This is a genomic window from Sorangium sp. So ce185 (assembly GCF_051526825.1).
GTDB classification, from domain to species: domain Bacteria; phylum Myxococcota_A; class Polyangia; order Polyangiales; family Polyangiaceae; genus Sorangium; species Sorangium cellulosum_D.
In genome coordinates this window covers 12716102-12773205 of record NZ_CP150316.1, presented here as the reverse complement: position 1 = coordinate 12773205, position 57104 = coordinate 12716102, and the positions used below count along the sequence as shown (strand labels likewise).

The 57104-nt window shown below is 73.2% G+C and carries 49 protein-coding genes (2 of these 49 running past the window's edge); 26 read left to right on the top strand and 23 right to left on the bottom strand.

Annotation, left to right across the window (positions count from 1 at the left end; all coding sequences use genetic code 11):
* Positions 1-1508, bottom strand: the 5' portion of a protein-coding gene (locus WMF26_RS47140; RefSeq protein WP_437998037.1) for an NACHT domain-containing protein. The gene continues 505 nt to the left of window position 1, outside the view; 1508 of the gene's 2013 nt are visible here — the first part of the coding sequence; its start codon is at positions 1506-1508; the stop codon falls past the left edge of the window.
* A gap of 596 nt (positions 1509-2104) precedes the next feature.
* Between WMF26_RS47140 and WMF26_RS47135 the strand changes: the two genes are divergently transcribed.
* The 9 genes from WMF26_RS47135 (at position 2105) to WMF26_RS47095 (ending at position 11397) form a co-directional block, all read left to right on the top strand.
* On the top strand, positions 2105-2758 hold the full coding sequence (locus tag WMF26_RS47135) for a hypothetical protein (protein WP_437316408.1): 654 nt from the start codon (positions 2105-2107) through the stop codon (positions 2756-2758).
* Positions 2751-3908 (top strand): glutamate 5-kinase, encoded by a 1158-nt coding sequence (gene proB / locus WMF26_RS47130; RefSeq protein ID WP_437998036.1) that lies wholly within the window; start codon positions 2751-2753, stop codon positions 3906-3908. Before WMF26_RS47135 ends, proB begins: the two co-directional genes overlap by 8 nt.
* Before the next feature lie 126 nt (positions 3909-4034).
* The gene (locus WMF26_RS47125; RefSeq protein WP_437334527.1) at positions 4035-4562 is read left to right on the top strand and encodes a hypothetical protein; all 528 of its coding nucleotides are present in this window, start codon (positions 4035-4037) and stop codon (positions 4560-4562) included.
* A gap of 405 nt (positions 4563-4967) precedes the next feature.
* A complete protein-coding gene (locus tag WMF26_RS47120; RefSeq protein WP_061623224.1) occupies positions 4968-5777 on the top strand; it encodes a trypsin-like serine peptidase in 810 nt (269 codons plus the stop codon).
* A gap of 73 nt (positions 5778-5850) precedes the next feature.
* Positions 5851-6489, top strand: a complete 639-nt coding sequence (gene lepB, locus WMF26_RS47115; protein WP_437334526.1) for a signal peptidase I — start codon at positions 5851-5853, stop codon at positions 6487-6489.
* A 630-nt stretch (positions 6490-7119) separates the two neighbouring features.
* Positions 7120-7902: an FHA domain-containing protein gene (locus WMF26_RS47110; protein ID WP_165374547.1), complete on the top strand. Its 783-nt coding sequence runs from the start codon at positions 7120-7122 to the stop codon at positions 7900-7902.
* Positions 7903-7961: 59 nt separating this feature from the next.
* Positions 7962-9764 (top strand): DUF2169 family type VI secretion system accessory protein, encoded by a 1803-nt coding sequence (locus WMF26_RS47105; protein WP_437998035.1) that lies wholly within the window; start codon positions 7962-7964, stop codon positions 9762-9764.
* Between the two features lie 130 nt (positions 9765-9894).
* Positions 9895-10446, top strand: a complete 552-nt coding sequence (locus WMF26_RS47100) for a DUF3540 domain-containing protein (protein WP_437998034.1) — start codon at positions 9895-9897, stop codon at positions 10444-10446.
* A 33-nt stretch (positions 10447-10479) separates the two neighbouring features.
* The gene (locus WMF26_RS47095) at positions 10480-11397 is read left to right on the top strand and encodes a hypothetical protein (RefSeq protein ID WP_437998033.1); all 918 of its coding nucleotides are present in this window, start codon (positions 10480-10482) and stop codon (positions 11395-11397) included.
* Between the two features lie 131 nt (positions 11398-11528).
* On the opposite strand, the gene WMF26_RS47090 is transcribed toward WMF26_RS47095, so the two are convergent.
* The 6 genes from WMF26_RS47090 to WMF26_RS47065 form a co-directional block, all read right to left on the bottom strand.
* Positions 11529-12089 (bottom strand): hypothetical protein, encoded by a 561-nt coding sequence (locus tag WMF26_RS47090; RefSeq protein WP_437998032.1) that lies wholly within the window; start codon positions 12087-12089, stop codon positions 11529-11531.
* A gap of 25 nt (positions 12090-12114) precedes the next feature.
* Positions 12115-12411 (bottom strand): hypothetical protein, encoded by a 297-nt coding sequence (locus WMF26_RS47085; protein WP_437998031.1) that lies wholly within the window; start codon positions 12409-12411, stop codon positions 12115-12117.
* Between the two features lie 219 nt (positions 12412-12630).
* Positions 12631-13611, bottom strand: a complete 981-nt coding sequence (locus WMF26_RS47080) for a S41 family peptidase (RefSeq protein ID WP_437998030.1) — start codon at positions 13609-13611, stop codon at positions 12631-12633.
* Between the two features lie 23 nt (positions 13612-13634).
* Positions 13635-15374: a pentapeptide repeat-containing protein gene (locus WMF26_RS47075; protein WP_437998029.1), complete on the bottom strand. Its 1740-nt coding sequence runs from the start codon at positions 15372-15374 to the stop codon at positions 13635-13637.
* Entirely contained in the window at positions 15371-17602 is a 2232-nt protein-coding gene (locus tag WMF26_RS47070; RefSeq protein WP_437998028.1) for a DUF2169 family type VI secretion system accessory protein, read from the bottom strand. The genes WMF26_RS47075 and WMF26_RS47070 overlap by 4 nt, the downstream gene beginning before the upstream one ends.
* Positions 17602-18801, bottom strand: coding sequence for a hypothetical protein (locus tag WMF26_RS47065; protein WP_437998027.1), 1200 nt, complete (start codon positions 18799-18801; stop codon positions 17602-17604). Before WMF26_RS47065 ends, WMF26_RS47070 begins: the two co-directional genes overlap by 1 nt.
* Positions 18802-18853: 52 nt before the next feature.
* Between WMF26_RS47065 and tssI the strand changes: the two genes are divergently transcribed.
* The gene (tssI, locus tag WMF26_RS47060; protein ID WP_437998026.1) at positions 18854-20905 is read left to right on the top strand and encodes a type VI secretion system tip protein TssI/VgrG; all 2052 of its coding nucleotides are present in this window, start codon (positions 18854-18856) and stop codon (positions 20903-20905) included.
* Positions 20906-21052: 147 nt separating this feature from the next.
* Here the strand turns inward: tssI and WMF26_RS47055 are convergent, their stop codons facing one another.
* The 7 genes from WMF26_RS47055 to WMF26_RS47025 form a co-directional block, all read right to left on the bottom strand.
* Entirely contained in the window at positions 21053-21751 is a 699-nt protein-coding gene (locus WMF26_RS47055; RefSeq protein ID WP_437952572.1) for a GbsR/MarR family transcriptional regulator, read from the bottom strand.
* 195 nt (positions 21752-21946) lie between these two features.
* Positions 21947-22465 (bottom strand): hypothetical protein, encoded by a 519-nt coding sequence (locus WMF26_RS47050; protein ID WP_437998025.1) that lies wholly within the window; start codon positions 22463-22465, stop codon positions 21947-21949.
* Positions 22466-22470: 5 nt separating this feature from the next.
* Positions 22471-24288 carry an AAA family ATPase gene (locus tag WMF26_RS47045; protein ID WP_437998024.1) on the bottom strand — a complete coding sequence of 606 codons (1818 nt, stop codon included), beginning with the start codon at positions 24286-24288 and terminating at the stop codon, positions 22471-22473.
* Between the two features lie 44 nt (positions 24289-24332).
* Positions 24333-24983 carry a TlpA family protein disulfide reductase gene (locus WMF26_RS47040; protein ID WP_236644295.1) on the bottom strand — a complete coding sequence of 217 codons (651 nt, stop codon included), beginning with the start codon at positions 24981-24983 and terminating at the stop codon, positions 24333-24335.
* Positions 24984-25048: 65 nt separating this feature from the next.
* The gene (locus WMF26_RS47035) at positions 25049-25297 is read right to left on the bottom strand and encodes a glutaredoxin family protein (protein ID WP_437952570.1); all 249 of its coding nucleotides are present in this window, start codon (positions 25295-25297) and stop codon (positions 25049-25051) included.
* Between the two features lie 29 nt (positions 25298-25326).
* Positions 25327-26817, bottom strand: a complete 1491-nt coding sequence (locus WMF26_RS47030; protein ID WP_437998023.1) for a B12-binding domain-containing radical SAM protein — start codon at positions 26815-26817, stop codon at positions 25327-25329.
* Positions 26818-26831: 14 nt separating this feature from the next.
* Positions 26832-29357, bottom strand: a complete 2526-nt coding sequence (locus WMF26_RS47025) for a DNA internalization-related competence protein ComEC/Rec2 (protein ID WP_437998022.1) — start codon at positions 29355-29357, stop codon at positions 26832-26834.
* A 322-nt stretch (positions 29358-29679) separates the two neighbouring features.
* On the opposite strand from WMF26_RS47025, the gene WMF26_RS47020 reads away from it, so the two are divergent.
* The 6 genes from WMF26_RS47020 (at position 29680) to WMF26_RS46995 (ending at position 35777) form a co-directional block, all read left to right on the top strand.
* Positions 29680-30849: a trypsin-like serine peptidase gene (locus tag WMF26_RS47020; RefSeq protein ID WP_437998021.1), complete on the top strand. Its 1170-nt coding sequence runs from the start codon at positions 29680-29682 to the stop codon at positions 30847-30849.
* Positions 30842-31876 carry an ABC transporter substrate-binding protein gene (locus WMF26_RS47015; RefSeq protein ID WP_437998020.1) on the top strand — a complete coding sequence of 345 codons (1035 nt, stop codon included), beginning with the start codon at positions 30842-30844 and terminating at the stop codon, positions 31874-31876. The genes WMF26_RS47020 and WMF26_RS47015 overlap by 8 nt, the downstream gene beginning before the upstream one ends.
* A complete protein-coding gene (locus WMF26_RS47010) occupies positions 31873-32622 on the top strand; it encodes a TlyA family RNA methyltransferase (protein ID WP_437998019.1) in 750 nt (249 codons plus the stop codon). The genes WMF26_RS47015 and WMF26_RS47010 overlap by 4 nt, the downstream gene beginning before the upstream one ends.
* Positions 32623-32948: 326 nt before the next feature.
* Positions 32949-34148: an ABC transporter substrate-binding protein gene (locus WMF26_RS47005; protein WP_437316386.1), complete on the top strand. Its 1200-nt coding sequence runs from the start codon at positions 32949-32951 to the stop codon at positions 34146-34148.
* A 51-nt stretch (positions 34149-34199) separates the two neighbouring features.
* Positions 34200-35084, top strand: coding sequence for a branched-chain amino acid ABC transporter permease (locus WMF26_RS47000; RefSeq protein WP_437334511.1), 885 nt, complete (start codon positions 34200-34202; stop codon positions 35082-35084).
* Between the two features lie 120 nt (positions 35085-35204).
* The gene (locus WMF26_RS46995) at positions 35205-35777 is read left to right on the top strand and encodes a hypothetical protein (protein ID WP_437998018.1); all 573 of its coding nucleotides are present in this window, start codon (positions 35205-35207) and stop codon (positions 35775-35777) included.
* A 106-nt stretch (positions 35778-35883) separates the two neighbouring features.
* On the opposite strand, the gene sdhB is transcribed toward WMF26_RS46995, so the two are convergent.
* The 3 genes from sdhB to WMF26_RS46980 are packed head-to-tail and all read right to left on the bottom strand — an operon-like array spanning position 35884 to position 39560.
* Positions 35884-36705 (bottom strand): succinate dehydrogenase iron-sulfur subunit, encoded by an 822-nt coding sequence (sdhB, locus tag WMF26_RS46990; RefSeq protein WP_061623559.1) that lies wholly within the window; start codon positions 36703-36705, stop codon positions 35884-35886.
* Between the two features lies 1 nt (position 36706).
* Entirely contained in the window at positions 36707-38722 is a 2016-nt protein-coding gene (gene sdhA, locus WMF26_RS46985) for a succinate dehydrogenase flavoprotein subunit (protein ID WP_437998017.1), read from the bottom strand.
* A gap of 55 nt (positions 38723-38777) precedes the next feature.
* The gene (locus WMF26_RS46980; protein WP_437998016.1) at positions 38778-39560 is read right to left on the bottom strand and encodes a succinate dehydrogenase; all 783 of its coding nucleotides are present in this window, start codon (positions 39558-39560) and stop codon (positions 38778-38780) included.
* 59 nt (positions 39561-39619) lie between these two features.
* Between WMF26_RS46980 and WMF26_RS46975 the strand changes: the two genes are divergently transcribed.
* The 5 genes from WMF26_RS46975 (at position 39620) to WMF26_RS46955 (ending at position 44468) form a co-directional block, all read left to right on the top strand.
* Positions 39620-40159 (top strand): hypothetical protein, encoded by a 540-nt coding sequence (locus tag WMF26_RS46975; protein ID WP_437998015.1) that lies wholly within the window; start codon positions 39620-39622, stop codon positions 40157-40159.
* Positions 40141-41649 carry a hypothetical protein gene (locus WMF26_RS46970; RefSeq protein WP_437998014.1) on the top strand — a complete coding sequence of 503 codons (1509 nt, stop codon included), beginning with the start codon at positions 40141-40143 and terminating at the stop codon, positions 41647-41649. Before WMF26_RS46975 ends, WMF26_RS46970 begins: the two co-directional genes overlap by 19 nt.
* 158 nt (positions 41650-41807) lie before the next feature.
* Complete coding sequence (locus tag WMF26_RS46965) at positions 41808-42938, top strand: hypothetical protein (RefSeq protein WP_437998013.1); 1131 nt, start codon at positions 41808-41810, stop codon at positions 42936-42938.
* Positions 42939-42941: 3 nt separating this feature from the next.
* Positions 42942-43490 carry a tRNA (adenosine(37)-N6)-threonylcarbamoyltransferase complex ATPase subunit type 1 TsaE gene (gene tsaE / locus WMF26_RS46960; protein ID WP_437334505.1) on the top strand — a complete coding sequence of 183 codons (549 nt, stop codon included), beginning with the start codon at positions 42942-42944 and terminating at the stop codon, positions 43488-43490.
* Between the two features lie 177 nt (positions 43491-43667).
* A complete protein-coding gene (locus WMF26_RS46955; protein WP_129580327.1) occupies positions 43668-44468 on the top strand; it encodes an MlaE family ABC transporter permease in 801 nt (266 codons plus the stop codon).
* Positions 44469-45063: 595 nt separating this feature from the next.
* On the opposite strand, the gene WMF26_RS46950 is transcribed toward WMF26_RS46955, so the two are convergent.
* Positions 45064-46260 carry a hypothetical protein gene (locus WMF26_RS46950; RefSeq protein ID WP_437998012.1) on the bottom strand — a complete coding sequence of 399 codons (1197 nt, stop codon included), beginning with the start codon at positions 46258-46260 and terminating at the stop codon, positions 45064-45066.
* Positions 46261-46281: 21 nt separating this feature from the next.
* A complete protein-coding gene (locus WMF26_RS46945) occupies positions 46282-47268 on the bottom strand; it encodes an ArsA family ATPase (protein WP_437998011.1) in 987 nt (328 codons plus the stop codon).
* Between the two features lie 78 nt (positions 47269-47346).
* Here WMF26_RS46945 and WMF26_RS46940 point away from each other — a divergent pair, with 78 nt between their 5' ends.
* The 4 genes from WMF26_RS46940 to WMF26_RS46925 all read left to right on the top strand — a co-directional run bounded on the left by WMF26_RS46940 (position 47347) and on the right by WMF26_RS46925 (position 51440).
* Positions 47347-48114 carry a phosphoadenylyl-sulfate reductase gene (locus WMF26_RS46940; RefSeq protein ID WP_061624948.1) on the top strand — a complete coding sequence of 256 codons (768 nt, stop codon included), beginning with the start codon at positions 47347-47349 and terminating at the stop codon, positions 48112-48114.
* 102 nt (positions 48115-48216) lie between these two features.
* The gene (locus WMF26_RS46935) at positions 48217-48879 is read left to right on the top strand and encodes an HAD family hydrolase (protein ID WP_020741513.1); all 663 of its coding nucleotides are present in this window, start codon (positions 48217-48219) and stop codon (positions 48877-48879) included.
* A 75-nt stretch (positions 48880-48954) separates the two neighbouring features.
* Entirely contained in the window at positions 48955-50535 is a 1581-nt protein-coding gene (locus WMF26_RS46930; protein WP_020741512.1) for a lactate racemase domain-containing protein, read from the top strand.
* A gap of 29 nt (positions 50536-50564) precedes the next feature.
* A complete protein-coding gene (locus WMF26_RS46925; protein ID WP_437952556.1) occupies positions 50565-51440 on the top strand; it encodes a 5'-3' exonuclease in 876 nt (291 codons plus the stop codon).
* Between the two features lie 52 nt (positions 51441-51492).
* Here the strand turns inward: WMF26_RS46925 and WMF26_RS46920 are convergent, their stop codons facing one another.
* The 4 genes from WMF26_RS46920 to purB form a co-directional block, all read right to left on the bottom strand.
* A complete protein-coding gene (locus tag WMF26_RS46920) occupies positions 51493-52137 on the bottom strand; it encodes a DUF4276 family protein (RefSeq protein ID WP_437952555.1) in 645 nt (214 codons plus the stop codon).
* Positions 52138-52141: 4 nt separating this feature from the next.
* Positions 52142-53269, bottom strand: a complete 1128-nt coding sequence (locus tag WMF26_RS46915) for an AAA family ATPase (RefSeq protein WP_437952554.1) — start codon at positions 53267-53269, stop codon at positions 52142-52144.
* 200 nt (positions 53270-53469) lie between these two features.
* The gene (locus WMF26_RS46910; protein ID WP_437998010.1) at positions 53470-55275 is read right to left on the bottom strand and encodes a DUF885 domain-containing protein; all 1806 of its coding nucleotides are present in this window, start codon (positions 55273-55275) and stop codon (positions 53470-53472) included.
* A gap of 55 nt (positions 55276-55330) precedes the next feature.
* Positions 55331-56629, bottom strand: coding sequence for an adenylosuccinate lyase (gene purB / locus WMF26_RS46905; protein ID WP_437998009.1), 1299 nt, complete (start codon positions 56627-56629; stop codon positions 55331-55333).
* A gap of 125 nt (positions 56630-56754) precedes the next feature.
* On the opposite strand from purB, the gene WMF26_RS46900 reads away from it, so the two are divergent.
* A protein-coding gene (locus WMF26_RS46900; protein ID WP_061621733.1) for a universal stress protein crosses the window boundary here: on the top strand, positions 56755-57104 show its start. 361 nt of this gene lie beyond the right edge of the window; 350 of the gene's 711 nt are visible here — the first part of the coding sequence; the start codon lies at positions 56755-56757; its stop codon lies off the right edge, out of view.

Sequence of the window (57104 nt, the reverse complement as noted above, 5' to 3'; positions counted from 1 at the left end):
CTGCGCGGCGGCACCACAGCGGAGAGCCGCCGCGCGATCGTGCGTCGGAGCTGGGGCGGGAGGCGCCCGCCGGCGACCTCGGCGCATCGGCTGGCGAGCAGCGTGGCGACCGGCGCCTCACCCCGATCCGCTTCGAGGAGCGCCCGGATGAACGCGGCCGCGTCCACCTCCGGTATGCCCGCCGCGTGAACGATGGTCTCATGGGACCACGGGTCGCTTCGCTCTTCGATAAGGGCGTCGAGCGCGCCGATCCTGACGTGATCGACCGCGTTCAGGTACGCCTGGTAGGAGAGGTCCGCGAACGAGAAGGCCCCGGGGCGTCGCTCGATCAGCAACCCCTGGTGCCCGCGGATCTCTTCGATGACGCGCTCGACCATCCCGTCGATGTCCTGCGCGAGCTCTCCGAGCTCACGGGCGTCGCCGGCCGCGCCGCGCTCGAGCGGGCCGCCCTGGGGATCGCCGTCGCCGTCGCCGTCTTCATCCTCATCCATGTCTTCTTCGTCGTCTTCGTCGTCTGCCCTGCAGAGGTCGACTTCCTCGTCCGCCCTGCAGAGGACGAGGCGCGGCCCCTCGACCCAGCGGGCGCCGTCCAGCCGCCATCGCAGGAGCTCGGCCAGCGGCTCCACGGGGAGCTCGACGAGCCGGTCGGAGTGCATGAGCCAGGCGATCGAGCCGAAGAGGAGCCTCCGGTCGCGCAGATCGAGCGACTTCAGGATCGCGCCGGGCCTGAGCTCCTCGGCGGCGTAGCGCTCGAGCAGCGCGTCGACCGCGGAGGCGATCAAGGACGTGCGGCGCCCCGGATCCCGTCGCGCCAGGAAGCGATGCGCCGCGACCACGCGGGTGCCGGGCTGCGGCACGAGGGTCGCGGTCACGAATCCGCGCAGCTCCACGCGTGTATAGCCCGGGATCCCCTCGCGACGCGGGCGCGTCGTGACCACCATCGGATTGCCCGGATGGGCCTCGGCGAACGCCTCGACCGACTCGGAGAGCCTCCTCGCGCCGGATCCCGCCTCGTCGAGCCCGTCGACGAGCACGAGCGCGCGGCGTTCCTCGAGCGCACGGCGAAGGAGCACGACCCCGCCGATCGGCGAGAGCCTCGCGATGGCGCGCTCGTCCAAGCGAGGGTCGTCGAGGAGCGACACGAGGACGACGAACGGCACGAGCGTCCGCGTGCCCTGACGGTGGTCCGCTGCGGCCCGCGCGGCGAGCCGCGCGATGAGCGTCGTCTTCCCCGAGCCTCGCCCGCCGACGACGAGCACGCGCTCGTGACGCGCGAGGAGCTCGGGCACGGTGCACCGCGACGGCGCATCGACCCGGCGCGGCAAGACCTCCATGTCCATCGGACGCTGCTCGTTCCGGATCAGGACGCGAACATGAGCCTGGCCGTGCTCGCTCCAGACCGAGTCCACGTGATCCCGCTCCGGGAACGAGAGGACCCCGGTCGGATCGTTCGGCGCGCTCGCGATCGCGTCGGTCCACAACCATCTGCGCAGGTCGTCGCCATCCATGGCAGGACCATGCATGGATGCGGCTGCGGGGACCATGCGGCCGCGTCGCCATTTCGCAGCCTCAACCGTGGGCGGCGGCCTGGGCGTGATGTGGCTCCGCCGCTCGAGCGCGGCGCAAGGGACGCTCGATGGACGCAGCCGCCGCTCCGCGCGCGACGATCCCGCGGCGAGGCGGCGCGGCAGCCGCTCCGCGCGCGACGATCCCGCGGCGAGGCGGCGCTGGAGCCGCTCCGCGCGCGACGATCCCGCGGCGAGGCGGCGCTGGAGCCGCTCCGCGCGCGACGATCCCGCGGCGAGGCGGCGCTGGAGCCGTCAGAAAGGCGAGATCCGGCGGCGCCGGCGCCGCCGATCGCTCCGGAACGGCTGCGCCCGCGGCGATGGCCGAGGGGAACGGCTCGGAACGCGCCTCGCCGCGGGATCATCGCGTTTCCCGGCCGTGGCAGCGCGAGTTGCGGGAACGTGGCGAGGCGCCTTCGGGCTCGCCCTCGCCCTCTCGCCGCCTCCCCCGCTCCGCCGCCCTCGCCTCCGCTCTCTCCGCCCCGCGCCGCCGTCGCCACTGTTCGCCACCCGGCGGGCGCCGTAGTACCGTGCGCCCGATGTCATCCGAAGCCGCCGCGAACAAGCCGTCCGCCGCTCAGGTCACCCCGGGCGGCCCGCCTCCCGGAGGTCGACTCGCCGTGCTCACCGCGTTCGCGGTGGGCGCCTCGTGGCTCCCGGTCCCGGTCCTCCCCGATCGGATGCTCCTGCGCATCCGCGGGGCGATCGCCCAGGACACGGTGGCCCGCCACGGCCTCAGCCTCACGACCGACGCGCGCGCCCTGCTCGCCCAGCCCGGCGCGGAGCAGACCCCGCTCCGCAAGGCCGCGCAGCTCGTCACGAAGGAGGTCCTCCGGCGGCTGAACCCGGCCCTCGCGCTCGCGGCGGCCGCGCGCGGCCTCGAGGTCTACGCCCTCGGCCACCTGCTGAACCGCTACATCACGCGCTTCCGACGGAGCAGCGCCGTCCGCATCCACGCCGACGAGGCGCGCTGGATCCGCGACGCGGTCGATCGCGCCGTGCGGCGCTCGCTCTCCCCCTCGCTCCACGCGAGCGTCACCATCCTGCCGAGCGGCGCGGAGGACCTGCGCGACGAGTTCACGCGCTGGATCGATGCGTTCCTGCTCGCCGGCGCCGCCGTCCCCGAGTACATCGAGCGCCGCCTCGACGCGGCCTTCGACGAGATCGCCGCCGCCGGCCTGCCCCATGACTGACCACGAGGAACGCACCGCCACGAAGGGCGCCGCGGGCCGCGACGCGGAGGGCGCCGCGCCCGAGATCGATCCCGACGGCGCGCGCGCCGCGCTCAAGCGCTGCCGCCGCATCATCGTCAAGATCGGCTCGAAGAGCCTCTCCGGCGACGCATGGGACCGGCTCGCCGTCGAGGTGGCCGCGCTCCGCGCCCGCTCCGGCCGGAACCTCGTCATCGTGTCGAGCGGCGCCATCGCCCTTGGGGTGACGAAGCTCGGCCTCAAGGCGCGGCCGAAGGACATGGCCTGGCTCCAGGCCGCGGCCGCGGCCGGCCAGAGCGTGCTGATGCAGCGCTACGAGGAGGCCTTCGGCAAGGTCGGCCTGCGCGTCGCGCAGGTGCTCCTCACGCACGCCGACCTCGCCGACCGCACCCGCACCAACAACGCGAGGAACGCCCTCGCCGCGCTGCTCGAGGCGGGCGCCATCCCGATCATCAACGAGAACGACGCCGTCGCGGTCGAGGAGATCAAGTTCGGCGACAACGACCAGCTCGCGGCGATGGTCACGCCGCTCTGCGAGGCCGATCTCCTGATCCTCCTCTCGGACGTCGAGGGCCTGCTCGACGGCGACGGGCGCCGCGTGCCGTTCGTGCGCAGCGTCGCCCGCGAGGCGCGGCACCTCGCCGGCGGCTCGACCTCCGGCGTCGGCACCGGCGGCATGGCCAGCAAGGTGGAGGCCGCGCGGCGCGCCACGCTCGCGGGCTCGCACGTGGTCATCGCCGCCGCGCGCGAGCCGGGCATCATCACGAGCATCCTCTCGGGCGAGGACGTCGGCACCCTCTTCGCCGCCGTCCCGCAGCGGCTCAGCGCGCGCAAGCACTGGATCGCGTACACGCTGCGCCCGCGCGGCGCGATCCTCGTCGACCGGGGCGCCGCCGAGGCGATCGCCTCGAAGAACCGGAGCATCCTCGCGGTCGGCGTCCTCGGCGTGCGCGGCACCTTCCTCCCGGGCGACGCCGTGGCCGTCTTCGACCCGGAGGGCACCGAGATCGCGCGCGGGCTCGCGCGGATGTCCGCCGGCGACGCCGCGCGCATCGCGCGCAAGAAGCGCGACGACGCCGGCGAGGACGTCGTCGTCCACCGCGACGACCTCGTGGTGCTCCCGAGCGAGTGACCCCGCCGCCGCCCGGGCGCACCCTGTAGGCGCGACGGCCACCCGATCGCGCGTTCTTCGAGGCTCGCGGGAACCTCGGCGCCGCCCGGCTGTCACTCCGCTCCATCAGCTCCTGGAGGTCGGGTGATGCGCTTCGGGTTGTTCGTCGCCAACGGCTTGGTTCTCGCGGGGGTCGCCTGGACGGTCGGGCTCGGGCCGAGCGTCCAGGCGTCGCAGCTGCTGCCGGCGCGCGCCACGGCGGGGCTCGGTGAGCTCGCCGAGCTCGAGGCGCGCTACGCCGAGGGCCGGACGCGGGAGAGCGTCACCGCGCTCGCCGCGGCCTACCTCGATCGCGATCAGCCGGGCCTCGCCTCCTCCGCGCTCGAGGCCGCGCCCCGCGAGGTGCGCGAGCTCCCGGAGGCGGCGCACCTCTCGGCGCGCGCGCTGCTCCGCCGCGGTCGCGTCCGCGACGCGCTCGCCGCGGCCGAGCAGGCCTCGGCCGCCTGCGCGGCGGGCGTCTGTCCCGCGTGGCTCGCGGCGAAGTCCGAGCGGCAGCGCGCCTTCCTCGAGCAGCTCGCCGCCGCGGGCGTCGACGATCCGCAGCTCGACGCGACCGCCGCGCGCGCCGCCTACGAGCGCAGCGCGAGCGAGGTGCGCCTCGTTGCGATGCGCTGAACGCAGCGCGCCCAGCGCGCGTCAGGGACGATCGAGGCGCCGAGATCGTGCGCGCGCACCGGAATAAATCTGCTCAGGGCCAATCTCTTCGATCTGGCTGGACAGGAGGGGAGTTCGTCAGGCGGTCCATGGGACAGCGCGGGGGCGCGAGCGCGGCGAGGGCGCCCGCGGCGGGGTCGCCGATCGTCAGGGTCGTATCCAAGCTTGGAAACCCTGTCGTTGTCGAATGACGGTCACCGCCTTCTGTCGTAGCCTTGGGTCTTGCTCGGCGCGTCCACACCGGGGGCGCTGTCCGATTGAACAACCGGTTGCGCTTGGGAGGGTCTCCCTCAGGTGGAACAGCCGCAAGCTCGCACGCTGGGCGCCCTGGCGACTGCATCGACAGGGTTGTACCGACGCGCCGTCGTGGTCGCTGCAGCGCTCGGCCTCACCGCCGCCGCGGGCTGCGCGCCGCCGATCACCAACGCAGGGCTGGCGATCCCCGCCGCGAAGCCGGGCCAGGAGCAGCGCCCGGTCCAGCTGCGACCGCCGTTCGAGCTGGCGACGAACGAGGACGCGATCGTCCGGATCGTCACCGACGTGACCTGCACGGGGACGCTCATCACCGAGGACCTGGTGCTCACCGCGCACCACTGCGTCGCGGCGCGCGACGAGAACGGCAGGACGCTGCGCCGCGATCAGGAGCCCGAGGCCATCTCGATCGAGCTCGGGGGCGACCACCTGCCGTGGGGTGACGTGACGGTCCGCGCGGTGGTGTCGCCGGACTGCGGGTACACGTCGGGCGAGGGCGACATCGCGATCCTGGTGCTGTCGCGCCGCCTGATCGGGATCCCGACCCTCGCGCCGCGGATCGAGGGCGAGCCCGCGCTCAAGGAGACGGTGACCCCGTACGGCTTCGGCCGCTGCGCGCTCTCGCGCGATCCGATCCACCTCGTGCCGCGGCTGGGCGGCACGATCGACCGGCTGGCCCCGGGGCACTTCGTCGCGACCGCCTCGATCTGCCCGGGGGACTCGGGGGGGCCCGCGCGGAGCGACGCGTGGGGCGACGTCGTCGGCGTGATCTCGTCGAGCGTGATGGACGGCGACGAGCACACGACCGGCACCTCGTACTTCAGCCGCCTCGACGTGTGGCCGGAGCTCTTCTCCGCGGCCCGCGAGATCGCGGCGGGCGCGAGCCCGAGCGAGCTGCCGCCGTACCGGAGCTGCCTGCGTTGACGGCGGCGCGGCGTCCGCGGGCCCGCGTTGCTCGCCGCCCGCGGCCGCCGCTGCGCTAGGCTGCGGGGCCGCCATGCGGAAGCTGTTCAACGGGCTGCTCTGGATCGTCGGAACCTTGCTGGTGATCGGCGTCGTGCTCCGCGCGCTCGTCCTCGACGTGTGGGCGGTGCCGGATGACCCGAGCCTCGGCGCCTCGATCGCGCCGAGCCTCGCCCCGGGCGATGTGGTCGTCGTGCTGACGCGGGGCACGCCCGGCTTCGGCGAGCTGGTGCGGTGCCCGGATCCCGAGGTCCCCGGCAGCCACATCGTCGGCCGGATCGCGGGCGTGCCGGGCGATACGGTCGAGGTCGACCACAGCGCCCTGGTCGTGAACGGGCAGCGCTACGAGGCCGAGGTCGCCTGCACCGAGCCGAAGCTGAGCATCGTCGATCCCGCCACGAACGACACGGTCCAGGTCGCGTGCGACATGGTGAGGATGGGCCCCGGCCTCCACCTGCGGGCGACGGGCCGCAGGCCGCCGCTCGAGCGCCGCCACCGCGTGGAGGTGCGTCCCGACACGGTCTTCCTGCTGAGCGACAACCGGAGCTACCACGACGACTCGCGCGATTTCGGCCTCCAGCCGCGCGCGGCGTGCAGCCAGCGGATCGTGTTCCGGCTCTGGGGCGCCGGGGGCTGGAGCGACGACCAGCGCCGCTTCACCTTCGTGCGCTGACAGCGCCAGCGGCGACGTCAGGCCAGCGGCGACGTCAGGCCGGCGGCCACGTCGGCGCCGGCGGCCACGTCGGCGCCGGCGGCCATGTCAGCGCCGGCAAGCTGCTCCAGGGCCGGCAGCCTGCGGCAGCGCCGACGGCCCGCGTCAGCTCGTGCTTGACCCCTCCGCTCTTCGACGTCTAGAACCGTGGTTCTCTCCACCCGGGTCGGGGATCCAGCGCGAGCAGCGGGCAGGGTCCTCCGCCCCCGGGCTCGCTTCATCGGTTGGAGGTCCGCCCAGGCGGCCTTCTGCTGGCGCGGGTCGGAGAACCGCGGTTCGCGGTCCTCCAATGCACCGAGGAGACGTTTGCACACCGAGCAGCACGAGATTGGCATCGTCTGTGGCCAGTGCGACCTGTGGAGCCCGATGGGCACCGCGCGTTGTCCTGAGTGCGCGAACGACTTGGCCCTGTTCACGCCGCGCCGGGGGAACGCGCCGGCCGCGTCGGCCCGTCGCTCTCCGACGCCCGCCGCCGGCAGCCTGGGCGCGAGGGAGCCCCGGCTCGACCCGACGAGCTCGCGCGGCGCGGGGCGGAGCCCCAAGACCACCTCGTCCAAGAGCGAATTTGCCGAACTCTCCCAGGAGGAGCTGATGGAGCAAGCCCGTAACTACGTCTGCCGTTCCTGCTCGAGCGGTGTTCCCTCGGGCCACAAGTTCTGCGGGAGGTGCGGAACGGCGGTCCCGCCCGAGATCCTCAACGCGCAGACGCTGTTCTTCGGGGACATGCAGAACCCGGCGAAGGCGAAGCTGATCCTCATCCGCGGCGAGGGCATGGACGGCCTCTCCTTCCACCTGAAGGCCGAGCAGCACATCGTCGGCCGCAACGGGCAGCTCGTCTTCCCGGACGATCCGTTCGTCTCGCCGAAGCACGCGAACTTCTTCTACCGCGACGGCAAGCTGGTCGTGCGCGACGAGGGCTCGCTGAACGGCGTGTACATCCGCGTGCGCGGCACGATCGACATCACGCCGGGCGACACGTTCCTCGCGGGCGAGCAGCTCTTCCGGCTCGATCCGACGCCGCGCGCCTCCGACGGCCAGGATCCGGACGGGACCTTCTTCTACTCCTCGCCCAAGCACCCGAGCCCGTTCCGCCTCACCCAGGTGCTCCAGGGCGGCGCGGTCGGCATGACCGTATGCGCGCGCGGCAGCTCGCTGCAGATCGGGCGCGAGGGCGGCGACCTGAACTTCCCCGTCGACCTGTACATGTCGGGCTCGCACTGCCGCCTCGAGGAGCACAACGGCAAGTTCACGCTCACCGATCTCAACAGCCGCAACGGGACCTACGTGCGCATCAAGAGCGAGCGCGAGCTCGCCCACGGCGACTACCTCTTCATCGGCCGCAAGCTGCTGCGCGTCGAGCTCAACACCAACTGAACGCCGACCGGCCGCGCGCGGCCGAGCCGGCGCGATCTCCGCCGGAGGAGCGATCGCCCATGACCGCCGCTCGCTGGCCGCTCGACGTCCTCCGCGCCGGACCGGTCGCCGCGGGCGCGAGGCTGTGGCGCAGCCGCGGTCAGCTCCACGTGACGCTCGTCGCGAAGGCCACCTTCGCGATGGTGCCGGGCGGCGAGGCGCGGCGGATCGAGCCGATGGAGGTGATCCGGAGCGAGGTCTACGTGCGCGGCCACCCGATGAAGCCGCTCCTCGCCGCGAGCGATCTCGCGCCCTGGCTGGAGCGCGCCGAGGTGGTGCTCACGGGGCACGCGTGGGCGCCGGGCGGGGTGCCGGTCCGGCGGATGCCGGTGCGGCTCGCGATCGTGCGCGGGGTAGCGGCGCTGGTCGACAAGCGCGTCGAGGTCGTCGGCGATCGAGCGGCCTCCGCGGCATCGCCGGATCCCGAGCCGGAGCCGTTCGTGAAGATGCCGATCGAGTACCAGCGCGCCTGGGGCGGCGTCGACGAGCCGGAGAACCCGTTCGGCGTCGGCGCGCTCGCGGACCCGGACGGCAAGATGTCGCTGCCCAACGTGCTGCCGCCGGACGGGGGGCGCGCGCCGATCGGCCTCGGGCCGATCCCGCCGATCGCGCCGGCCCGGGCGCGCCTGCTCCGCGGGCTCGCGCGCAGCGAGCTGGAGGGGGCCGCGTCGATCCCGGAGGATTTCGACTGGTCGTACTTCCAGTCGGCGCCGCTGGATCAGCGCTTCGACCGGGTGCTCGGCGGCGAGCAGATCGTGCTGGAGGGCCTGAGCCCGCATCACCCGGCGCTGGCCACGCGCCTGCCGGCGCTGCGGGCGCTCGCGACGATCTACCTGCCGAACGGCGTGCAGCGGTGGCTGTCGCTCGCGGGCGACACGCTGATCGTGCACGCCGACGCCGAGCGGTGCGCGGTGGTCTTCCGCGGGAGCTTCCAGGTGGCCTCGGAGGAGGCGCTCTCGGCTCTGCGCGTGGCGGTGGGCGTGGAGGCCGGCGGCGAGCCGGTGCCGTGGCCGGACGTCGCCGAGGTGCTCGCCAGGGCGCCGCTCGCGGAGGCGGCGCCGGAGACCGTGAAGCTGACGGACTGGAGCACGACGGTGACCCTCGACGACGAGGACTTCGTCGAGGCGCCGGAGAGCGTCGCGGCCGGGCGGGCGCATCCGCTCGCGGACACGCACCCGCTCGCGGGCACGCATCCGCTCGCGGGAACGCACCCGCTCGCGGGCACGTTCTCGCTCGACGACACGCTGCCGCCGACGGGGAGCGAGGCGCGGTCCCGCCAGGCGCAGGCCGCGCTGCCGCCGCCCGCGCGGGTCCGAGGCGAGGGTCACGACGCGGTGCGCGCGCCGTTTCCGATCGCGCCTGCGGGCGCGCGCGGCGAGCGGGAGAGCGACGAGCAGCCGGGCGCGCCGTGGGCGGCGAGCCGCGCGGCGGCGATCCCGGTGCCCGCGTCGCCGCTGGAGGGGACGGTCGATCTGCGCGAGCCGGACGCGGCGCCCGCGCCGGAGGCTGCGCGTGCGCCGGGTGCCGCGGTGGAGCCGGACGCCGCGTCGTCGACTGCGCCCGCGCCCGCGTCGGCGCCCATGGCCGCGTCAGCGCCCGGACCTGCGCCTGCACCCGCATCCGCGCCGGCGATCGCCACGACGCCTGCGCCTGCGGCCGCATCCGCGCCCGCGCCCGCCGCCGAGGTGCTGCCCGCACCGGAGCGCGGTCCCGAGGTCGAGCACTCGCCCGGATCGCGTGCGCCGGCCCCGGCTCCGCCCGCGCCGCAGCGAGATCGGCCCAGCCTTCTTGGCAGCCTGTACAAGCGATTCCGCAAGGACTGAGCCGGAAAGAGGGAATCATGGCCGGATCTCACCAGGAAGACGGGAAGAAAGAGCCAGGATCTTCCCGGCCGCATGTACCCCTCTCCGGGGCAGCTCCGGCCAGCACCACTGCGACGTTGGAGGGACCATCATGACGGAGGTAGCCGTGGTTCGGGAGCGCGCGGCGTCCATGCGCGTCGAGGAGTACCTGGGACCTGCGCATGTGCTGGAGGCCCGCGGGCACGCGGTGGTCATCGAGCTGCCGGAGGGGGAGCGCGCGGAGGCGACGATGGCGCTGGCGATCCCGTACGCGCCGGCGGTGGGCGACGTGCTCCTGGTGATCGGCCGCGGGGCGCGCTTCTACGTCATCGGCGTCCTGCACGGGACGGGCAAGGTGACGCTGGAGCTCCAGGGCGACGTCGACGTCCGGGCGGCGGGCGGGGCGCTGCGGCTGTCCGGCGACCGGGGGGTGGAGCTGCGGGGGCCGGAGGTGGACGTCTACGGCGACAAGGTGCGGGTGTTCGCGGGGGCGCTGGTGCAGAAGGCGGCGTCGCTCGTGCAGCGCGTGACCGACCTGTTCAGCCTGCACGCGCGCGAGAGCCACACGGTGGTGGACGGGTCCTCGACGACGAAGGCGAAGAGCGCGACGGTGCTGACCGAGGAGACGATGACGATCAACGGGAAGGAGATCCACCTGGGGTAAGTGCCAGCAAGCGCGCTCGCCTTGAGGGAGGAAATGGGAAGGCGCAAGAGGAGCCGCAGAGGGAACAAGCAAGGGCTGCAAGCGGCGACCCACGATGAAGGGAACGCGGCGACCATCCGGAATACGCCGGGAGCATCTCTGTCCCTGTCCGGAGGCTGGGGCGCCGTCACCACGGGCCTGCTCGGCGCGAGCATGCTCGGCCAGGCCATGGCGGAAGACCTCGAGCCATCGGAGGCTCAGGGCGAGCTCGACGCTGGCTGGCGCCTGGCCGCCATCGCCGGGACCACCGTCGCGCTCGCGACCGGCGCCCTCGTGACGGCGTACTGGTGGTCGCAGAGGAGGCCGGCGCGACCGCAGTTCCCGCCTGCGGCGCTCGTAACCCCAGGCTCCGAGGCTTACAAGGCGATGACGCAAAAACACCCATTGAATGAGGGGATCCTACCCACCACGTGCTATGACGCCGGCGTCTTCAGCCTGACATTGACGGATGGCCTCTCACCGGAAGTGTGCACTCGCTGGCGGTTCGCCGTACCCAAGGCAAACACTTACCAGATCGTCGACCCGGCGCAGGACCAGTGGGTCACGGACCCGGACCATCTGCCTGCGGACTCGATCATCATCTTCTATCGTCGTTTCCGCCCGGGCGAGCGCTCGGCGCTCGAGGCCGAGAGGAAGGGGCGCTGGGTCCCGTTCCACATGGTACGTACGCTCGATGGCCGGATGGTCGTGGGCGCCAACAACGGGGACCGCATGGGGACCACGCCCACGTGGTCGGAGAACGACATCGGGAACATGTTCGACTGGAGCGGTACGGAAAACACCCAGTCGGTGTGGACGGCCCCGGGTTTGCCTGCTCCGGACACTTTCAGCGTCGGCGGTATCGAGAAATACGTCGCCTTCTATGCCCCCGTATCGACCGTCATCGAACGTCTGAATGCGGCCTTCCCCTGAAGGGCCGGACCAGCGCGCGGGCCTCGACATCCGGCGTCACGCATCCTCCCTGCGCCCCCACCCTGCCGGCTGACGAGGCACGCCCGCCGTCCACCGCGCTCAGCGCTGGGCGCCCGCCGACCAGCCGTGTCCTACAGACCGCCTGGGCGGGGGGGAACGTAGCCGATGCCCCCGTGATCCCACCGGTACTTGTTGTCGGACAGCTTGTTACCCAGGTCCACCACGTAGGGTGTGACCGTGCCGTCGGGCTGCTGGACGTAGATGAACCCGATGCCCCGCGAGCCGCCTGAGAGGTGCTGGTGCGACATCTGTCCTTCGGTGGCGGGACCATGCCGATCCCTGAGCTGCCCGAGCGCGAGCTCTCTCAGGATCCGCGCGCCCTCGGGTGACACCAGGACGTCGGCCTCGGTGATGCCGTTCAGGTACTGCACCGGGTTCGTCTCCCAGGTACCGGAGTTGTTCCGGTCGAAGCGATCGCGCCGGCGGGTGATCGCGTCAGCGCGCGCGTTCGCCGCGTTTCGCTCGGCCGCGAGGTCATTTCGCAGCCGCTCGAGATCCAGCCTGGTACGAGCCTGTCGCGCACCCCAGAAGTGGAATTCGGCAACGGTGCTGAGCCTAGCGAGCATGCCCTTGGCCCATGCGCTCAGCGCAGGATCAGCGGATCTCGTCTCCCTCTCGAGCTCACGTTTCAAGTGGTTCGACAGCCCAACCAGGGCGTCATGCTCGATCTGTTCCGGCGACGGCGCCGGTACAGGCACCGGTGCCGGCATTGGCGCCGGTGCCGGTGCCGGTGCCGGAGTTGGCGCCGGTGCCGGTGCCGGAGTTGGCGCTGGTGCCGGTGCCGGAGTTGGCGCCGGTGCCGGTGCCGGAGTTGGCGCTGGTGCCGGTGCCGGAGTTGGCGCCGGTGCCGGTGCCGGAGTTGGCGCCGGCGCCGGTGCCGGGATTGGCGCCGGTGCTGGTGCTGGCGCTGGTGCCGGTGTCGATGGCTGGGAAGCCTCCCCTGCCCAATACCAACGGACCAAGGCTCCACCGACTCCTCCCAGCAGCGCGCCCAGGCCCGCGCCGACCGGGCCGCCAACCATCGCCCCAACGGCCCCCAACACGGTCGCGGGGGCCGCCACGGTCGCCGCCGTCTGCGTGGAGGGCAGGTGAGCGGTGACCGAGAGCGTTCTCGTGGAAGCGGTCCCCCCACCCGCAGTCGCGCTGTTGAGGGGTATCGATGTGCCGCCGGGGCTATTCTGCTTCTTCTTTTTCTTCCCCACGGCTACCCCCCGCGGCCCTCGTATCGCGCTCCGGTCCCACGCCCACCCCCTGCACCTCCGCACCGCCCGGCAGCGCCACCCGCACCGCCGCCGCCATCCGCGCGCCCCCCTCGCCCGCGCACAGCGCCAGCCCCACCCCCTTGCCGTAGGTCCGCTCCCCCGCGATCGCCGCCCGCCCATGGGCCTTGAGGCACCCCGCGAACAGCTCCGCCGCCGACGCCGTCCCGCGGTTCACCAGGATGGTCACCGGCACCGTATACGGCGCCTCCTGCCCTGACCGATAGACCGTCTCGTCCCCGTCGCCGTCCGTCACCGTCGCCACGACGCTCCCCGCCGGCAGGAAATCCCCCGCCAGTTCCACGAAGGCCCGCAGCTCTCCTCCAGGGTTGTCGCGCAGGTCGATCACGAGCTCGCGCATCCCCTCCGCCTCGAGCGCCCGCATCGCCCGGTACACCAACGCCGGCACGTCCAGCGAGAACACCCGGATCCTGATCACCCCGATCCCATCGCCCAGCAGCGCGTGCGCCACGCTCCCCGCGTCCGGGAGCACCTCCTCCGGCGCCGCCGCGCACGTGTAGAACACGTTCACCGCGCTCGGCACCAGCACCGCGCCCACCGCGTTGTTCCCGGCGTTCCCGGTGGTCGGACAGGTGAGGTTGATCGCCGGCAGCCCCTCGATGAACACCTTGGGATTGCCCCTCACGTAGGCCCCGACATCCATGTAGAGCGGGTGCGCCACCCCGGGCTCCATCCCGAAGGTCATCGGGATGGTCGTGCCGAGGTTCAGCGCGTTCATCATCGATACCTTCACCTTCACCGAGAAATTCACCGCCATCGCGTTGAGCGCGAAGTTGGGATACGGAATCGGCACCACCGCCGGCCCCACCGGCGTCAGGCACACGTCCGGAAACCCGATGTTCATCCCGGCGCCGTTGTTGCTCGCAGGCAGCATCCGCTCCGCTCCTTCCCCCGCTGCTATCGCGGCGGCCGCGGGGGCGTGTACGCCTCCGCCTCCAGCCGATCGACGTCCGTCCGGCGCGCGCCGAGGAGCCTCGCGCCGGAGAAGCGCGCGCCCGCGTCGCGCAGGGCGTGCAGGTTGGCGCCGGCGAGATCCGCCTCGCTGAAGTCGGCGTCCTCGACCCGCGCGTGCGACAGGTTCGCGCGCTCGAGGCGCGCCGAGAGAAAGAGCGCGCCCGGCGCCGCCGCGTGATCGAGCATGGCGTCCCGCAGATCGGCGGCGGCGAGGTTCGCGCGCTCGAGGTCCGCCCGCGTGAACGTGGCGTACCGGAGCATCGCCTGCGCGAGCTTCGCCCCGCGCAGCGAGGCGCCGCCGAAATAGGCCGCCTTCGCCGCGACCCCGGAGAGGCTCGCGCCGTCCAGCGCGGCCTCGCGGAGCCTCGCCTGCGTCAGGATGGATCCCTCGAAATCGGCGCCGCGCAGGTTCGCCTTCGAGAAATCGCTGCCCATGAAATCGCAATCGCGCAGGCTCATCCGCTCGAGGTTCGCCTCCATGAAGGCGCAGCGGTGCACGGTGAGGCCGGAGAAGGAGACGGCGCGCAGATCCACGCCGGTGAAATCGACGCGATCGAAGATCGTCTTGCCGAGCACGGCGCCCTCCAGCGCGGCCCCGCGGAGGAGCGCCTGCTGGACCACCGCGCGCGTGAGGTTCGCGCGCACGAGCCGCGCCCCGTCGAGGATGCACCGGACGAGGCGCGCGGCCGCGAGATCGGCCCCCTCGAGATCGGCGTCGATGAGGATCACCGACTCCAGATCGCGGCCCGAGAGATCCACGCCGCGGAGGATCGAGCGCGAGAGGTCGCAGCCGAGGAGGCTCGCGCCCCGGAGGTCCGCGCCGGTGAGATCGCAGTCCGAGAGGATCGAGCGCTCGAGGCGCGCGCCGCGGAGATTCGCGCCGCGCAGGTCGGCGCCGCGCAGCGAGGAGAGCGAGAGATCCGCGCCCGCGAGGTCCAGTCCGGAGAGATCCGCGCCCGCGAGGTCGGCCCCGGCGAGGTCCTTGCCCGCGAGCTCGGGCCGGCCGAGCCGGGCCTCGTCGAGGACCACGCCGCGCATGCGCCGCGGGAAGCGCGCGCCGCGGAGGTCGGCCCGGACGAAGACCGCGCGATCGAGCTCCGCGCCCTCGAGGTCCGCGCCGCCGAGATCGGCCCCGACGAAGGCGCCGGCCTCGACGCGGGCGCGGGCGAGGCGCGCGCCGCGGAGGTTCGCGCGGGTGAAGGAGGCGCGGGCGACGCGGGCCTCCGTGAGATCCGCGCCCTCGAGGTTCGCGAGGTCGAAGCGCGAGCCCGAGAGGGTCGCGCCGGCGAGCCGCGCGCCGGACCAGTCCGAGCCCACCGCCTCGACCTCGGCGATCGTCGCGCCGGAGAGATCGGCGCGGGCGAGGCGCTGGTACGACAGCTTCGCCCCGGCGAGCCGCGCGCCGGCGAGCCGTGCGCCCTCGAGGTTCGAGCCGAGCACGAGCGCGCCGTCCAGCGCGCAGCCCTCGAGATCCGCATCCCGCAGGTCGCACTCGACGAGGTGCGCGCCCGAGAGGACGCTGCCCGCGAGCCGCGCGCCGCGCAGATCGGCGCGGAGGAGCTTGACGCGGGAGAGGTCGAGGCCCGCGAGATCCCGGCCCGCGAGGTCGAGCCCCTCGAGGCGGGCGCCCTGGAGCGGCGCGCCGGCGCGGATGCGCTCGAAGAGCTCCTCAGCCGTCGTCACGCGCGCTCCAGGCTGGAGCGCCGCAGGTTCGCCCCCTCGAAGTTGCAGCTCGCGGCGCTCGCGCCGTCGAGCCGGGCGCCGTACAGGCTGGCGCCGGCGAACGAGGCGCCGTCGAGGCGGGCCTTGCAGAGGTCGGCGCCGAAGAGGTCGGCCTGCGCGAGATCGGCGCGCTCGAGCGAGGCCCGGTAGAAGCGGCCCTCGCGCAGCACCGCGCAGGCGAGCCGCGCGCCCCGGGCCGAGGCCCCCGAGAGGTGCGCTCGGGGCAGCGAGGCGTACCGGAGGTCGGCGCCGTCGAGCTTCGCCCGGAGCAGCGCCGCGCCTTCCCCCCGCGCTTCCACGAGCGTCGCGCGCTCCAGATCGGCGTCGGAGAAGCTCGTGCGCGGCAGCGACGCGCCCGTGAGATCCGCGCCCTTCGCGGACGCGCCCGCGCACATGCACCCGATGAGGGCCGCCCCGCGCAACGAGGCGCGGTCGAGCTTCGCCGCCTGGAGGACGGCGCCCTCGAGGTGGAGCCCGTCCCCCTCGACGTCGCAGAGGTCGGCCTCGTCGAGCAGCGCGCCGCGCCCGCGCGCCCGGGCCAGGCGGGCGCCGGCGAGCGCGGCGCGGGTGAGGATCGCCTGGTCGAGCGTGGCGCCGCGGAGATTGGCGCCGGCGGCGCGCGCGCCGGTGAGGTTGGCCTGCGACAGGTCAGCGCCGGAGAGATCGGCGCCCGAGAGGTTCGCCTCGAACAGCACGGCCCGCGAGAGATCGGCGCCCGAGAGCTTGGCCCCCGAGAGGTCGGTCCCCGAGAGGAGCGCGCCGGACAGCTTCGCCCCGGAGAGATCGCGCCCCGAGAGGTCCTGCCCGGAGAGGTCCTGCCCCGAGAGATCGACGCCGGGGCCGGGCTCGGGGGGCGGCGCCGCGGCCTCGCCGGGGGGCTGGTAGCCGGGGACGATCTCGCGCAGGCGGGGGTCGCCGAGCAGGGCGTCGAGGCGCTCGACGCCTTCGAGCTGCGTCCCGCGCGCGGCCGCGTCGCGCTTGATCTCCTCGACGCGCTCGACGAGCGCGGCGAGCGCGCCGCCCATCGGGACCCGCGGCGTCCCCGCGGGCGTGGCCGGGAGGTACGCGGCCTGCCGCTGCGCGGGCAGCCGCGCGAGCGCCTGGGCGACGCTGCGCTCGAGGTCCACGCCCTCGGGGGTGCGCAGCGCCCGGAGCTTCGCGACGAGCTGTCGCACGCGCTCCTGCTCGGGCGCGTGCAGGCCGCCGAGCCGCTCCGCGAGGAGCCGGCTCACGGGATCCGCCTCGCCCGCCGGCGCCGGCCGCGGCGCGCCGTCGCGGACGAGATCGTAGGCCGCGCGGACGTCCGGCGGGAGATCCTCGAGGCCGCGCGGATCGCGCGCGAGCTGCGCGAGCTCCTCTTGGTAGCGCTCGAGCGGCAGCGGCGCGGCCGAGAGCGGCTCGGCGCCGACGACGGCGGCGCGGAGGTCGGCGAGGTCGTCCTCGGCCACCTCCGCGTGGCCGCGCCAGGTGAGGGTCACGAGGCCGGCGTCCGGCTCGACGAGCAGCGTGTCGAGGCTCATGGCGGCGTCCTGCACGCGGCCGCGCGCGTCCTCGACGACCACGCGGATGCGCAGCCCCGGCAGGCGGAAGGAGGCGGCGTCTGCGGCGGGGTGGAGGTGGAGGAGCGTGACCTCCTCGTCGCCGCGCAGGTAGCCGGCGAGGCGCTGATCCGGCGGGGCGGCCTGGAAATAGGTCCAGTCGAAGTCCTCGGCGGTCCACGGGGCGCGGGTCTTGCGGTACGAGGGGCCGTACTCCTTGCCGAGCTTCCGGCGGCGCTCGGGCGCGTCGGGGTGGAGCGGGCCGAACGGCGCGGGGACCGGCCGGCCGTCGCGCGGCGCCGGGACCAGCTGCGATTTCGACCACGCCCCGACCGCGAAGCCCACGGGGTGCTCGCGCTGCGGATCGGCCTCGGGCGGGCGGCATGCGCCGCGGAGGAGCAGATCGGCGGCCGGCTTCCAGTCGGCGAAATCGCCGGGATAGGTGCACTCGCCCTCGCGCTCGCCGCCTTCGCCGTCGAAGGTCTCAGCCGTGAGCGCGCCCTGGGCGAGCGGGCCTTCCACCGGCGCGAGCGGCTCGCCCAGGCGGAGCGAGAAGCGGCCGCGGACGATGAGGACCGCCTCGGGCTGCGGCGGCCGGCGCGAGCAGACCTTCGTGCCGAAGAGGAACGGCGTGAGGTTCCGGGTCTGCATCAGAACAGGTTGATGACGCCGGACATCAGGTTGTACGCCCCGGTGCTCACCGACTCGGCCGACGAGACGCTGGAGCAGATGTTCTTCACGTTGGTGCGGAACTGCGAGAGCTCTTGCCGGTTCGTCAGGTTGAGCTCGGCCTTGGGGCCCATGTTGATCGACACCCCCGCGGTGAGCGAGACCTCGAGCAGCGCCGCGATGGTCAGCTCGACAAGGCCGCCGATCGTGATCTCCTCGGTGGCGCCGACGGTGATCGACGCCGCATTGCCGACGGTGACGTCGCTGGTATTTCCGACGGTCACCGACTGGACATTTCCGATGGTGGTATCGCTGACCGTGCTCGCCGCGGTGGTGCTCGAGACGGTGCTCGCCGTGGTCTCGTCGCTGACCTCCGTGGCGGTCGTCTTGCTGGCGATGGTCTGCGCGGTGGTCTCGTCGGAGATCGAGGTCGCGGTCGTCTTGCTGGCGATCGTGACGGCCCACGTCTCGTCGAGGATCTGCGGCACCGGGCAGGCGGCGGAGCCGGTATACGACTCGATCCGCTGCGCCCAGGTCGAGCTGAGGCAGACGGGGTTCGGGCGCTCGGCCGTGGGGGCCTCGGAGCCGGTGATGCTGGTCTGTTTGTTCCCGTAGAACCGATCGAACGTATCGCCGTGGTAGGTGGTGTCGACGTCGCCCTTCTCGGTCTTCTCGGTGACCTTCCACGTGCCGTTGTAGTTCTGGACCCATTCGATGGTGGTGGCGGCGGTCCAGAGGTCGGTGGCGTCCTGGATATGACCGCCGGAGACGTCCCAGCCGGCCTTGTCGTCCTGCCGGCCGAGGACGAGCATGCGGTAATTGCCCTTGATGACCTCGACCTTGTCGCCGCGCGTGGTGGTGATGCGGTTGCCGTCGGAGTGGTCGCGCCAGCCGCCCTTGGTGTGCAGCTTCGCGGTCTCGGCCTGCCGCTCGGCCTCGGGGATGAAGCCCGGGCAGCCGTCGCGCTTGCGGGTGTCGTCGATGAACGAGGTGACCAGGGCGGCGAGGTCCTCGCCGCTCGCCTTCGGCGCGCCCGGGTTGGCGGCGAGGCTCGGGTCCTTGACCGCGCCGAGGCGCAGATAGGAGCCCATCGCTTCGGCATCGGCCCCGGCGTCGTTGAAATTCGGGACCTCGATGAGGAGGTATTTCCCGCTGATACCTTCACCCTCGCGCGTACCCATGCGCCCTCCGCGTGGGGTACGGTAACAGGCGAGCCGCGGAGGAGGCGCAAGGATGAACGGGGAGCCGACCGAAACCCTGACGTGCTGCGAGCCGAGCGCCGCCCGGCCGTGCGGCGAGCCGCTGGCCGCGACCGCGCACCGCGCGGCCGACGCGCCGCAGGTGGGCGCGGCGTCGGCCGCCGCCCGCGTCCGCGAGGCGCCCGACGCAGGGCCGCCGTGCACGGAGCCGAGCGCACCCGCATCGTGCCCTGCAAACGCGGAAAAGGCGCCCGCGGCGGCGGCGGAAGAAGCCGCCGGCGCGCCACCTGCGGGGAACGGCGGCGTCGGCGCGGCTCCGGCGCGCGCGAGCGGCGCCGGGCCGGGCGAGGTCTCGCCATCGCCCTCGAGGGCCCGCGCCGCGGGGCCGCGGGAAATTCCGCCAGCGCCGAAGACGAGCGCCGCTGGGCCGGGCGAGGCCTCGCCATTTCTCGAGGCGAGCGCCTCGGGGCCGCGGGAGCTCCGGCCCTCCTCGGGCGGCCTTCCGGCGCCGGGTCGCCTGCCGTCCCCGAACGTGGAGGCGGTGGAGCCGGCGCTCCGCGCGGCGCGCCTCCGGCCGCCCATCGAGCCGCTGCAGCAGGCGAAGGCCGCGCTCCTGGACCGGGGACGGCACCTGCCCGTCCTGCGGCTCGACTCTCCGGATTTCGATTGCGCCCACGTCCGGGTGCGCGAGGTGCGCGGCACGGAGGCCATCGGCCAGCTCTTCTCGTTCGACATCGACGTCGTGTGCAGCGACGGCGCCGAGCTCTCGATCGAGCAGGTGCTCGGGGCGACCGCATCGCTCGTGTTCGAGGTCGAGGGCGCGGACGAGCGGACTGTGCACGGCATGATCGCCGCGGTGGAGGACCGGCACGAGACGGAGACCACCCTCCGCTCCTACCGGCTCCGGCTCGCGCCGCGGGCGTTCCGCGCGACGCTGGTGGAGCTCCAGCAGGTCTTCCTCGACGTCAGCGTGCCGGAGCTCATCCAGCAGAAGCTCGCGATGGTGGGGCTCGGGGCCGACGATGTGGCGATGCGCCTCTACCGCGATCACCCCGTGCGAGAGATGATCGTCCAGTACAAGGAGACCGATCTGGCCTTCATCTCGCGGCTGGCCGAGCACCTCGGCATCTCGTTCTTCTTCGAGCACGAGTCCGGGCGCGACGTGATGGTGTTCACCGACGAGCAGGTCGGCTTTCCGACGCTGCCGGGGGGCGACGCGGTGGTGTTCCGGCCGCGGGGCGAGCGGCGCGATGTGTTCGAGCTCAAGGAGCAGGCCATCGCCTTTCCCGCGACGTACGTCATGCAGGAATACAACTACCGGACGCCGAGGGTCGATCTCACGGCGACCCACGAATCGGCCGCGGGCCTCGGGGGCGGCGTCGTCGAGTACGGCGCCCACCACAAGACGCCGGACGAGGGCCAGCAGCTGGCGCAGATCCGCGCGGAGGAGCGGGCCTCGTCGAGCCGCTATTTCGAGTGCCGGAGCGACGAGCTCCGGCTGCTCCCGGGGGCCGTCTTCGCGATCGAGGGCCACCCGCGGCTCGATGGGCAGCGGCTTCTGATCGTCGAGGTGGAGCACCGCGCGGTGCAGCCGACGGCCATCGAGGGCGAGGGCGGGCGCGAGCAGGAGTACGTCAACCGCGCGCGGCTGGTGCGCGCCGAGCAGGCCTACCGCCCCCCGCGGGCGACGCCGCGGCCGAAGATCCACGGGGTCGTGTCGGCGCTCGTCGAGCCGCTCCCGGACGGGGAGATCGGCAAGACGTCGCCGATCGACGAGCAGGGGCGTTACCGGGTGCGCTTCCATTTCGACGCGGGGGAGCCCGCCTCGCGCGCGTTTCCGTCGCGGCTCGTACGGATGATCCAGCCGCACGCCGGGCCGAACTACGGCATCCACTTCCCGCTCAAGCCCGGGATCGAGGTGCTGATGGTCTTCGTGGACGGAGACCCCGATCGGCCGATGATCGTGGGCGCCGCGCCCAACCCGATCACGCCGTCGCCGGTGACCCGGGAGGTGAACCTGATGCACCGGATCGAGACGTCGACCGGCATCCTCATCGAGATGAGGGACTGCCCGCCGCGGAGCTGACGGCGACCCCGCCCCCCTGCGCGGCTGAGCGGCGCTCCCCGCACAGGAGACGGGCCCAGATCGGCGTTTTCGGCGCGCAGGCGCACTCCAGTGCGCTGAGCACCGAAAACGTCGAGATGGGCCCGGATCCGAAGCGGGGAGCGCCGCTCAGCGCTTGCGGCTGGCGCGGCTGCTGAGGCGGCTGATCGCGTCGCCGGCGGCCCAGGCGACGCGGGCGGCCGCGTTGAGGGAGCGGACCACCGCCTCGGGCACCTGCGCGATCAGCCGCTCGAGATCGACGGGGCCGTCGATCGACGGCAAGAGCTGCTCCATCAGCTCGGCGAACAGGTCGTACTTGCGCGACAGGTCGTCGAGCCGCGCGCGCATCGCGTCGGCCTCCGGGCCCTCGGCGTCGCCGAGCAGCGCGAGCGCGCGCCGCGCGAGCGCACGCTTGTCCTGCACCACGCGGCGCAGCCGGCCGAGGTAGGCGCCGACGATGACGTCGGGGTACTTGCCGCGCAGCGCGAACGAGTCGTGCCGCGCCCCCGACTCCCGCCGGCGCTCGATGATCCCGGCCGCCTCGAGGCCGCGCAGGTTCGCGAAGATGTTGCTCTTGGAGCGGCCGAGCTCCTGGCTGAGCTCATCCATCGAGCGCGGCACGTCCGCCAGGTAGAGGGCCGCCACGACCTGCCCCCCGAGCCGCGTGATGCCGGGGAACGAGGCGGCGATCTCGGCGCCGACCCCCTCGAGCAGCGCCTGCCGCGCGGCCGCGACCCGCTCGTCCGAGGCTGACCCGTCGCCCCCTTCGCCCGCGGCGGGCGGCTGCGGCGGGTGCGCTGTCGACAACGTCGGCCTGCGGGCGGTCATGATGGGTGACTCACATAACGATCTTTTGCGGGTGCGCCAAGCGTCCAGCGCGCGCCGAGCGCCCTCTGCACCCCGCACGCCCGGCCGCGTCCCAACGCGCGGGGGCGGCGCATTCACCTGCGCCGCTGCGCCTCGTCGTCCTCAACCTCTCTCCCATCCAGCACCGGCGCCGGCGTGGATGGGCGCGTCGCGCCACTACCGCGGAGGGGGCGAGACGCGGAGGGGCAGGCCGATCTCGGAGGCTTTGTCCTGGTTCATGACCAGGGTGTCGCACCTCAGGCCGAGGAGATCCGCGTACGCCCGGATCGACCAGGCGATCCGGTCCTTCATCGTGCTGATCGGCTTGATCCGCGTGGCGGCGTCGACCTTGAGCACGAAGATGAGCCGCACGCTCGAGCGGACGCGCAGCCGCTCGGGGAGCTCGCCGGCGAGCGTGGCGCCGGTCCGTGTGTCGCCGTCGCGCCACGCGCTCTGGAGCATGACCAGGGAGTCCCGCCCCTTGGCGATCAGGCGACCGGCGAGGTCGCCGGGCGCATCGCCCCCGGTGTAGTCCTTGATCTCGAGGAGGACGACGAGGCCGCGGTCGGGATCCCAGTACGTGAAGTCCATCTCCGCGACGCCCGCGCCCGAGAGCCGCCGGTAGCTGGGGAGGTCCTCGAAGCGGAACCACGCCACGTCGGGTGGCGTGAAGTCGAAGCCCGATTCTTCCACCATGGGCGTCAACCCGCCATCGCGAGGTCGACGTCCTCATCGCCCATCGAGAGCTCTTCCTCGACGATCTCGTTGGGCGGCATGCCCTCGGAGAGATCATGAAAGCTCCCGCTCACGTAGCCCTCGTGGTTCGTGAGGGCGCAGAGGCGCACGTCGGCCTCATGCTGCCTGGCCACGAGCTCGAGCTGTTTCAGGATGAAGTAGCTGTGCGTCGCCATGAAGATCTGGACGCCCGCGAGCGACACGTCGTGGAGCATGCGCACCAGCGCGCGAGCCGCCGCGGGGTGCAGGTTGGTCTCGGGCTCATCGATGAACAGCACGGTGTTCCGCCGGAGCTCGCCGTTCTGGATGAGCCTCGCGAAGAGGCCGATCTTCTTGATGCCCTCGGCGACCTGGGACATCCAGAACTGATCGTCGCCGCGGCGGAACACGAACCTCCCGCTCTCGCGGACGATCTCGCCTGAGAACAGCGAGCGGAGGGAGGTGAGCACGCGGCGCAGGCTGTCCGGGAGATCTTGCTGCATCACCTCGCCGCGGAGCGCGACCGCTAGGTCGTAGTACGTGTCGTCGAAGCCGAAGCGCTTGTCCTGCTCGTGGAGCGACGTGATGGCATCGACCGACGTGAGGATCTCCTTCGGGGGGATGAACAGAGCGCGCAGGTTCGGCTGCGGGCCGCCGTCGTCGTCCACGCGGAGCGACCGTGCGTCCGCCGCCGAGAGGATCGCGGAGTACACGGCGTTGCACAGCGTGGCGCCGAAGACGGCGTCCCCGGGGCTGCGCTTCTTCACGAGGTCTCCGAGGCGCGCGCTCGCGGGCTGGAACGTCCACATGAGCTTCTCGGCGAGGACCTCCCCCAGGGAGGGCCGGTCGGCTTCCAGGCGCCGCGTGTAGTCCTGCACGCTCCTGGCGAGCGCATAGCCCAGCTTGAGGAGCGTGCTCTTGCCGGTGTCGTTGCGGCCGATGACCACGTTGATCCGGCCGAGGTCGGTCCAGCGGAACGCCTCGAAAGGGCCGAACTGGAAGACGCCGAGCTCGTCGAAGAGCGAGCTGTCCTGCCCGGCGAGATCGGGCGGAGGCTCGCCCGCCGCGGCCTCGGGGACGCCCTCGATCGTCCCCGGCGCGGGTCGCTTCGAGGGCGCGAGCGCGCGCCGGATATCGAGGTACGGCTCGCCCTCCACGTCGCTGTCCTCGCCGCGCGTGACGAAGGGCAGCTTCACGAGCGCCGCGCGCACGACGCGGCCGAAGGCGTCGGGGTCGAGGGCGCCCGAGAAACCCTGGGGCACCCGGAAGAGCGTCGCCGTGGCCGCGCCCGTGAACGGGAGCCCGAGCTTTCGGGCGAGCTCGATCTGGTAGCGCAGGTAGGCGCGCTTCTCGTCGCCCTTCTCGCGATCGAAGAGGGCGAGGCTCACCGGGATCACCGCGTCCTCGAGCATCGCGTCCTCGCCCTCGGGCGAGACGTCGAGGATGCGCTGGGTGACCGTGCTCCAGACGATCTGGCGGTTGCGCGGCACGGTCGCGACCTCGAGCGCGAGCTGCCCGTGGTAGCGCCGATGCGCGCGCCACGTGCTCCAGCGGGCCACGAGCGTGACGTGTCCGCCCTTCCACGAGCAGTCGAGCCGCACCGCCGAGGGCCACGGGCCGTCGCGCTGCTCATCGAGGCCAGGGATCGGCCGCCCGTCCGGGAGCGCGGGCCACGCGATCGGCGGCTCGCGCTGCGGGGCGACGTGGATCGTCACCCCCTCGATCTCCACGTCGAGCGGCCGCGCTGCGCCGAGGAGAGCTCTGCCCGCCTCGAACGCGAGCACGTTGGCAGCCTCGAGCTTCATGGGCAGATCCTAAGCGCTCTCACCCCCTCGGGGAAGGAGCCCGCTCAGGAGTCGTCGGTGCAGAGGCCGGCGAAGCCGCCGCGCGGCTGCCCCTTGTAGATCTCGACCGGGCACCCGCCCCAGCGCGAGACCATCTCGCCCACGTCGATGGCCAGGCTGCTCGACCAGTCCCGCGCCCCGTCGAAGCGGGCCCGGATGATCCCGTTCGGATCGATGATCCACGTCTCCGGGTAGAGCTGCGTGCCGTACTGATCCAGCACGACCTTGGACTCGGGATCGAAGAGGACCGGGAACGGCGGATCCCCGTTCAGGGCCACCTTGAGCGCGTCCCGCACGTCGTCCGGCCCCTCGTCGGTCGAGATCGTGAGGACGACGAAGTCCTTCCGCGACTGGGCGATCCGGCCGAGCTCCGCGAGCGCCGGCATCTCCTGCAGGCACGGCGCGCAGGTCTTGGTCCAGAAGTTCAAGAAGACCGTCTTGCCCCGGAACGACGAGAGCCGGACCGGCTTGCCGTTCATGTCCGGCAGCTCGAAGTCCGGCGCGAGCCGGTTGCGGCCAGCGTACGCGGGGCGCAGCGCGCACATGGCCTTGCAGCCCGTGGAGCGCTGGTCGTTCTGCGCCGCGTGCACGAAGCCGTACACGGCGACGGCCGCGACGAGGATGAAGAGGATCTGCGCGATGGTCGTCCACTTCACGGGAGTGGGCATAGCCTAGCGCGGCGCGGGGCGAAAGCAGGCGAAGCGTCCCGGCGCCGCGAAGATCACTCCGGCCCGGAGAGCAGCCGCTCGAGCCGCCCCTCGTCGACGCGGTATTTCATGATCTTCCGCCCATCCAGCTCGACGACGGGGACCTCCCAGTCGTACAGCGCCCGCTTCTCCGGCCCGGCCTCGCGGTCCAGGTCGACCACGGCGAGCTCGAACGGGAGGCGGGCGCGCACGCGCTCGAGCGCGGCATGGGCGTCCTCGCACAGGTGGCAGCGCTCGCGCGTGAACAGCGTCACCGTCTTCATCCGCTCCTCCGGGACGCGCGTCCCCTCGCTCACCCCGCCGCGAGCAGCGGCAGGCTCTTTTGACGCGGCGGCTCCGGGCGCTTGATCCTCTCGAACGCGCGCTCGTAATCGCGGAACGAGCCGCCCGCGTGCACCGCCTGCAGCACCGCGCGCCCCTCGGCCTCGCCGCCGGCGGCGAGCACCGCCTCGACCCACGCCCAGCGCGCGCTCGTGGCCCGCACGTCGGCGCGGCCGCGCAGCCCGCGGCGGAGCCGGTCGAGCCGCTTGTTCACGACGTCGATCCCCGCGAAGCGCGCGCCGTGGAGCGGCGTGTTGCGCTTCGGGCAGAAGGGCGCGATCCCGAGCGCGACCGGCACGATCCGGGAGAGCTCCGTGACGAACGCGACGCACTCGTCGACGTCGGCGTCGGTCTCGCCGGGGACGCCGACCATCAAATACAGCTTGAGCCGGTTCATCCCGTGCTGCCGCGCGAGCTCTGCCGCCCGCTGGAGGTGCCTCGGCCGCGCGCGCCGCTCCAGCGTCTCGCGGACGCGCTCGCTCGTGCCGTCCATCGCCGTCGTGAGCGTCTTGTAGCCCGCGAGCCGCAGCGCGCCGACGAACTCGTCGGTCAGCCGGTCCGGCCGGAGGCTGCTCAGCCCGACCTCGCAGCCCCGCTCGGCGAGCGTCCGGACCACCTCGACGATCTTCGGGTGATCGCTGACCGCGGCGCCGACGAGGCCGACGCGCCTCGCGTCCTCGGGGATGAGCCCGAGGAGGCGGTCCTTCGGGACGATGCGCATGCCGCCGTTGGTCGAGCGGCGCATCACGCAGTAGGTGCACCCGCGCGAGCAGCCCCGCTCGGCCTCGATGAGGAACATGTTCGAGAGCTCGGTCTCCTCGGCGCGGATCGGCGACCAGGCGGGCAGCAGCGCGTCGTCGCACTGGGCGACCGGGGGCATCTCCGCGCCGTGGCGCGCGGGGACGAAGACGTGGGGGACGCCCGCCAGCGCGTCGAGCGCCGCCTCCCGCGAGGGGGCGTCCCGCAGCAGGCGGAGCACCTCCACGGCCAGCGTGTCGGCCTCGCCCATGAGGATCGCGTCGGCGAACGGCGCGAGCGGCAGCGGGTTGGAGAACGTGAGCGGACCGCCCGCGAGGACGAACGGGTGGCGGCCGTCGCGCTCCTCCCGGAGCGCCGGCAGCCCGGCGAGCTCGAGCAGGCGGACGACCCCGGCGAGCTCGAGCTCGTACGCCACCGAGAGCGCGATGACCGGAAAGTCGGAGAGGGGGCGGAGCCCCTCGTACGTGACCGGAGCGCCCTCGGCGCTCAGCCCCTCGTCGTCCGGCAGGAAGGCGCGCTCGCACGCCATCCCGGGCTCGGCCTGGATCAGCTTGTAGATCTGGAGAAAGCCGAGCGAGCTCATGCCAGCCCGGTACGGGGACGGGTAAGACAGCGCGACGCGGAAGGGCGCCTGCTTGTCGATACGACCGATCTCGCTCGCGAGCCGGCGGCGGATCGTGGTCGTCATCGCGCTACGAGACATCGCCGGAGCGTCCCTCAGGGGGCGTCCAGGCGCAAGGACACGGGCGGCGAACGGCGCGGTCCGGAGCCCGGGGCCGGGCTCGGCGGCCGGCCCGGGCGGGACCAGAGCACGCGCTCGCCGTCGGTCTCCCACACCAGGGCGCCGCCGCGGTCCATGCGCGCGATCGCCACGCCGCGGGCCGACAGGCGGGAGAGCACCTCGGGGCTCGGGTGCCCGAAGCGGTTGCGGACGCCGCAGGAGACGGCGGCGACCGAGGGGTCGACGGCCGCGAGGAGCGCCGCGCCGGTCGAGGTCCGGCTGCCGTGGTGCCCCACCTTGAGCAGATCGGCGCGGAGCGCGGCGCCGTGGCGCGAGACGAGCGCGTCCTCGGCCTCGTGCTCCGCGTCCCCCACGAGCAGCGCGGAGCGAGCCCCGTAGGTGATGCGCAGGACGAACGAGTTGTCGTTGGCGCCCCGGTCGGGGTGGAGCTCGGGGCACGGCGCGAGCACCTCGATCGTCGCCCCCGAGAGCACCCGCGGCCTGCCGCACAGCGAGGCGGGCCGCACGACGGGCACGCCGCGCCGGCGCAGGTCCGCGAGCAGCCTGGCGTAGACCGGGCCCGCGCCCTCGGCCTCGCCCTGGCCGGTGTCCCAGAGCTCGCCGACCTCCACGCCCTCGACCACGGCGGGCAGGCCGCCGAAGTGGTCCGGGTGCGGGTGCGACAGGACGATCGCGTCGAGGCGCGCGCGGCGGCGCGATCGCAAGAGCGGCCGGATGACGCGCGCGCCCGGATCGACCGGGCTGCCCACGAAGCCGCCCGCGTCGACGAGCATCGCGCCTCCCTCGGGCAGGTCGATGAGGATGGCGTCGCCCTGCCCCACGTCGAGGACGTTGACGCGCAGCACGCCGCGCGGCGCGCCGGCGCGCACGGCGACGACCTCGAGCGCGAGCCACGCGGCGGCGCCGGCCGCGAGCGCGGCGAGCCGGCGGCCGCGGCGCTCCGCGGCCCACGCGAGCGCGATCGCGGCGGCGAGCGCGGCCAGCTGGGCGGGCGACGGCTCGGGCAGGCGCAGCACCACGCCGGTCTCCGCCGAGGCGCGGGCGACGGCGCGCACGGCGAGCAGCGCGCCCGAGCCGACGAGCGCGCACCCGCGCTCGACCGGCGGCGCCCACGAGAGCACGGCGTGCGCGAGGCAGAACGGGAGCGCCGCCAGCTCGCCGATCGGCGCGGCGACCACGTTCGCCGCCACGCCGAGCAGCGGGAACGTCTCGCCGTTCATGAGCAGCAGCGGCGTACACCCGAACATGGCGGCGAGCGTCGTCGCCAGCGGCTCGAGGACCTTGCGCGCGAGCGCGCGCGGCGACGCGTCGAGCGGCGCGCGCTCCATGCAGCCGCCGCCGTCGCCGTCCTCGCGCCCTCGCGCTCCGGGGACGAGCAGCGCGGCGAGCGGCCGCTGCAGCCAGAGCAGCCCGGCGGTCGCGGCCGCGGAGAGGCCGAACGAGAGATCGCATGCGATCAGCGGATCGACGGCGGCGGCGCCCGCGAGCGAGAGGGCGAAGTTGCGGACGCCCACCGGGCGGAGGCCGAGGAGCCGGGCGCCCATGGCGCAGCTGAGCATCGCCGCCGCGCGCATGGCCGATCCGCCGCCGCCGGCGAAGTCGGCGTAGAGCCACGCGGCCGGCACGCACAGCGCCGCGGTGATGCGGCCCGCGTCCCACCGGGCCGCGATCGGGCCGACGCGGACGAGGATCGCGCGCAGGACCGCGGCGAAGCCCGCCACCGCGAGGATCAGGTGCGTCCCCGAGACCGCGAGCAGGTGGGCGAGGCCGCTCTCGCGGAAGGCGTCCTGGTCCTCGGGCGTGAGGTCGGTCTCGCCGAGCACGAGCGCGCGCCCGAGCGCGGCCGCGTCGGGGTGGAACGTGGCCTCGATGCGCGCCCGCACCGCGGCCCGCGCGCGGTCGACCGCCGCCCCGATCGAGCGCCCCGCCAGCGTCCGCCGCGCGTCGACGATCGTCCCGCTCGCGACGATCCCGCTCCGCGCGATCGCGGCGGTCGCGTCCCGGAGCCCCTCGTTGCGGAAGAGGTGGATCGGCGCGAGGTCGACGACGACCTCGATCCGGTCGCCCCGCGCGAGCTCCAGCGGCGCCCCATAGAGGCGCGCCCGGAGCGGTCCCGGCAGCGCTCGCCCGCCGCACGTCCCGCCGGTGAGCTCCACGTCGACGCGCGCGCTCGGCGCCTCGCCGGGCTCGTCGGAGCGCCGCTGCGCCGTCCCGACCACGACCGGCGAGCCGACGACCGCGGCCGTCACCTCGCAGCGCGCCGGCGGATGCAGCAGATCGGCGGCGTCGTCGTAGAGGCCGCTCGCGCCGTCGAGCAGCGCGCGGGCGCGGAGGCCGCTGACGGCGAGCGCGACCGCGGCGGCGGCGAGGGCCGCGCGGCCGGCCCGGCGGCGGAGCGCCGCCGCGGCGAGCGCCGCGCCGAGCGCGGTGGGGATCGGGGAGAGGGCAAGCGGGGCGCCCGCGGCGAGCGCGAGCCCGAAGAGCAGGACCGGATCGATCACGGCCGCACCGCCCCGCAACACCCGGGCCGCGCGCGTTTCCGCGGCTTTTCACGGTGGATCCGGCCGCCAGGTCCCTGGCGCCGCCATGGCGGATCCGGGGGACGCCGGTACCCTGACGAGCCTGCAAGGGCTCTCGGACGGTCTCTTGATGTAGTGCATGCAACGAGACGAGTCGTTCAACGCGCGTGGCGCGCGTGCATGACCGCACATTCCCCTCTAGAATCATCGGCTCGGCGCGTCGCCTCACGGCTCGCACCTACATTGCAGTACTTGGAGGCTAGCGATGTCGTTTTGGTCGCCCAGAGTCGCCTTGATTCTTGCCTTGGGACTCGCTGCTACGGCGTGCAGCTCGGCCCTGGAGGAGCTCCCTGATGACACCGGAGAGGCGCGCGACGCCATCCAGGACGGTTACCTGGACGACGGCGACAGGGCCGTCGTGGGCATCTACAACGATGAGATCGGCGCGATCTGCACCGGCAGCCTGATCGCCCCGAACGTGGTGCTGACGGCCCGGCACTGCGTATCGGACATGGCCAATGAGCGGGACGGCCAGATCACCTGCCGGAGCACCAAGTTCACGGACACGCACCTGGCGCGGCGCATCTTCGTGACGACCGACGCGGAGATCGGCAGGTCCTCGCGCTACTACGGCGGCAGCGAGATCGTGCTGCTCCCCGGCACGGAAGCGGACAGCTTCTGCGGCAACGACCAGGCGATCCTCATCCTGGACGAGCTCATCCCGGAGAGCGAAGCCGTGCCGCTCGTCCCGCGCGTCGACGTGCCCCTGGAGAGGGGCGAGGAGTACTACGCGATCGGCTTCGGCGCGACGAACGACTTGAGCACCGGCGCGGGCCTGCGGCGGCGCCGCGACAACCTCTTCATCGATTGCGTGGCCGACGGCTGCCCCGCGTCCGTGGTGAAGCCGACCGAGTGGGTCGGGGACACGGGCATCTGCGAGGGGGACTCGGGCGGCCCCAGCCTCGACCTGATGCACCGGGTCATCGGCGTGACCTCGCGCGGGGCCGAGGGCTGCGAGTATCCGATCTACGGCTATGTGTACGGCTGGGCGGAATGGATTAAGGAAGCGACCCTGCATGCCGCCGACCTCGGAGGCTACACGGCGCCCCGCTGGGCGACCGGCTTCCCCACCGATCCGATCTACTCGGCGGAGCTCGGGGGCGCCTGCGAGCAGCCGGAGCAGTGCTCGACGAACGCGTGCCTCGATGGCTACTGCACCCGCCCCTGCACCGAGATCGCGACGTGCCCGAGCGGCTACAGCTGCAACGACGAGCTCGGCTTCTGCGCGAAGCTCCCGGAGCCGCCGCCCGAGGTCGACGGCGAAGGGGACGGGGAGGACGAGGCGCCCGCCGGGTCCTGCAGCATCCAGCCGAGGCCTGATCCGACGAAGCCGGTCCCCTGGCTGCTCGGCGCGGCGGGCCTGGGCGCGGTGGCGAGCCTGCGGCGGCGCCGCAGCCGGGATCGGCTTGGCTGAAGGGCGGCGCTCATCGTCGACGCCCCGCGCGCGGGGCGCCGCATTCCCGCGGGGAGCCGCGGCTTCGCAGGGAGCCGCGCTCCCGCGGCGGGCCGCGCTCGCGGCGCTCGCGGCGGTCGCGCTCGCGGCGTGCGGGCGCCGGGCCCCGGCGGCGCAGGGCGGAGCGCGCGTCGTCTCCCTGTCGCCCAGCACCACGGAGGCGGTCTTCGCGATCGGGGCCGGCGCGTCGCTCGTCGGCCGCTCCCGCCACTGCGACCACCCGCCCGAGGTGCTCCGCCTGCCCAGCGTCGGCGGCTACGCCGACCCGAGCATCGAGGCGATCATCGCGCTCTCGCCGACCCTCGTCGTCGGCGCCCGCGGCCCCGCGGGGCCAGCGCTGGAAGAGGCGCTGCGCGGGCACGGGATCGCGACGTGCTTCCCCGAGACCGAGTCGCTCGCCCAGATCGAGGAGATGCTCGCGGAGCTCGGCCGGCGGCTCGACGCGACCCCCGGCGCCGAGCGGGCGATCGCCCGGATCCGCGCCCGCCGCCAGGAGGTCGAGCAGGCCGTGAAGGGGCGACCGCGCGTCCGGGTCGCCCTGCTGTTCGACACCTCGCCCATCTTCGCCGCGGGTCCCGGCAGCTTCGCCGATGAGCTGATCCGGCTCGCCGGCGGCGAGAACGCGATCGCCCGCGGCGGCGCCTATCCGTCGATCAGCGTCGAGCACCTGCTCGCGCTGGATCCCGACGTGCTGCTCGACGGCACGGCCGGCGCCGACGGCGCCGAGCAGCCCGGCGCGCAAGGTTCCCCCAGGCTGGCGGTGCTCCGGGACGCGCCCGGCTGGAGATCCCTGCGCGCCGTGCGCGAGGGGCGCGTGCGGCCGCTCCGCACCGACGCCGTGCTGCGCCCGGGGCCGCGCATCGGCGACGGGCTCGCCGAGGTCGCCCGGGCGCTCCACGGCGACGCGCTCTCGCTCTCCGACGCGGCGGCCGCCCCCGGGGACGGCGGCGCGGGCCTCGTCCCCCCTTCGCCGGCGGGGGCGCCGTGACCCGTGTCCGCGCCGACGCGCTGCTCGTCGCCCGGAAGCTCGCCGCCTCGCGCACCGAGGCGCAGGCGCTGATCATGGCCGGCAAGGTCACCTCCGGGCCGCGCCGCATCGACAAGCCGGGCACGCTGCTCCCGGAGGACGCCGAGGTCCACGTCGCGTCGGGCCCCCGGTTCGTCTCGCGCGGCGGCGACAAGCTCGAGCATGCGCTCGCCGCGTTCGCCGCGCAGCACGGCCTCGACGTCGCCGGGAAGACCTGCGTCGACGTGGGCGCCTCGACCGGCGGCTTCACCGACTGCCTGCTCCAGCGCGGCGCGGCGCGGGTGTTCGCGGTCGACGTCGGCTACGGCCAGCTCGCCAGCAAGCTCCGCGCCGATCCCCGCGTCGAGGTGCGCGATCGGGTCAACGCGCGCGAGCTCCGGCGCGAGGACTTCGACCGCCCCATCGATCTCGTGGTGGTCGACGCGTCCTTCATCAGCATCTCCCGGCTCATCGAGGCGATCGCCCGCCTGCTCCGCCCCTCCGGCGATCTCGTCGCGCTGATCAAGCCGCAGTTCGAGGCGGGCCGCGAGGCCGCCGCCCGCGGGCGCGGCGTCATCCGCGACGAGGCGACCCGCCTCGCGGCGATCGCCGAGGCGCGCCAGGCCATCGAGGCCGCGGGCTTCTCCGTCGTCGGGGCGGTCGACAGCGCGGTGCGCGGGCCGAAGGGGAACGTCGAGCACTTCGTCCACGCGCGCCGCGCCGGCTAGCCGCGCCGCGCCGGCTGCAGCGGCCCCGCGAGGCGCGTCGGGCGCCGGCTTGTGGGCTGCGCCCCAGGCGGCGCGCCGCGGCATCCGGTTGCGTCAGCCCCGACGCCGCGCGGGCCGGCGGCGGGCTCGACCGGCGGAATCCGTGGAGAATCGAACACTTAAGAGGGCCGGCGCCGAGCGCGTCGCGGCCGGAGATAGCTGACGTGCCGCGTAGACAATGGTAGACGCGATGAGTACACGCGCTCTGGGGCCGCTGCGTGGGCGGCCATGGCCACCGGCGGGCGGACCCACACGGGAGGCGGCCCGGCGACAGGGAGGACGACAGCATGCTCGGACGACGGGGTTTGGTGAGGATGATCGCCGGGGCGCTCGCGCTGAGCGCGATGGCGCTCGGGTGCGGCAAGAAGAGCGAGGGCTCGGGCGGCGACCCGGCCAAGCACGCCAAGGACGACCCCGAGTGGAAGGTCGGCGCCTACTTCAGCCTCTCGGGCGAGGAGACGGCGTTCGGCGTCGACTCGAAGGAGGGCATCGACCTCGCCATCGACGAGATCAACAAGGCGGGCGGGGTCAAGGGCAAGCCGATCAACGTCCTCTACGAGGACAACAAGTCGAAGCCCGAGGAGGCGACCAACAAGGTCCTGCAGCTCATCGACCGCGATCACGTGCTCGCCCTGCTCGGCGAGGTCGCCTCGTCCCGGTCGCGCGCCGGCGGCATCGTCGCGAACAAGAAGAAGGTGCCGATGATCTCGCCGTCGTCCACGAACCCGGACGTGACGAAGGTCGGCCCCTTCGTGTTCCGCGCCTGCTTCACGGACGACGTGCAGGGCCAGATGGGCGCGCAGTTCATCGTGAACACGCTCGGCAAGAAGAAGGTCGGCCTCCTCTTCGCCTCCGACGATCTCTACTCCTCGGGCCTCGCCAACGAGTTCCGCGCCGAGGTGAAGCGCCTAGGCGGGGAGATCGTCATGGAGAAGAGCTTCCTCAAGAAGGAGACCAACTTCACGACGTACATCAACGAGCTCAAGTCGGCGAACCCGGAGATGATCTACGCGCCGATCTATTACACCTCGATGGCCCCGATCGCGCGGCAGGCCAAGGCCGCGGGCGTGCCGGGCAGCATGTTCGTCGGCACCGACGGGTGGGACGCGAACGAGCTCTTGCGCGACGCCGCCGAGGAGCTCGACGGCGCGTACTTCACGAACCACTACGCGCCGGACGTCCCCTGGCCCAACTCGCAGGCGTTCGTGAAGAAGTACCAGGAGCGGTACAAGCGCACGCCGTCGAGCATCGCCGCCCAGGCCTACGACGCGGCCAGGCTGCTCGCCGACGCCATGGGCCGCGCCAAGGAGATGACGCCGGACGCCATCCGGCAGGCCATCCAGGACACCAAGGGGTTCCAGGGCGCGACGGGGGTCATCACCATCGATGAGAACCGCAACGCCGACAAGCCGGTCGTGATTGTCCGGATCAAGGACAAGCAGTTTACCTACTACGCGACGGTCAACGAGAAGTCCGCGAAGCAGTAGTGGTCGTGCCGCGCGCGCGGGATCAACCCCGCGCGCGGTGAAGGGGTCTCCATGGAGAAGATCGTGAATGCCCTGATCACGGGGCTCGCCCAGGGGTCGATGATCGCCCTCGTCGCCCTCGGCTACACGATGGTTTACGGCATCCTCAAGCTCATCAACTTCGCTCATAGCGAGGTGTTCATGATGGGCGCCTTCGCCGGGCTGTTCGGGATCGCGGCGTTCGGCGGCCAGGACGCGCCGCTGTTCGCGGGCGTGGCCGGCACCCTCTGCGCGATGGCGTTCGCGGGCGTGCTCGGGGTCCTGGTCGAGCGGGTAGCCTACGCGCCGCTGCGATCCCGGGGGCGCGGCCTCGCCAACACCCGGATCACGCCGCTGGTCACGGCGCTCGGGATGAGCGTCCTCCTCCAGAACCTGGCGCAGCTCCTCTTCACCGCGCGCTACCGCGGCTATCCGCAGCTCTTGCCGATCGAGCACACGCGCAAGGTGATCTTCGTCACCTCGATCCTCGTGATGATCGGCCTGGAGCTGCTCGTGCGGCGCACCTGGACGGGCAAGGCGATGCGCGCGCTCAGCGTGAACGTCGAGGCCGCCCGGCTGATGGGCATCCGCACGAGCCGCATCATCGCGCTGACCTTCGTCACGGGCTCGATGCTCGCGGCGGTGGGCGCGGTGCTCTACTGCCTGGATCAGTCGCAGGTGTATCCCACGATGGGCGTGGTGATCGGCAACCGGGCCTTCGTGGCGGCGGTCATCGGCGGCATCGGGAACATCACGGGCGCGATGCTCGGGGGCATGCTGATCGGGATCATCGGCGAGATGACGAAGCTCACGCCCTACTCGGGCCTGCAGGACGTCCTCGTGTTCGCCGTGCTGATCGGGGTGCTCCTCGTGAAGCCGACGGGGCTGCTCGGCACGACGGGTACCGAGAAGGTGTAGCGCTGCGCCGGCGCGTCGCCGTGGCGCGCCGGACGACGCGCCGCCGTGGCGCGCCGGCCGACAACGCCGCCGTGGCGCGCCGGCCGACAACGCCGCGCGCCGCTGCGGTATGCTCGGCGCATGCGACGCCTCGCTCTCGTCGTGCCGCTCTCGCTGCTCGCGGCGTGCACCGCGACGCCCCCGGCCAACTGGGCCCGCGGCGGCGCGCTGCTCGACATCCCGCGCGCGCGCTGGGTGCACGGAAACCTCGCGGTCGACGTCCTGCCCGACGGCAAGATCCTCGTGAACGGCGAGCACCAGCTCAACGTGGATCGCGGCGGGCGGGTGTTCGGCCTGGAGGCCGAGCCGCTGGCGTTGCTCGAGCCGGACGGCCGGGTCATCGGCCCGAACGACGACCCGCTGGGCCAGATCGGCGTGCTGCACGCGTCGCTGCCGGGCGAGGCGACCGCGTGGCTCACGGTCGCGCAGAGCGGCGCGGTGATCCGCTACGTCGAGGAGGGCGAGCGGGAGCCGTTCGGCGTCTGGCTGGGCTGCGGCGTGACGCCGCGGGCGCACCAGACCTGCACGCTGGTCACGCACCTGCTCGGGCTGCGCATCCGCAAGCTGGAGCGGCAGACCACGACCGAGCCTGTCGGGCTGGGGTTCGGGAGCGGGCTCGGGCTCGGGTTCGGGGCAGGATCGCCGTTCCCCTGATCCCGCTCGGACATCGGCGCGCCGTGCGCCGCGCGCCGTGCGGGCTCCGAGGGCCTATCGCGCGTCAGGGGCTCAGGGGCGACGTCGGGTCAACGAGCTTGCGATCTCACTTCAGCAACCACCCAAACAGCATTCGTTTTGTGGTGTCGCGGGCGACCGTCGCGAGCGAGTCGACGAGCGGGATCTCCTTCGGGCACACCTCGACGCAGTTCTGCGATTTGCCGCAATCGGTGATCCCGCCCTCGCCCATCACCGACTCCAGGCGCTCGCCCGCGTGCATCGCCCCGGAAGGGTGCATGTTGTAGAGCCGCACCAGGTTGATCGCGAAGGCGCCGACGAACTTCGTCCCGTCATTGTACTGCGGGCACGCCTCGACGCAGCAGCCGCACGTCATGCAGCGGGAGAGCGGATACCGCTCCTCCTGCCGCTCCGGCGACTCGCGCGGACCCGGGCCGAGCTCGTGCGTGCCGTCGATGTCGATCCACGCGCGGACCCGCTTCATGTCCTCGAACATCCGGCTCCGGTCCACGAGCAGGTCGCGCACCAGCGGGAACTTGGACATCGGCTCGAGCGTGATCACCTCGCCCTTCGGCGCGATCTGATCGATGAGCGCCGAGCAGGCCTGTCGGACACGGCCGTTGATCACCATCGTGCACGAGCCGCACACCTCCTCCAGGCACACCGCCTCCCAGACGACCGGAGGCACTTCCTTGCCGTCCACGGTCCGCGGATCCCGCTGGACCTGCTGCAGCGCGCTGATGACGTTCATCTGCGGCAGGTAGGGGACCTTGAACTCCTCCCAGCGCCGCGTCTCCGGACGATCCGCGGTGTCCTGCCGCCGCACGCGCAGGTGCACCAGCCGGCCCTCGCCCCGCGCCTCGGCCGGCGCCGCCGCCCCGTTCGCCTTGTCTCCGCTCGCCTTGGCCATCCTACACGCTCTTCTGCGACAGCTTCCCCGTCGCCTGCGCGCTCGCCGCGCCCGCCTGCTCGTACTTGCGCTCCCGCGGCGCCACCAGCGACGTGTCCACCGCGTCGGTCACGTGGATCGACTGGCCGGCGCACGCGTAGTCGAACGCGCGGATGAACCGCACGGCGCCCTTCTCCTCGTGGCGCGCCAGCGTCGTGCGCTGCCACTCGGCGTCGTTCCGCGCCGGGAACTCCGGCTTGTAGTGCGCCCCGCGCGACTCGTCGCGGTTCCGCGCCCCCTCCGCGATGACCCGCGCGAGCACCAGCATGTTCTCGAGGTGCCGCACGAACTGCGCCCCCTGGTTCACCCGCGGGGCCGTGTCCGTGCTCTTGATCCGCCCCGCCCGCTCCTCGAGCTCGCCGAGCTTCTCGAGCACCCGGTCGAGCGTGGCGTTGTCGCGCTCGATCGTGCAGTCGCGCAGCATCGTCTCGCCGAGCTCCTGGTGCAGCCGGTACGCGTTCTCCGGCTGCTTCGCGTCCTGGTTCTGCGTCAGGATGCGCTGGTAGTCGGCCTCGGCGCGCTTCTCGGCCTTGTCGAAGATCGAGCGCGGCAGGTCCAGGGCGCTCCGCTTGATGCTCCGCTGATAGCTCGCGACCGCGGGACCGCACACCATGCCGCCGTAGATGCACGAGAGCAGCGAGTTGGCGCCGAGCCGGTTGGCCCCGTGGTACTGGTAGTCCACCTCGCCCACCGCGTAGAGGCCCGGGATGCTCGTCGCGTGGTTGCGCGGCGACCCCACCTTGAGCGCGCCCCGCGCGTCCGCCTCGTAGTCGACCCACAGGCCGCCCATCGAGTAATGGACCGCCGGGAAGACCTTCATCGGGTTCTTGTACGGGTCGGTGCCCGCGAACTTCTCGTAGATCTCGAGGATGCCCGCGAGCTTCGCCCGGAGGAACTTCTCGTCCTTGTGGGTCAGGTCGAGGTAGACCTCGTTCTCGTTCCGGCCCGTCGCGGCGTTGAAGACGCCGCGCCCCTCGTGGAAGCACGTCCGGAAGATCGCGCGCGACGCGATGTCCCGCGGGACGAGGTTGCCGTAGCCGGGGTACAGCCGCTCGAGGACGTAGTCGCGCTCCTTCTCGGGGATGTCCCGCGGGCTCCGCGCGTCGCTCTTGTCCTTCGGCACCCAGACGCGGCCGCCCTCGCCGCGCGCGCTCTCCGAGATGAGCCGCAGCTTGTCGGCGCCCGGGATCGCCGTCGGGTGCACCTGGATGAACTCGCCGTTCGCGTACACCGCGCCCTGCTGGTAGACCGCCGACGCCGCCGTCCCCGTGCAGATGACGCTCAGCGTGGAGCGGCCGAAGACGATGCCGCAGCCGCCCGTCGCGAGCACGACCGCATCGCCGGTGAACGCGCGGATCTGCATCGTCTTCAGGTCCTGCGCGACGCAGCCGACGCACGTGCCGGAGTCGTCGAGGATCGCCTCGATGAAGTCCCAGAACTCGTGCTTCCGGACCATCTTCTCGCCAGGGATCGCCACGCCGTGCTCGTCGATCACGTCGGCGAGCTCGAACCGCCGCACCTGCTCGTCGAGCGCGTAGAGCAGCTGCTGCCCCGTCGTCGCGCCCGCGAACGCCGTGCGGTGGTACAGCGTGCCGCCGAACCGGCGGAAATCGAGCAGGCCCTCGGGCGTCCGGTTGAACGGCACGCCCATGCGATCGAGCATGTGCACGATGCCGGGCGCGGCCTCGGCCATCCCCTTGATGGGCGGCTGGTTCGCGAGGAAGTCGCCGCCGTAGGCGGTCTCCTCGAGGTGCACCTGGGGGCTGTCCCCCTCGCCCTTCGTGTTCACCGAGGCGTTGATGCCGCCCTGCGCGCACACCGAGTGCGAGCGCTTCACCGGCACGAGGGAGATCAGGTCGACCGGGACCTTCGCCTCGCACAGCTTGATCACCGTCATCAGGCCGGCGAGCCCGCCCCCGACGACGATCACGCGCCGAACCTTCCCCCCCTCGCTCCTCGTCGTGCTCTTCGCGGCCATGTTTCGATCCCGATGCTCCCGCGCCGCTGCCACCCGGGCGCGGCCGATACGATGGTCAGTGCGAGGCCGGCGCGGCCAGCGAGGCGCGCCCGGGCCCGGGCCCGGCGACGATGTCCGCGCACGTGCGCGCCCCCTCGGCGGCGGGGCTCGGCGTCCCGGGGAACGGCGCGCCGGTCGCGAAGTAGATCACCGTGTTGGCGCCGAGCACGAAGACCACGAGGCCCACCGCGCCGAAGACCACCGCGGCCATCCGCTGCGCCCGGCGCGACACGGTGACCCCCCACGAGAAGCAGAAGCCCCAGAGGCCGTTGGCGAAGTGGAACACGCTCGCCGCGATGCCGAAGATGTAGACGAGCGCGATCACCGGGACGCCGCCCACGGTCGACGCCATGTCGGCGCACAGCCGCGGGTAGAACTCCTCGGGCGCCATCCGGCCCAGCCACTTCTGCGCCCAGTACTGCCAGAGGTGGAACCCGATGAACGCGAACGCGAGCACCCCCGTGACCCGCTGCATCGTGTACATCCAGTTGCGCGAGAACGTGTAGCTGCCGACGTTCGGCTTGCCCTCGAGCACCAGCTTGACCCCGTAGAGGGCGTGGAACGCGAGCGGCAGCACGACGAGCCCGATCTCGAGCACCGGCAGGTACGGCATGTGCGAGATCTCGGAGACCGCCGCGTCGAACCGCTCCTGCCCCTGGAGCGCCTTCGCGTTCGTCCAGAAGTGGAAGAGCAGGAAACCGCCCACGGGGAGGGCGCCGGTGAGAGAATGCAGCTTGCGTAGGAGAAAGGACCGGCGGCTCTTGTGGAAGAGCGATCTCGCGGGGGTTGCCTCGGACACGCTGACCTCGATGGAAGGCGGGCGCGGCGGGTGTATGGGATGCCCCGGGTGACGTCAAGGTGAACGCAGTCGACAATTCTGGCCGGTTTTCCGCTGCCTTCGGCGCAAAGGCCGACGGCGCGCCCGGGCGGCGCCCCGCGCGGCGACGGCGGCCGCTCCTCGCCCGTGCGCCCGCGGTCGCGGTCGCGGCGCTCATCGCGCTCGGCGCGGCGAGCGCCGGCTGCGGCGCGCAGGACGGCGCCGAGGCGGTGAGCCCGGCGCTCGGCGGGTCGCCCGAGGCCCAGGCCGAGCTCCGCCGCATCCTCTCGCGCTTCGCGAGCGGCGCGCGCGCCGAGCGCATCGCGCTCGAGCCGGAGCTCCTCGCCTTCCGCGGCCGCCACGCGGGCGACGACCTCGCGCGCGTCGCGACCGCCCACCTCGCGTGGATCGCGCTGGAGCGAGGCGACCTCCGCCGCGCCGAAGCGCTCGCGGCCGAGGTCGAGGCCGAGGGGCCGGGCGCGACCGGAGATCTCGCGCGCGTGCTCCGCGGCGCGGCGCTCCGGCGCTCCGGCGCGCCGGCAAGCCGAAGCCGGCCTTCGGGGTGCTGCGCCCGCTGGTGAGCAAGGTCATCGACGCGTACGTCCGCTCGCTCCTCAACGAGGAGGTCACGACCGCCGCGATGGAGGCGGGCGCGTGGACGCAGGCGGTCGAGCTGATGGGCGTGTGGCTGCGCGAGGCGGACGACGACGACCGCGCCGCGATCCGGGCGCAGATCGGGGCGCTCCTGCGCAAGGTGCCGATCGCGCACCTCGTCGCCGCGATGCGCGCGGGCGAGGCCGCCGGCGAGGTCGTGGACCCGCAGGTCGACCTGCGCTCGCTGGTCGCCGAGCGCCTCGCGATCGTCGCCCGCGAGCGGCGCGACGTGGCGCTCGCGAAGGAGCTGCTCGATCGGGCCGGCGCGATGCTCGGCAACCAGGGCGACGCGATCTCGGAGCTCGCGGCCGGCGCGGGGACGGCGCGCGTCGAGCCGCCCACGGTGGGCCTGCTGCTGTCGACGCGCACGTCCGAGTCGCGCCGCCGGGGCGTCGAGATCGCGGCCGGCGTCGCGCACGGGCTCGGGCTGCTGAGGCCGGGGTCGGACGCGCGGCTCGTGAGCCGCGACGACGGCGGCCAGGGCAGCGTCGACGAGGCGCTGAGCAGCCTCACCGCCGAGGGCGCCGCGGTGCTGATCGCCGGCTCCGACCGCGAGCAGGCGACCGCGGTGGCGAAGTTCGCGCGGGCGAACGCGATCCCGGTGCTGCTCGTCCACCCGCCGGAGCCGGCGGCGCTCGACGGCGCGTTCGTGTTCGTCGTGGGCGAGGAGCCCGCGCGGGGCATCGAGGTGCTGGCCGCGGCGCTCGCGGAGCGGGGCGCGAAGCCGGTGGCGCTCGTGGGCGGCGACGCCGGCGCCCGGAAGGACGCGGCCGCCTCGACGCCCTCCGCGCCGGCGGGCGCCGCCGGGGGCGCGGCGCCTGGGGCCGCGGCCGCGCCGGGCGGCGCCGGGGCCGCGCCGGCGGCGCTGGCCGAGCGTGGCATCGCGCTCGCGCTCCCGTGCGACGCGGCCTTCGATCCGCGCGCCCTCCGGCCGCCGGCCGTCCGGGGGATCATCCTGGCCGGGGACGCGCCGTGCGCGGAGCAAGCGATCCGCGCCGCGCCGCGCGCGGTGACGCTCGCGCTCGGCTTCGAGGCGGCCGTGCCGCCGCCGCCCGGATCGCTCGTCGCGACGGCGGGGCTCTTCCCGTTCGTCGCGGCGCCCGCCGGCGCGCAGCCTCCGCCGGGCGCGGGCGGCGCGGGGGCCGCGCTCGCGGTGTGGCTCGCCACCCACCCGTCGCCGCCGAGCTTCTGGGCGGCGCTCGGGCGCGACGCCGGCGTCCTCGCGTGGGCCGGCGTGCAGCGGCTGCCGAAGACGGGCACCGAGGACCCGGCCGAGGTGAAGGCGCGGCGCCTCGCGGCGGCGAGCGCCCTGAGCAGCGCGACGGTGGAGCTCTGGACGACGGCGGCGGCCGGCTTCGGCGGAAAGCGCGTGCTGCCGCGGGTGGTCGGCCACCGCGAGATCGAGAAGGCGCGATGAGCGGGGCGAGCCGCCGGACGAGCGCGCGGCCGCCGCGCGGGGCGGTGCGCCTGGCCGGCGCCCGGTCGCCGTGCAGGGCTCGCGCGTGGCGTGGAGAGCGTGCCGCCGCGTCGTCCTGGGGCTGCTCCGGCGCCGCGGGGGGCGTAGCATGGCGCCGCATGATCCGCCGAGCCCTCTCCTGTGCCGCCGCCGCCGCGCTGACGGCGCTCGCCCCGGCCGCGCTCGCCGATCGCGTGGCGGTGCTCCCCGCGCGCGGCGGCACCGACGAGGCCGCCCGGAGCGCCGCGCAGGCCGAGGTCGCGGCCGGGCTCGCCGCCCTCGGCCACACCGCGGTGCCGGACGGCGCGGTCGCGGCCGCGCTCAAGGGCGTGGCCGACGGCGTCGCCGACACCACGGACGAGTACCGCGCCGTGAGCGCGCAGACGGGCGCGGACTGGGTCCTGAGCGGCACCGTCGAGCCTGCGGTCACGACCGCCCGGGTGGAGCTCACCGCGTACCTCGCCTCGACCGGCCGGGTCGAGTCGGTCGCGCGGGAGGTCGACCGGGGCCGGTCGGCCCAGCAGACGCAGGAGATGCTGGCGGTGCTCCTCCGCCCCGAGGGCGTCGGCATCGGCGAGCTCCCCTGGGAGCGCCCTGCGGGCGCCGCGCCGCCCGCGCCCTCGTCCGCCGGCGGCGCCACGGTGCTGCCGCCGGTGCCCGCGCCGCCGCCGGCGCCGCCCGCGAACGAGGTGCAGATGGCGTACCCGCTCGGGCCGGAGCGCGTCTGGCCTGCGTACTCGGGCGGGCGCCGCTTCGCCCTGTCCGCGTCGCTCGGGGCCGCCGTCGCGGCGGCGCGCCTCCCGGGCGCGAGCGGCAGCGCGGCCTCGCTGGTCGGCGCGGCGCGCGCGGCGTACGCGGTCGGCGATCACGGGCTCGAGCTGTTCGCCGGCGGCGGCGGCAACCTGGTCGGGCCGTTCGCCGGCTGGATCGAGGGCGGCGCGCGCCTGATGCTGACGCCCAGCCGGACGCCCGAGGGCGGCGCGTGGCGCGCGTTCCCGCTCCACGTCGGCCCGGCGCTCCACGCCGGCGCGTTCTTCAGGTCGGGCGCGGGCGCCGTGGGCCCGGGCGGCGCGACGTACCGCGGCGACCTCGAGGTGCACCCGGTGATCGGGGCGTCGCTCGACGTCGCGCTCGCGCTGAGCCCCTCGGTGCAGCTCGAGGCGCAGCTCGGCAATCTCCGGTGGGTCCCCACGGGGGACGGCTCCCTGCTCCTGCTCGGCGCGACGCTCGGCGCCGGGGCCCGGTTCTGACGCATGCGCGTCGAGCTGCCGAGCCGCCGCAGCACCATCCGCCTCGCGCGCGCGCTCGCCGACCGCCTCGCGGGCGGCGATCTGGTGGTCCTCGCCGGCGACCTCGGCGCCGGGAAGACGTTCTTCGCCCGCGCCCTCTGCCGTGCGCTCGGTGTGCCGCCGGAGCTGCCGATCACGAGCCCGACCTTCACGCTGGTCCACGAGCACGAGGGCCGCGTCCCGATCGCGCACGCCGACGCCTACCGCCTCGGCGGCGCCTCCCCTGCGGAGGGCGCGGCCGGCGGCGCGGCCGCGGAGCTCGCCCAGCTCGGGCTGCGCGAGCGCCGCGCGGAGGGGGCGCTCGTCGTGGTGGAGTGGGGCGAGCCGTTCGTGGAGGCGCTCGGCGGCGACGCGCTCCTGATCCACCTCATCGCCCCCGAGGACGCCGCGGCGCCCGGCCGCGCCGCCGAGATCAGGGCGACGGGCGCGCGGAGCGGCGAGGTGCTCGCCGCGCTGGAGGCCGCGCTGCGAGGCTCCGGCGGAGCGCGGGGATCGGGGCCGGGCGCCGCGTGAAGGGCGCCGAGCGGCCGGAGGCTGGAGGGGGCGAGCGGCGGCTGCTGGTCTTCCGGGCGAGCTCGACGGGCGGCGCGCCGGCGCGAGCGGCGCTACGCAGCGCGGGCGAGCGAGCGCGCCGGGTCATCGCGAGCCCGACCCCGTGCGCGGCGGCGTTGCGTGATACAAGAGCGCACCGTGAAGGAAGGCGCTGAGACCAGCCGGAGCGAGCTGCTCACGAAGGCGCTGGAGCCGGTCCTCGCGTTCTTCGACAACATCGGCAACATCGTCACGCTGACGTTCCAGACGCTCGTCTGGCTCGTGCGCCCGCCATTTCGCCCCGCGCAGTTCCTGGCGGCGATGGACTTCATGGGCGCGCAGTCGGTCTTCATCGTCGGCCTGACCGGCGTCTTCAGCGGCATGGTCGTGACGCTGCAGACGTCTTACGCGCTGCGCGCGTTCAGCGCCGAGGGCCGCGTCGGCGGCCTCGTCGCGGTCTCGCTGGCCCGCGAGCTCGCGCCGGTCTTCTCGGCGATCATGGTCACCGCCCGCGCCGGCAGCGCCATGGCCGCGGAGCTCGGCAACATGCGCGTCACCGAGCAGATCGACGCGATCGCGACGATGGGCGTGAGCCCCGTGCAGTACCTGCTCTCGCCGCGGCTCTTCGCCGCGACGGTGATGCTGCCGCTCCTGTGCATCCTCTACACGAGCGTCGGCATGTGCGGCTCGTACCTGGTCGCCGTGCTCTGGCTCGGCGGCGACGAGGGCGCGTTCTTCCAGAGCATCCGCGACTTCGCCTTGCCCAAGGACATCTCGATGGGGCTCATCAAGGCGTGCGTCTTCGGCTTCATCGTCTCGTCGATCTCGTGCCGCCACGGCTTCTTCGCCTCGGGCGGCGCGCGCGGCGTCGGCGTCGCGACCACGCGCGCCGTCGTCGAGAGCTGCGTCACCGTGCTCGTCACGAACTACATCCTGACGCAGCTGCTGCTCGACATGTGAGCCGCGCGGCCCGCCCCTCCCTCACCGCGCGCCGCGCGCTCGGGGATGAGGACCCCGCTACGCTCGCCGAGCCCGGCGAGTCGATCGACGACACCGAGGCGGCCGATCTGGAGTGCTCCGGCACACCAACAAAGGCTTCCGGCGCGTGCCCGAGACCTTCCGGCGCCCTCCGGAAGCTTCCGTCGCCGAAACGAAGCCTTCCGGCGCGCTCGTGAGCACGACATTTCGCGCACTTAGGAGTGCCGGCCCTGCTCCCGGCGCCGTCCGGCATTCGCCGGAGCACGAATTTCCGACGAATTTCGCGTCCCGCCCCGCGACGGAAGCCTCCGGCCCGCGACGGAAGCCTTCGTTCCCGTGACGGAAGCTTCCGGGCCTGCGACGGAGGCCTTCGTTCCCGTGACGGCGCCCCCATCCATCTCCACCGTAGGCCCCCGGGGAGGGTGTTCTCGGCGCGGGGCAGGGGGGTGGGGATGGGCCGATGTCTGAGCCCGAGATGTGAGTCATCCGGCTTGCCGGATGGCTCACATCTCGGGCGAGTTCGGCGGGCCCCCACCCCCCTGCCCCGCGCCGAGAACACCCTCCCCGGGGGCCGGGCCTACCGCAACGAGCTCGGCGGATCCGGCTCCCGCAGCGCGATCAGCGCCGGCGACAGCTGCACCGGGTACCGCGCCGGCGCCCGCAGGTGCGCGACCGCGTGCGGCAGCAGCTGCCGCGCCGCGATCGAGCGCTCGCGCCCCGCGCTCGGCGGCTCGGGCGCCTCCAGGGCGTGCCCGCCGCGCATCACCGCGCGCGCGAGCGGCGCGAGCCGCGCGGCCCCGAGCGAGCGCGGCGCCAGCATCCGCTCGTGCGCCAGGTGGATCACGTCGCAGGCCGCGCGCCCCGCCTCGTCGTAGTAGCGCGCCACCATCTTGCGCCCCGCGATCACGTCGCCGCGATCGCTCGTCCCCTGCCGCAGCGCCCACGCGCCCGACTCCTCGAGCGCCACGAGCTCGTAGCGCGCCGCGGGCAGCGCGCCCTCCGGCTCCGCGAGCCCCGTCGCGATCCAGCCGCCGGCGGTCGTCCCCACGCGCCGCGCCTCGAGGAGCAGCGCCTCCTCCTCGTGGCCCCCGAGGTCGACCGTCCGATCGGCGTACCAGGGCCAGCTGCCTTCGAGCGGCGACGGCGGCGGCGCGAGCTCGCCGAGCTCGATCCCCGCCTCGCCGCGGAACGGGATCCCGAGCGCCGTGGCCGCGAGCGCGCTCGTCGTCGCCGCCGCCCCGCCCACGTGCGCCGCGCGGGCGAGCGCCAGCGCCTCCTCGGCGAACGGCACCCGCGCCGACGACCCGTCGACGACCGCGCCGCCGTCCGCCGCGATGTGGAGCCGCGCCGCCCGCGTCGCCGCGGCCGTGCCCCGGCGGAGCGCCGGCACGAGCAGCGCGCCCACGAGGAGCGCCTCGATGAACGGCCCCTCCACCGCGACGACCGGCGTGCCCGGGAAGGCGATCGTCCCGTCGGGCATCGCGTCGATGTCGACCGAGATCGGCGCGCCGGCGAGCCGCTCCACGAGCGCGTCGCTCAGGCCGCAGGCCTCGCGCGCCGCGAAGACCGCCCCCGCGTCGAGGCGCGCGTCGTTGAACGCGAGCGCGTCGAGCGCCGCCTCGACGCCCGCGACCACGAGGAAGCCCGTGTGCGGCGGCATCGCCGTGAAGGCGAGCTCGAAGCTCGCGCGCCGGTCGGCGACCCCCGCGTGGAGCAGGCGCTCGGCGTCGAGCAGCGCGCGTCCGTCGGTGAGCAGCGGGCTCGCTCGCAGCATGGCCGCCGGCATCGGCGTCGCTCAGAGCCGCGCGGCCAGCGTCCGGGTGCCGGCGACCGTCGAGGCCTCGTCGAAGAGGAACGGCAGGATCACGGTCGGCAGGTCGAGCTCGCGGCGCAGGCGGGCCAGGCTCTCGTGCTGCACCGACTCGCGCATCGCCCGCCGCGCGCCGGCCACGACGGCGCTCTCGGCGGTGTGCGCCGCGCGCGCCGGCGCCTGGATGTCGAGCCGCCCCGGCTCGGCGAGCAGCGCCCGCCGCTCCTCGGGCGAGAACAGCGGCGGCAGCACGCCGTTGATGATCAGCCGGTGGACCGGCAGGCCGAGCTCGCCCCGGACCTCCGCCACGAGCTCGACGGTCTCGGTGGCCGGCATCTCCTCCGGGAGCGTCACCACGACGACCCCGCTCCGCGCGGGGTCCCTGAACATCGCCCACGCCGCCTCGGCGTCGCGGCGCAGGATGCCCGGCGGCGCCACGTCGAGGATCACCTTGGGCACGCGCAGCATGTCCACGCCGTGCCCGGTCGCGGGCGCGTCGAGCAGGACCACGTCGAAGCGGTTGGAGCCGTCCGGCAGCAGCTCGGTCGTGTGGAACCAGGCCTTGCCGAGCATCGCCCACTCGTACAGCCCCGGCACCGCGCGGAAGAAGGTGCGCGTGTACTTGTTGTCGAACACGAGATCGGCCGCGGCGCGCACCTTGAGGACCATCTCGCCGTACTCCCTGAGGGCCTTGTCCGGCGAGATGTTCACGGCCCACACGCGCTCGGCCACGTGGGTGACCTCCTGGCCGATCGGCTTCGTGCCGAGGATGGCCGAGAGCCGCTCCTTCGTGTTGCACATCGCGACGAGGACGCGCTTGCCGCGGGCGGCGAACGCGAGGGCGAGCGCGCCGGAGATCGTCGTCTTCCCGACGCCTCCCTTGCCGGTCACGAACAGGAAGCGCCGGCCCTCGAGCGCCGGCAGATCCTGGCCGAGCCCGCCCGCTTCTGAGGCTAGTTGGGCGCTGGTCATTCCGCGTCAGCCGAGTTAGGCGCAAGCTCGGGCGAAGGCAACCCGGATCAAGGAAGCGGCCTCTGCTATGCATCGCCTATGCGCATCACCGAGCGACACCTCGAACCGCTGAACCGACGCTTCCAGGGCGCGTCGCCCGTCGAGCTCCTGCGTTTCGTCCGCGAGACCTTCGGCCCCCGCGCGGCCATCATGAGCAGCATGCAGCGGGCCGGGACCGCGCTGTGCCACATGGCCGACCGGGCCGGGCTCGCCTTCGACGTCATCTTCGTCGACACCGGCGTGCTCCACGCCGAGACGCTCGCCACGCGCGACGAGCTCGCGCGCACCCACCCGAACCTGCGCGTCGTCACGCTCTCGCCCGAGCGCACCTTCGCGCAGCAGACGCGCGACGAGGGGCTGCTGTACCTCTCGAAGGAGGGGCAGGAGCGCTGCTGCGACCTCCGCAAGTCGGCCCCGCTCCACGCCATCCGGGGCCGCTACGACGCGCTCGTCGCCGCGCTCCGCCGGGGCGAGGGCGGCGCCCGCGCCAAGGTCGCGCCGTTCGGCCTCGACCCCGCGAACAACGTCCTCCGCGTCCACCCGTTCGCGTCGCTGAGCGGCGAGGAGCTCGACGCGTACTTCGCGGCGCACCCGGACGCGATCGAGAACCCGCTGCACGCGATGGGCTTCCGCACCATCGGCTGCTTCCCGTGCACGACGCCCGTCCTGCCCGACGAGCCCGAGCGCGCCGGCCGCTGGCGCCACCTGGCGAGCGTCGAGTACTGCGGCATCAACCCGGTCGACCGGGGCGACACCGACGGCGGCGTCGACCTCGACGACCGGTACGAGCGCCTCTTCGCCGCGTGACGATGCGCCTGCGCCTCTTCGCCGCGTGACGATCCGCCTGCGAAACCCGGTTCGCGGCAGCTCGATCTTGACTCAAACGGCATGCAGGGAGATTTGCCCCGCATGCCGGCGAGCTACTTCGACGTAGACGGCACCCTGGTCACGACCAACCTCGTGCACCCGACGGTGTTCTACATGCTGAACCAGCCGACGCCGATGCACAGCTTGGCGAAGCTCGGCCGTGCCCTGGTGAAGGCGCCATGGATGGCGATGGCGGAGCTCCAGGATCGGCGCCTCTTCAACGAGCTGCTCTTCAGCTCGTTCGACGGCGTCTCCGAGGATCGCCTGGTGGCGCTCGCCGAGGAGGCGTTCGCGAAGGTGCTCAAGCCGGCGATCTACGCCAAGGCGCGCGACCTCGTGAAGTGCAGCCTCGACAAGGGGCACGACGTGGTCCTCATCTCCGGCGCGCTGGATTTCTTGATGCAGCTGCTGGCCGAGCACCTGGGCGCGACCGGCATCATCGCGAACCGCCTCGAGGTGAAGGACGGCTTCGCGACGGGCAAGCTCCTGCGCCCCGTGGTGGCCGGGCCCGAGAAGGCGCGGCTCATCCGCGAGCACGCCCACGCGCACGGGCACAACCTCGACGAGTGCTTCGGCTACTCGGACAGCTACTCGGACGTCCCGATGCTCTCGGTCGTCGGCTACCCCGCGGCGGTGAACCCGGACCGCAAGCTCAAGCTGCTCGCGCAGGCCTACCACTGGCCGATCCTCGAACTCGCCGCATGACCCCGGCCCCTCCCGCACGGCGGCGGGAGACCACCTTGCAGCCCAACACGTCGCACCACCTGCTCTGAAAGCCCCATGAGCCATCCTTGCGTCGTCACGCTAGACAGCCGCAGCGCCCCCCGGGTGCTCTTCTCAGGCGACCAGCTGGTCGAGGTCGACCTGCCCACCGGCACCCGGGTGCTCTACGCGAAGCCGCCCCTCGAGCCGCTGAAGGACGTCGACGCCGCGATCCGCTACGCGATCAACCACCCGCACAATTCGGAGCCGCTCTACGCGAAGCTCCGCCCGGGGATGAAGGTCACGATCGCGGTGGACGACATCTCGCTGCCGCTGCCCCCGATGAAGCGGCCGGACATCCGCGAGCGGGTGCTCACCATCGTGCTCGATCTGCTCTCGGACTACGGCGTCGACGACGTCGAGATCATCATCGCCACGAGCGTCCACCGGCGGATGAAGGACTGGGAGGTCCGCCACATCGTCGGCGACCGGATCTTCAACGCCTACTGGCCGAAGAAGCTCTACAACCACGACGCCGAGAACCTCGCCAACATGAAGTACCTCGGCACGACCGACGCCGGCGAGGAGGTCGAGCTCAACAAGCGCGCGGTCGACAGCGACCTCGTGATCTACGTGAACCTGAACCTCGTCCCGATGGACGGCGGGCACAAGTCGGTCTCGGTCGGCCTGTGCGGGTACCGGAGCCTGCGCGCGCACCACAACCCGCGGGTGATGCGCGACTGCTACTCGTACATGGACCCGAAGAGCTCGGCGCTGCACACGAGCGTCGAGCGCATGGGCCGGCTGGCCAACAAGAAGCTCAACGTCTTCACGATCGAGACGACGATCAACAACCGCATGTTCGATCGCCCGCTCGAGTTCCTCGCCCGGAACGAGGACGACCTGAGCGCGGGCGAGAAGAGCGCGCTGCGCGCCCTCCGCTTCACGCTGTCGAAGGTGCCGCAGCCCGCGCGCCAGGCGATCTTCCAGCGCGTCCCCTCGCCGTACGGCGTGACCGGCGTGTTCGCCGGCGAGACCGAGGCGGTCCACGAGCACACGCTGAAGCGCAGCTTCGACCAGTACCTCGTCCCGGTCACGGGCCAGGCCGACATCCTGATCACGGGCATCCCGTACATCAGCCCGTACAACGTGAACTCGTTCCTGAACCCGCTGCTCGTGCAGGTGATGGCGAACGGCTACCTGTTCAACCTCTACCGGGGCGCGCCGATGCTCAAGAAGGGGGGGACGATGATCATCCTCCACCCCTGCACCGACCTGTTCGACAACGAGCACCACGCCCCGTACATCGAGTTCGTGCACCGGCTGCTGCCGGAGACGCGCGACGCGATGGAGCTGCACAAGCGGTACGAGAAGAAGTTCTCGGAGAACCCCGCCTACATCGAGATGTACCGCTTCGGGCACGCGTACCACCCGACCCACCCCTTCTTCATGTGGTACTGGGGCGAGGCGGGCCGGCAGCACATCGGCCGGATGATCGTGGTCGGCGCCGACAACGAGTACATCCCGCAGCTGCTCGGCTGGGAGACGGCGCGCACGATGGACGAGGCGCTCCGGATGGCGAAGCAGTCGGCCCCGCCCACGCCGGAGATCATGGCCCTGCACTCGCCGCCGATCTTCATGGCCGACATGACGGCGTAGCGGGCGCGCGGCCGGCGGGAGGCGCCACGATGCGGCTGCACCTCATCGACGGCACCTACGAGCTCTTCCGCGCCCATTTCTCCAAGCGGCCCGGGCACCGCGCGCCCGGCGGCTGGGACGCGAAGGCCACGGTGGGCGTCGTCGCCTCGCTGCTCGCGCTGCTGCGCCACGCGGACGAGGAGGTCACGCACCTCGCCGTCGCCTTCGACAACCCGATCCGCTCGTTCAGGAACGACCTGTTCGCCGGGTACAAGAGCGACGAGGGCATGGATCCCGCGCTGCGCGCGCAGTTCGATCCGGTCGAGGAGGCGGTGCGCGCGCTCGGGGTCGTCGTCTGGTCGATGGACGCCTTCGAGGCGGACGACGCGCTCGCGACGGCGGCGGCGCGGTTCCAGGGCGACGTGGCGCAGGTGCGCATCCTGAGCCCGGACAAGGACTTCGGGCAGTGCCTCTCGGGCGATCGGGTCGTGCAGGTCGATCGCCGGAAGGAGCGCGTCATCGACGAGGCGGCGATGCGCGCCGCGCGGGGCGTGGCCCCGGCGAGCATCCCGGACTTCCTCGCGCTGACCGGGGACGACGCCGACGGCATCCCGGGGCTCGCGGGCATCGGCGAGCGCACGGCGGCCGCGCTGCTCGGCGCCTACGGGCACATCGAGCGGATCCCGGACGACCCGGCGGCGTGGTCGGTGCCGGTGCGCGGCGCGGATCGGGTCGCGCGCGCGCTGGTCGAGCAGCGGGAGGACGCGCTGCTCTACCGCACGCTGGCGACGCTCCGGACCGACGTGCCGCTCGCGGAGCGCCTCGACGACCTGCGCTTCCGCGGCGTGCCGCGCGGCCGCTTCGAGGCGTGGTGCGACGCGCTGGACGTGCGCACGCTGAAGTCGCGGCCGACGCGCTGGGAGTGAGCCACAGGTGAGCCGGGCGGAGCGCGCCGCGCGGCGTACGCCCGTCCGGTCGTCAGCCGCCGCGCGGCGGGTAGACGCCGGCTCCTCCGAACGAGGAGGCGAGAAACGCGAGCGCTCGCTCCAGCGTTCCGAAGCAGGGCACGCCGGCGGCCCGCAGCGTCGGCACGTCGATCATCCGCGTCATGGGCCATTGATCGACCGTGGGCTTGTAGACGCGCCCGGGCGGGAAGTGATCGCTGAGCCATCCCTTGATGTCGCGCGTCCGCTCCCAATCATCGCCGTGCTCCCAGCGCGTCCCCGGCAGGAGACCAGGTCGCTCCTGACCGTCCGGACCGATGAGGGGGCGGCCAGCCATGCGCTCGACGCAGGGCAAGAAGAGTACCTCGTACTCGCGGCACATCAGCACGACCGCCACGGGGAAGGGCGGATCGATCTCGCGCACCCAGGAAGCCATCTGCGGCCCTCGTTCTCTGGGACAGGCGTCGTCTTCGTCGCGAAGGATGAGCAGCGCACCAGCGTCGCGCTTGGCGCGAACGAGGCCGATCCCCTTCTCGATCCCCCTGCGCTGATGCGTGTTCTTGCAGGTGATGGCGCGTGCCCAGTGCTGCCAGTGACCGGCTTCGTGCCAGAGCCGTGTGATCAGGTTCTCCGCGGCTCCCAGCTCGCCTTCCCCCTCGACGAGGATGTAGCCCTTCATTGCCTTATTCCGCGGCGGCGAAGGGCAGCTCCTGCTGCAGCCCCTCCATGCGCATGACCTCGCCGAGGGTCATGAGCCCGCTCTTGACCACCTCCCGCTGGCTCGCGCGCATCGGCGCGACCACCGTCTCCCCCTCGGCGCGCATCACCACGCGGACCTCCTCGGGCTCGACGAGGTCGAGGAGCTCCGGGCTGTGCGTCGTCACGATGACCTGGCTCCGCTTCGTCGCCTGCTTCAGGTGATCGTAGAGGAGCGGGATGGCGCCCGGATGCACGGTGAGTTCGGGCTCCTCCACGCCGATCACCGGTACGGACGGCTCCTGGAGGAGCGCCGTGATGATGCCAGCGACGCGCAACGTCCCGTCCGACTCCTGCGTGGCGTCGAACCACTTCGGCTTCTTGTTCGGCGATACGTGCTGGAACTGGACGACGAGGTAGCTCGCGGCCTGCGCCACCTTGATGTCGAGCGTGTCGCCGGTGAGCTTGTTGAGCGCCGCGATGAGGTCCGGCTTCCATGTGGCGGCGGGTTGGTCCTTCAGGACGGAGACCCAGTTGTCGCCGTGCCGGCTCATCGGCTTGGTGGGGCTGTACTTCTGCGGAGCTCGCAGGGTGTCCGGGAAGATCGCGTACACGGCGATGTTCTGGAGCGCGTGGACGAGCTCCTCGAAGCGCTCGTCGCCTCCGATCAGCTGCAAGGCCAGGTTCTTCTTGTCCAGCGGTGGCCGGAGCCCCTCCGGCCCGTCCTGCCACTTACCGCCGCTGACCCGGAAACGGAAGCGTCCGTTGCCGCGGATGACCTCCGCGTCCTCCGATTTGACCTCGTACTCCTCGGCGCTCGATCCGGTCAGCTCGAAGCCGTACTCAGCCCTCCCGGACGGCAGCGTGAGGCCCACCCGGAGGACGACGTTAAACGGGTGCCCGCCGCTCCAGCGACGGACCGCCCCGATCCCGTGGCGCATGGTGATCGCTCCCGAGAGACCCATGTGCATCGCGTCCGCGACGAACCGCAACGCGTCCATGACGTTGCTCTTTCCGGATCCGTTCGGTCCGACGAGCACGGTGAGCTTCCCGAACTCGATCCGGACGTTCTCGCCGAGGCTCCGGTAGTTCGAGACGGTCAGGTGGGTGATCATGCGTGCTCCAGCGGGCTCTTCCGATCGGGTGATGCGCTCGTGCGCGAGGAGTATACCGCCTCATGCCTCCGGCTTCGGGCGAGCCTACTCCCGCGGGCGCGCGGCATCGCCGTCGGGTGCACGATCCGCTCCGAACGAGCGCTCGCCGGCTCCCCCGAAACGGAAAAAACGGCGGCTGCCGCGGCGCACGACCTACCGCGCTACTTCGCCGGGAGCGGCGCGGGCGCCTTGAGCTCGGCGAGCACGCGCTCGCGGATGAGCGGCAGCGGCGGCGACCCGTGCGCGAGGAGCGCGTCGTGGAATCGGCGCAGCGAGAACGCCGCGCCCAGGGCCGCCTTCGCCTCCTCGCGGAGCTTCAGGATCTGGAGCTTGCCGAGCGTGTAGGCGAAATAGCCGGGGTCGAACGTCGCGCGCAGCGCCTGCTCCCGCGCCGTCGCGCGGTCCTGGGCGCAGTCGTCGACGAAGCGGCGCTCGGCTTCGTCGAGCCCCATGCCCTCGGCGTGCACGCCGAGCGACACGACCACCCTGCAGTTGCGCAGCAGCGCGTCCGCGAGCTGACCGAGCCGGCTCTGCGGGTCCTCCTTGCCGAACCCCTGCTCGATCATCATCTGCTCGGCGTAGTGGGCCCAGCCCTCGACGAACGAGTAGCTCTCGAACATCCGCTGCGCCTCGGTCGGCGCCCGGTTCACCCACAGGCCCTGGACGAAGTGCCCCGGGTAGACCTCGTGCACGGTCGTCGAGAGCAGCGTCCCGCGCGGCATCACGTACTCCTCCTGCTCCTTCTTGGGCCAGGAGGGGTCGGGCTTCGTGATGTAGTAGAACGCCTCGAGCCCCTTCCGCTCGAACGGCCCCGGCGCGTCGAGGAACGCGGAGTTCCAGCGCATGTACGGCGGCGTCTCCTTCACGATCGCCCGCTCGTCGGACGGCAGGCTCACGATCTCCCGGTCGACGACGAACCTGCGCGACGCCTCCATCACCCGCGTCGCCTCGGCGAGGAGCTGCTCCGCCTTCGGCCGGGTGGGCTTCACCTTCCTGGCGAGCTCCTGGTAGGCCGCCTTGTTCGCCGCGAGGTCCTCCTCGCCCATCCTCTTGAACTCGGCGAGCGGGATCGAGAGCCCCCCCTGCGCGAGGAGGAGCTTTTTGTATCGCGCCTCGCCGAGCACGTGGCTCGCGTCGCCCTTCGGCAGCTCGACCTTGGCGAGGTGCTCGGCGAGCCGCTCCGCCGCGTCGGCGAGCGCGGCGTTCGTCTTCTCGAGATCGGCCTGGAACGCGGCGTCGCCCACGCCCTTCAGCAGCTTCACGACGTCGCCGCGCAGGTACTCGGCGTAGCCGCGGAAGATCTTCGCGGCGACCTCGACCACCGGCTTCGGCAGCGGGCTCGCGAGGTTCTCGAGGACGCGCGGCACCTGCGCCAGCGCCGCCTTCTCGTGCTCGAGGAGGCGCCTCGCGCGCTCGGGCAGCGGCGCATATGCGCGATCGAGGTAGTGGTTCACGCCGAACAGCTCGCCGTAGAACTGCGGCCGCCGGCGCCACTCCTCGAGATCCCTGCCGTTGAAGAGCTTGAGGTCGATCTGCTGGAGCAGGAGCGCGCGATCGAGCGCCTCGTCCGGCGAGAGCGCCGCGGCGTCGATGGCGGCGAGGGCCGCGCGATCGCGCTCCAGGCGCGCGAGCCTCCGCTCGATCGCCGCCGCGGAGTAGTCGCCGACCTTGCCGTCCTGCTCGTGCAGCCCGCGCGACCGCGCGAACGCCGGCTCGTCCGCCACCCACTCGCGCACGATCCGGCCGCGCAGCGCCGCGAACGGCTCCCGCGGCGCCTCGTCTGGCCGCGCGGGCGCCGCGGGCGTTGCGGCCGCGGGAGGCGCAGTTGCGCGCGGGGCTTCGCCGGCGGACGGAGGCGGCGCCGAGGCGCTCCCGCTGCAGGCGGCGATCGGCGCGAGCGCCGCGGCGAGCGCCACGAGGCGGCGCGAGCGCGGGCGGCGGGCGGGCGTGGGGGCAGGTGCGGCCATGGCGGGCCGGAGCCTCTCAAACCGGCCCGGGCGGGTCAACGGCGCAGGCCGCCGACTACCCGCGGATCGCTCGATCGATGATCGCGTCCACGTGCGAGAGCGCGTGGTCGAGGTCGAAGCAGCGCGCGAGCTCGTCCGGGGCGAGCAGCGCCGCGACGTCGGCGTCCTTGGCGAGGTTGTCGCGGAAGCGGCCCTCGCCCGCGATGGCGCGCATCGCGCAGCGCTGCACCATCTCGTAGGCCGCCTGCCGCGGCCGGCCCTTCTGCACGAGCGACAGCAGCACCGCCTCGCTGAAGAAGAGCTCGCCCGTGCGATCGAGGTTCTCGCGCATCTTCTCGGGGTAGACGACCAGCCCGTCGACGAGCCCCGCGGCGCGATCGAGCATGAACCCGAGCGTCGAGGTCGCGTCGGGGGCGATCATCCGCTCGACCGACGAGTGCGAGATGTCGCGCTCGTGCCACAGCGGCACGTTCTCGAGCGCGGGGATCACCGCCGCGCGCACGATTCGCGCGAGGCCGCACAGGTTCTCGCTGAGGATAGGGTTGCGCTTGTGGGGCATCGCGCTCGAGCCCTTCTGGCCCACGGAGAAGCGCTCCTCCGCCTCGCGGACCTCGGTGCGCTGCCAGTGCCGCACGTTGGTCGCGAGCCGCTCGATGCCCGCCGCGATGAGCGAGAGCGCGGCGAAGAACTCGGCGTGGCGGTCGCGCGCGACGATCTGCGTCGAGACCGTCTCGGGGCGCAGGCCCAGGGCGGCGAGCGCGCGCTCCTCGATGCGCGGCGACAGGTGCGCGTACGTCCCGACGGCGCCGGCGATCTTCCCGACCGCGATCGCCTCGCGCGCGGCGCGCAGGCGCGCCCGGCCGCGCTTCATCTCGGCGAGGTGGCCCGCGAGCGCCAGGCCGAACGTGATCGGCTCGGCGGCGATGCCGTGGCTCCTGCCGATCATCGGGGTGCGCCGGTGCTCGTCCGCGCGCCGCGCGAGCGCGTCGCAGAGCTTGTCGAGCCGCGTCGAGAGCAGGTCCGCCGCGCGGACGAGCAGGATCGCGAGGCTCGTGTCGAGCACGTCGCTCGAGGTCATCCCCCGGTGCAGCCACCGCGCCCCCTCGCCCGCCAGCTCCTCGACGTGGGTCAGGAAGGCGATGACGTCGTGCTTGACCGTGCGCTCGATCGACTCGATCCGCTCCGGATCCAGCGAGAGCTGCTTCGCCCGGATCCCTTTCGCGACGCCTGCGGGCACGAGGCCTTCGGCTTCCATCGCCTCGCAGGCGGCGAGCTCCACCTCGAGCCAGGTCGAGAATCGGGTGGCGGGCGACCAGAGCTCTTCGAATTCGGACGGGGTATAGCGGGGGATCATGGGCGGGACGCTGCGAAGGTCTGGAGGGTGCGTCAAGGATGGAGTGGTCCGGGACCCGCGCCGACGTTTGGAGCGCGCCGCGCGGCGCTTGCGGTCGCGCGGCGCGCTCCAAACGTTGGCGCCCGATGCCTACCGAAGCACCGGCGCCCGCGCGCCCCGACCAGGGCAGGTCGGTCGTCCGCCCGCCGTCCACCGAGAGCGATGCCGCGCCCGAGACCCTGCCCGCGGGGGCGAACGAGCCGACCGGAGCCGCCAGGGCGCCGGCGGACCTCCCGGGCCAGCCCGGGCGGGGTGAGCCCGCGGGGCGCGCCGTGGACGCCGCCCCCCCCGCGAGCGAGCCGGCCCGCGCGAGCGCGCGCGCCGGTCGCCGCGTGAAGCCGTACATCGTCGTGGTCGCGATGGACCTGTCCGAGCCGGGCGGGCGGGCGTGGCGCTTCGCCTTCGATCTCGCGGCGCTCCGGGGCGAGACCGAGAT

Coding starts and splice junctions, on each gene's coding strand:
- WMF26_RS47135 (WP_437316408.1), top strand. CDS start 2,105: ATGTCATCCGAAGCCGCCGCGAACAAGCCGTCCGCCGCTCAGGTCACC.
- proB (WP_437998036.1), top strand. CDS start 2,751: ATGACTGACCACGAGGAACGCACCGCCACGAAGGGCGCCGCGGGCCGC.
- WMF26_RS47125 (WP_437334527.1), top strand. CDS start 4,035: ATGCGCTTCGGGTTGTTCGTCGCCAACGGCTTGGTTCTCGCGGGGGTC.
- lepB (WP_437334526.1), top strand. CDS start 5,851: ATGCGGAAGCTGTTCAACGGGCTGCTCTGGATCGTCGGAACCTTGCTG.
- WMF26_RS47110 (WP_165374547.1), top strand. CDS start 7,120: ATGGAGCAAGCCCGTAACTACGTCTGCCGTTCCTGCTCGAGCGGTGTT.
- WMF26_RS47105 (WP_437998035.1), top strand. CDS start 7,962: ATGACCGCCGCTCGCTGGCCGCTCGACGTCCTCCGCGCCGGACCGGTC.
- WMF26_RS47100 (WP_437998034.1), top strand. CDS start 9,895: ATGACGGAGGTAGCCGTGGTTCGGGAGCGCGCGGCGTCCATGCGCGTC.
- WMF26_RS47095 (WP_437998033.1), top strand. CDS start 10,480: ATGGGAAGGCGCAAGAGGAGCCGCAGAGGGAACAAGCAAGGGCTGCAA.
- WMF26_RS47080 (WP_437998030.1), bottom strand. CDS start 13,611: ATGCTGCCTGCGAGCAACAACGGCGCCGGGATGAACATCGGGTTTCCG.
- WMF26_RS47070 (WP_437998028.1), bottom strand. CDS start 17,602: ATGCAGACCCGGAACCTCACGCCGTTCCTCTTCGGCACGAAGGTCTGC.
- WMF26_RS47065 (WP_437998027.1), bottom strand. CDS start 18,801: ATGGGTACGCGCGAGGGTGAAGGTATCAGCGGGAAATACCTCCTCATC.
- tssI (WP_437998026.1), top strand. CDS start 18,854: ATGAACGGGGAGCCGACCGAAACCCTGACGTGCTGCGAGCCGAGCGCC.
- WMF26_RS47055 (WP_437952572.1), bottom strand. CDS start 21,751: ATGACCGCCCGCAGGCCGACGTTGTCGACAGCGCACCCGCCGCAGCCG.
- WMF26_RS47050 (WP_437998025.1), bottom strand. CDS start 22,465: ATGGTGGAAGAATCGGGCTTCGACTTCACGCCACCCGACGTGGCGTGG.
- WMF26_RS47045 (WP_437998024.1), bottom strand. CDS start 24,288: ATGAAGCTCGAGGCTGCCAACGTGCTCGCGTTCGAGGCGGGCAGAGCT.
- WMF26_RS47035 (WP_437952570.1), bottom strand. CDS start 25,297: ATGAAGACGGTGACGCTGTTCACGCGCGAGCGCTGCCACCTGTGCGAG.
- WMF26_RS47030 (WP_437998023.1), bottom strand. CDS start 26,817: ATGTCTCGTAGCGCGATGACGACCACGATCCGCCGCCGGCTCGCGAGC.
- WMF26_RS47005 (WP_437316386.1), top strand. CDS start 32,949: ATGCTCGGACGACGGGGTTTGGTGAGGATGATCGCCGGGGCGCTCGCG.
- WMF26_RS47000 (WP_437334511.1), top strand. CDS start 34,200: ATGGAGAAGATCGTGAATGCCCTGATCACGGGGCTCGCCCAGGGGTCG.
- WMF26_RS46995 (WP_437998018.1), top strand. CDS start 35,205: ATGCGACGCCTCGCTCTCGTCGTGCCGCTCTCGCTGCTCGCGGCGTGC.
- sdhB (WP_061623559.1), bottom strand. CDS start 36,705: ATGGCCAAGGCGAGCGGAGACAAGGCGAACGGGGCGGCGGCGCCGGCC.
- sdhA (WP_437998017.1), bottom strand. CDS start 38,722: ATGGCCGCGAAGAGCACGACGAGGAGCGAGGGGGGGAAGGTTCGGCGC.
- WMF26_RS46965 (WP_437998013.1), top strand. CDS start 41,808: ATGATCCGCCGAGCCCTCTCCTGTGCCGCCGCCGCCGCGCTGACGGCG.
- tsaE (WP_437334505.1), top strand. CDS start 42,942: ATGCGCGTCGAGCTGCCGAGCCGCCGCAGCACCATCCGCCTCGCGCGC.
- WMF26_RS46950 (WP_437998012.1), bottom strand. CDS start 46,260: ATGCTGCGAGCGAGCCCGCTGCTCACCGACGGACGCGCGCTGCTCGAC.
- WMF26_RS46945 (WP_437998011.1), bottom strand. CDS start 47,268: ATGACCAGCGCCCAACTAGCCTCAGAAGCGGGCGGGCTCGGCCAGGAT.
- WMF26_RS46940 (WP_061624948.1), top strand. CDS start 47,347: ATGCGCATCACCGAGCGACACCTCGAACCGCTGAACCGACGCTTCCAG.
- WMF26_RS46935 (WP_020741513.1), top strand. CDS start 48,217: ATGCCGGCGAGCTACTTCGACGTAGACGGCACCCTGGTCACGACCAAC.
- WMF26_RS46930 (WP_020741512.1), top strand. CDS start 48,955: ATGAGCCATCCTTGCGTCGTCACGCTAGACAGCCGCAGCGCCCCCCGG.
- WMF26_RS46925 (WP_437952556.1), top strand. CDS start 50,565: ATGCGGCTGCACCTCATCGACGGCACCTACGAGCTCTTCCGCGCCCAT.
- WMF26_RS46920 (WP_437952555.1), bottom strand. CDS start 52,137: ATGAAGGGCTACATCCTCGTCGAGGGGGAAGGCGAGCTGGGAGCCGCG.
- WMF26_RS46915 (WP_437952554.1), bottom strand. CDS start 53,269: ATGATCACCCACCTGACCGTCTCGAACTACCGGAGCCTCGGCGAGAAC.
- WMF26_RS46910 (WP_437998010.1), bottom strand. CDS start 55,275: ATGGCCGCACCTGCCCCCACGCCCGCCCGCCGCCCGCGCTCGCGCCGC.
- purB (WP_437998009.1), bottom strand. CDS start 56,629: ATGATCCCCCGCTATACCCCGTCCGAATTCGAAGAGCTCTGGTCGCCC.